Below are 55,014 nucleotides of genomic sequence, written 5' to 3' on the forward strand. Positions count from 1 at the left end.
CTACCGCCTGGCTGGCGGCGCCGAGACCGGCCGCGGCAGCGGGCTGGGCCTCGCGCTGGTCCTCGACATCGCGCGCCGCCACGGCGGCGACGCGGTTTGCCTTGCGGCAGAGGGCGGCGGCAGCCGGTTCAGGGTGGAGTTGCCAGCCGCGTGAGGCAACAGCTGGCAATTGCCGAATCCTCTCCGACCGCGACATCGACATCGACATCAACATCAACATCAACATCATTGGCCAAGCCCTGCGCGCCGCCATCTTGGGAACATTCTTCCCGGATTGGGAGTTCGCTACGCTCTTCGGCCTCGAACGAGCGGAGGTCCGCGTTGTCGCGGAAACGTGGCCGACGCAAACAATCGACCCTGACGCCTTCTTTGTCGCCGCGCGCGGAGCGCTGCTTTACCTTTGTGGCTATCCCCACAACGCCGACGGGCAACTCAAGAGTCTCGTATCGATAGACGATACGGAGGAACTGCAAGTTATTCCGGTGCGCCTCGACGCCATTCGTCCGACGCTTCACAATACGAAGTGAACGAACGTTTACCCGGAGGAGCGGCCCATGGATTTCAACATTCCCGCGGAGATCGCGGCCTATATCGCCGAGCTCGACGAATTCATCGAGCGCGAGATCCGGCCTCTGGAGCGCGAGAACGACAATATCCGCTTCTTCGACCATCGCCGCGAGCATGCGCGCACCGACTGGGACAATGACGGCCAGCCGCGGCACGAATGGGAAGAGCTGCTGGCCGAGATGAAGCGGCGCGCCGACAGGGCCGGCCATCTACGCTTCGGACTGCCGAAGGCGCTGGGCGGCAAGGACGGTTCCAACCTCGCGATGGCGATCATCCGCGAGCATCTGGCCCACAAGGGGCTCGGCCTGCACAACGACCTGCAGAACGAGAGCTCGATCGTCGGCAACTTCCCGGTGGCCCTGCTGCTGCACCGCTTCGGCACGCAGGAGCAGAAGGACCGCTACATCGAGGGCATGTTCCGCGGCACCGAGCGCATCGGCTTCGGCCTCACCGAGCCGCTGCACGGCTCGGACGCCACCTTCATGGAGACCACCGCGACGAAGCAGGGCTCGGACTGGGTGATCAACGGCATGAAGCGGTTCAACACCGGCATGCACACCGCGACCGTCGACCTCGTCTTCGCGCGCACTTCCGGCAAGGCCGGCGATGCGCGCGGCATCTCGGCGTTCCTGGTGCCGGTGAAGAGCCCCGGCTTCAAGATCGAATACATGTGGTGGACGTTCAACATGCCGTCCGACCATGCCGAGGTGTCGCTCACCAACGTCACCGTGCCGGGCTCGACCATGCTGGGCGAGGAAGGCCGCGGCCTCGACGTGGCGCAGACCTTCGTGCACGAGAACCGCATTCGCCAGGCCGCGTCGAGCCTCGGCGCGGCGCAATACTGCATCGACCTGTCGGTGGCCTATGCCAAGAACCGCAAGGTGTTCGGCAAGGCGCTGGCGACCAACCAGGCGATCCAGTTCCCGCTGGCCGAGCTGCACACCGAGGCCGAGATGACACGCGGTCTCGTGCGCAAGACCGCCTGGCATCTGGACCGCGAGCACCACATGAACGTCAGCGAATGGGTGGCGATGTCGAACTACCGCGCCAACCGGCTGGTCTGCGACGCCGCCGACCGCGCCATGCAGGTCCATGGCGGCATCGGCTATTCGCGCCACACGCCGTTCGAGCACATCTACCGCCACCACCGCCGCTACCGCATCACCGAGGGCTCGGAGGAGATCCAGATCCGCCGCGTCGCCGGCGCCCTGTTCGGCTTCTGGGGTGCGCAGAAGACGTCGACGGCGGCGAAGTCATGATCGTTCCTCCCCCATCACATGGGGGAGGTGGCCTGCAGGGCCGGAAGGGGAAGGCTACAGTCAAAGCGTTTGTGAGTTTATGAACATGAAGATGTTCGACGAGCGCGCGCGTTGCTTTCCCCCTCCCTGGCCCTCCCCGATATGACGTGGGCGGGAACCAAGGACCGTCGCTACACCGGCGATGCGCTGACGTTCGGCGCGGCCATGCTGATGGGATCGAGCTATCCCTTCGCCAAGGACGTGCTGCAGGTCATGAGCCCGCTGCTCTACAGCGGCTCGCGCTACCTGATCGCCAGCCTCTTCCTGTTCGCCGCCATGAGGCTAATGGGGCGACCGCTGGGGCTGGCGAGGCGCGACTGGCTGCCGCTGTTCCTGCTCTCGCTGGTCGGCGTCACCCTGTTCCAGGCCTGTTGGGGCCTGGCGATGGCCCGCAGCGCGCCGAGCGTCGGCTCGATCGTGATGACCACCACCACCGCTTTCTCCGCGATCCTCGCCTGGTTCGGCGGACGGCGGCTGCCGCCATTGGGCTGGGCGGGCATCGTGCTGGCCTTCATGGGCGTGGTCCTGGTGGTGAACAACAGTCTCGACGCCATCACCCTGTCGTTCGGCAGCCTCGACGGCACGCTTCTCTGGATGCTCGCGGCCTTCGCCTGGGCCTTCTACGTCGAGCGCTGCGCGCCCTACAATCGGCGGCTGGGCGCACTCCCGGTGATGGCGTGGACGACCCTGTTCGGCTCGCTGGTGCTGGTGCCGATCGCCCTCCTCTTCGATTCGCTGGGGGAATTCGCACGGCTCGACGACCGGCTGCTGGGCTTCTGGCTCTACACCGCCATCTTCCCGGTGGGCGTCGCCTTCCTCGGCCTGACCGCCGGGCTCGACCGGCTGGGGGTCAGCCGGGTCATGGTCTACATGTACCTGATCCCGGTGGCCGGGGTGGGCCTGTCGGCCGCCTTCTTCGGCGATCCGCTGACCGCGGCGCGCTTGCTGGGCGGGCTGATCGTGCTCGCGGGCGTCATTCTGACGCGTGTGGCGCTCGACCGGGCCGCCCGCGTTCCTGTATGAACCTCCCCATGGCCACGACCCAGCCCTCCCTGACAACGCCCGGCGACGGCGGACGACGCGCGTCCGTGGACCGCGCGACCAAGGAAACCCGCATTTCCGCCGCCATCAATCTGGACGGCACGGGCGTCTACGACATCAAGACCGGCATCGGCTTCCTCGACCATATGCTCGAGCAGCTCTCGCGCCACAGCCTGATCGACATCACCGTGCGCGCCGAGGGCGACCTGCACATCGACTATCACCACACGACGGAAGACACCGGCATCGTGCTGGGCGAGTGCCTGTCCAAGGCGCTGGGCGACCGCAAGGGTATCCGCCGCTACGGCAGCGCCACCATCCCGATGGACGAGACACTGACCGAGGTGGCACTCGACGTGTCGAACCGGCCGTACCTGATCTGGAAGGTGAACTTCACCCGCGACAAGCTCGGCACGATGGACACCGAGCTGTTCAAGGAATGGTTCCAGGCCTTCGCCCAGCTGGGCGGCCTGACCCTGCATGTCTGGAACCACTACGGCGAGAACAACCACCACATCGTCGAGACCTGCTTCAAGGGCATCGCCCGGGCGCTGAGAGTCGCCGTCGAGATCGACCCGCGCCAGACCACCGCCGTGCCCAGCACCAAGGGCGTGCTCTAGGCTCGAACATGACCGTCACCCCATGACTGTTGCCATCGTCGATTACGGATCGGGCAACCTGCGCTCCGCCGCCAAGGCCTTCGAACGGGCCGCGCGCGAGGCTGGGACCGACGACCGCGTGCTGGTGACCTCGTCGCCGGCCGAAGTCGCCGCCGCCGACCGCATCGTGCTGCCCGGCGTCGGCGCCTTCGCCGATTGTCGCGCCGGGCTCTACGGCGTGCCGGGCATGGTCGACACGCTGCAGCGCGAGGTGATCGAGCGCGGCAAGCCGTTTCTCGGCATCTGCGTCGGCATGCAGCTCATGGCGACGCGCGGCGTCGAGTACGGCATTCATGCCGGGCTCGACTGGATCGCCGGTGACGTCGTGCGCATAGAGCCCGGCAAGGACCATCTCAAGATCCCGCACATGGGCTGGAACGAGCTGACGGACCTCAGGCCGCATGCCCTGCTCGACGGCATCGCGCCGCGCGCCCATGCCTACTTCGTGCATTCCTATCAGCTCGCCGCCAGCAAGCCCGAGACGGTGCTCGCGCTGACCGACTATGGCGGGCCGATCACGGCGATCGTCGGCCGCGACAATCTCGCGGGGACGCAGTTCCATCCCGAGAAGAGCCAGGCGACGGGACTTCGGCTGATCGCCAACTTCCTGCGCTGGAAGCCCTGAGCCCCTGACCGCGAGCGAACAAAGCATGTCCCTCGGCCCCTTCGACATGTTGTTCGCGTTCCTTCAGACGCATGCCAACGGCAACCTCCATCTCGCCGGCCTCTTCGTCCTGCTGTTGCTGCTGGCGTCCCTGGAGTTCGGGGTACAACTCGGCAAGTTCATCGCCCGCCGGCACACCCCGACGGACGGGGAGAAATCATCGGTCAACTTTGCGACGGCGGGCGTGATGGGCCTGCTGGCGTTCCTGCTCGGCGTCTCTCTTTCCATGGCGTCGGATCGCTACCAGCAGCGCCGGGACTCGGTCCTGGCCGAAGCGAATGCCATAGGCACCGCCTGGCTGCGCGCGACGGTGGCGACCGGCGCGGAGGGCGCGTCGATGCAACGCCTGCTGCGCGACTATACCGAGACGCGCATCGCCGTGGTCCGCGGCAGTCCCGATCCGGCAGAGGTCGATCGGCTCAACCAGCGGACCAACAGCCTGCAGAACGAACTCTGGCAGCTGGCGGCTACGGTTGCCGCGCGCTCGCCGACGCCGATCTCGGGCCTGCTGCTCTCCTCGCTCAACGAGATGATCGACCTGTCGCTCACCAACCGGCGCAACTTCAACAGCCATGTGCCGGCCTACGTCCTGCGGCTCCTGCTGACCGTCTCCATCTTTGCGGTGGGCGCCGTGGGTTACGGGTTCGGCCTGGTCGGCAGCCGCCAGCCCGGACTCTCCGTCATGCTGCTCGGAGTCTGGACGCTGGCCATCGTTCTGATCCTGGACATCGACCGGCCGCAGAGCGGCGAGGTTCGCATAGACCCCGCCCCGCTCGTCTGGACGTTGCAGGGGTTCGGGCCCGCGAAGTAGCGCTGCGGCGCTACAGCCAGCTCATCTCCTGGCGCTGCCTCGCCTCGAAGGCCTTGATGTCCCGGTCGTAGCTCAAGGTCAGGCTGACCTCGTCGGCGCCCTTCAGCAGACAGTCCTTGCGGAAGGAATCGATCTCGAAGCGGTCGGTCTTGCCGTCGGGTCCGACGACGGTCTGGCTCGCCAGATCGATCCTGATTCGCGCACCCGGCGAGGCATGGAGCATGCCCCGGAGTTGCGCCGCCCGTGCCGCATCGAGGCGGATCGGCAGGGCACCGTTCTGGAAGCAGTTGTTGAAGAAGATGTCGCCGAAGCTCGGCGCAATGAACGCCCGCAGCCCGTTGTCGACCATCACGGTGACGGCGTTCTCGCGCGAGGAGCCGCAGGCGAAATTTCGCTCGGCCACCACGATCTTCGCCCCGGCAAAGGCCGGCATGTTGGTGACGAAGTCCGGTCGCGGCGACTTGTCGGGCGTGTAACGCAGGTCGTGGAACAGTGCGCCGACCTGCATGTCGCGCGGCTTGCCGAGAAAGCGCGCCGGGATGATCTGGTCGGTGTCGAGGTTCGGCTGGTCGATCGGGAGGGCGACCGCCTCCAGTGTGGTGAAAGCTTCCATGGCGATGCCTCCCTCAGGCCAGCTTGCGGACGTCGGCGAAATGACCCGAGACGGCGGCGGCCACCGCCATTGCCGGGCTGAGCAGATGCGTCCGCACCCCCGGTCCCTGCCGGCCGATGAAGTTGCGGTTCGAGGTCGAGGCGATGCGCTGCTGCGGCTTGCCGGTATCGCCGTTCATGCCGACGCACATCGAGCAGCCGGGCTCGCGCCATTCGAAGCCTGCCTCGACGAAAATCTTGTCCAGCCCCTCCGCCTCGGCCTGCTTCTTCACAAGGCCGGAGCCCGCGACCACCCAGGACGGGATCACGACCTTGCGGCCCTTCGCGACCTTGGCGGCAGCGCGCAGATCCTCGATGCGGCTGTTGGTGCAGGAGCCGATGAACACGCGATCGACCGGCACCTGCTCGAGCGGCGTGCCCGGCACCAGGCCCATGTAGTCGAGCGCACGCTTCATACTGTCCTTCTTGGCGGCATCCGGCGCCGTCGAGGGCTCGGGGATGCGGCCCGTGATCGACAGCGCATCCTCGGGACTGGTGCCCCAGGTCACCATCGGCGCGATCGACGCCGCATCGAGGCTGACCTCGCGGTCGAAGGCGGCACCCTCGTCGCTCGGCACGGTGCGCCAGAAGGCGACCGCCTTGTCCCATTCGGCTTCCTTGGGCGCGAAGGGCCGGCCCTTCAGATAGGCAATCGTCGTGTCGTCGGGCGCCACCATGCCGGCCTTGCCACCGGCCTCGATGGACATGTTGCAGACCGTGAGCCGACCCTCGATCGACAGGCTACGGATCGCGTTGCCGGCATATTCGATGACATGGCCGACCGCGCCGGCCGTGCCGATCTTCGCGATGATGGCCAGGATGACATCCTTGCCGGTAATGCCAGCGCCCAAAGTACCGTCGATGCTGATGCGCATCGCCTTGGGCTTGCGCTGCCACAGGCATTGCGTGGCCATGACGTGCGCTACTTCGGACGAGCCGATACCGAAGGCGAGCGCTCCCAGCGCGCCGTGGGTCGAGGTATGAGAGTCGCCGCAGACCAGGGTCAGGCCCGGTTGGGTGACACCCTGCTCCGGACCGACCACATGGGCGATGCCCTGCCGCTCGTCGCCGAGATCGAACAGGGTGACGCCGCTTTCGGTGGTGTTGGTGCGGATCGCCTCGACCAGCTTGCGGTGATGCGGATCGGCAATGTCGGCGATCGCGCGACTGTCGCTGCGAACGTAATGGTCAGGCGTGGCAAAGCCGCGGTCGGGGCGGCGCAGCTTCATGTTGCGCTCGCGCAGCTTGGCGAAGCCCGCCGCCGAACCGTCATGCATCAGGTGACGGTCGATATAAAGCAGCGTGTAGCCGTCGTCGCGATCGACGACGACATGACGCTGCCAGATCTTCTCGAACATCGTGCGCGCGGCGGCCATGCACTTCCTCCTCAGAGATTCATTTTCCTTTCCCCCTGGCGAGGGAGAGGAACTCGAAATGAGCTATTCGGCAGCGGCCTTGATCGGGTCGCGGAAGGCGGTGCGACGCTCGTCCCATTCGGCGGCGCCGAAGCGGGCGAAGGTCTTGCCGGGCGAGCCGGTGACCGGCGGGAACTTGCCCTGCTTCAGGTCGCCCAGCAGTCGGTCACAGGTCGAGATGATGCCGCCCAGCAGCAGGCCGGGGACGATGGCGATGGCGTATCCCATGCGTTCGGCGACATCGAGATCGATCTCCGGTGTCTTGCCGCCGCGCACGACATTCAACAGGCACGGGCCGTTGACCCGCTGCGGTACGGACTCGATCTCGGCCATGGTCTGCGGCGCCTCGACGAAGGCCACGTCAGCGCCGTTGGCCAGGGCGGCATTGGCGCGCTCGATCGCCTCGTCGAGGCCGGCGACGGCGCGCGAGTCGGTGCGCGCGATGATGCAGAAATCCTTCGACTTGCGGGCGGCCGAAGCCGCACGAATCTTGGCGATGAAGTCCTCTCGGCTCACCAACTCCTTGTTGTCGAGATGGCCGCACTTCTTGGGAAACACCTGATCCTCGATGTGGATCGCGGCGACGCCGGCGCGCTCGAACTCCTGCACCGTGCGGAACACGTTCAGCTCGTTGCCGAAGCCGGTGTCGCTATCGCTGATCAGCGGGATGTCGATCGAATTGGCGATCCGGCTGGCATTACCGACCATCTCGCTCATGGTGATCAGGCCATAGTCGGGATAGCCCAGGGTCGCCGAGGTGCCAGCGCCCGTCATATAGGCGGCGGCGAAGCCCGCCTGGGCGATGGCACGACCGGTGATGCAGTCGATGGCGCCGGGGGCGACGATCATCTTCTTGGATGACAGCAGTTTGCGGAGATTGGCGGCGTTGGACATGGCTTCTTCCTCTAGCGTTTGCGTTTCTCGATGGGCGATGGCCGCTGATGCGGCTTGAGCGTCTCGGGATGCACGGTGAAGCGCAGCTTCAGATGCTCCGGCACGGCGAGCATCTCGACGTACTCGACCGCCCGCCCGTTCTGATCGGTCATCAGGCTGCGCAGGTCGATGAGCGCTGCGCCGACTTTGACGCCGAGGCGCGACGCCACCAACGGCTCGGCCAGCACCGCAGAGACGAGCTGCTCGGCGCCACAGATATGGGCGCCCGCCCGGCCCAGGAGCTGGAACATCGGGATGCGGTTGAGGTCGGCCCGGGTGAAGGTCTGGCCAAGCGCTGCGGGTACGTAGCTCGTGAGATGCATGACCGGCGTGCCATCCTGGGAGCGGACGCGCACCGCGCGCTGGACCGGATTCTGGTCGGCATCCCACAGCCGGTCGCGCGCGAAACCACGGGCCTCGACGTAGCCGAACTCCAGGACCTCGGCGACGGTCTCCGCACCATAGGACACGATGTTCTCGATCACCGAGGAGACCGGCATGCGCATCGGCTGGCCGATCTGCGGCCGCACGATCGTGCGCCGCCCGGCGCCACGCTCGATCAGGCCGGCATCGTGCAGGCTGGCCATCGCGCGACGGACGGTGATGCGCGACACGCTGAACATGCGGGTGAGCTGTTCCTCGGTGGGCAGCGGCTCGCCCTCGGGATAGCGCCCGGTCGAAATGCCGTCGGCCAGCACCAGATAGATCTGGTGATGCAGCGGCGAGCCCATTTCACGGGCAACGGCGATCCTGTTCATGACTTCTCGGAAGCCTCTCCGCGATGCAGGTGCTTGTCGATTGCCAGAAGCGCCGCATTCGAAGCGATGGCGAAGACCGAGATCAGCACCGCGATCGACAGGATCGTCTTCACGTCGTGCAGGTCGATCGCCGTCATCAGCAGGAATCCGAGCCCGCGCTGCGAGGCGAAGAGCTCGCCCAGCATCGTGCCCAGCAGCGTGAGCGAGAAGCCGATGCGAAGGCCCGAGAAGATCTCGGGCAGGGTGGCGGGAACCAGCACGTACCAGCCGGTCTGCGCCGGCGTCAGCCGCATGGCGCGGCCCGCCCGCAGATAGGTGCGGTTGACGTTGCGCACCGCGTTCATCGTGAAGAGCACGACCGGGATGATCCCGTGCAGGGCGCCGAAGGCGACCTTGGCCGGCATGCCGAGGCCGAACAGCAGAAGGATCACGGGATAGAGCGTGATCTTCGGCACCGAGTAGAGGGCGACGAGGATCGGCTCGGCGACCTCGCCCGTGAGCTTGTGTCCGCCCAGCACGACGCCGATCAGCACGCCGCCGCCGCAGGCGATGGCCAGCGCCTGAAGGAAGGCGAGACCTGTCTCGCGCAAGTGCGGCAGGAAACGCGCCTGTCCGATCATCTCCCAGAGATGGGCGAGGGTGGGCGCCGGCGCCGTCACGGCCGAGTCGCCCGCGATCTCGTGCAGGACCTGCCACAGCGCGACCAGCGAGATCGCGACGAGGATGGGATCGCGCCAGGCGCGCAGCGAGAGCAGGCCGCGGCTCATGCCCCGCGCCGGCGCAGCATGCGACGCTCCCAGGCGAAGACCGCCATGTTGAACAGAGTCACGATCCCCAGCACGAACAGGATCAGCGCATACATGCGCGGATTGTCGAAATTGTCGTAGGCGAAGGCGATCTCGTGGCCGATGCCGCTGGTCGACAGGATGAACTCGCCGGCGATCACGCCGATGAAGGAATAGGCGACGGCGAGCTTGAGGCCCGAGAGGATGTGCGGCGCCGCCGCCGGCAGCCGGACCCGCCAGATCTCCTCGATCAGCGACAGGCGATGGATGCGCGCCGTCCGCAGCAGCACGCGCGGCACGCGATCGAGGCCCGCCATGGTGGCGAGGATCATGGCGACCATGGCGAACAGGGTCGCCAGCACGATCAGCGGCACCGGGCCCAGGCCGAAGATGACGATCAGCAATGGATAGAAGGCGAAGTGCGGGATCGCGTAGTAGGCCGCGAGGAAGGGGCTGAAGGCGCGGCGCAGGAACGGCACCCAGTTGAGGATGAAGCCGATCACGAAGCCGCCGACGATCGCGAGGCTCATGGCGATCGCCACGGCCGACAGCGTGTGCCGCAGATGCATGCCGATCTCGTCCGACCGCAGGGTTTCAACGAGCGTCGTCACCATTTTCGACGGGGCGGTCACCATGGTCGGTGCGATCGCGCCGGTCCGGCAGGCCAGCTCGAGGGCGCCGACGGCGCCCACCAGCAGCAGGGTGCGGATCCAGCCCGCCTTGCTCATCGTGCCGCCGTCCCCTGCCCCAGCGCTCGCAGCGATTCGCCGCGAAGGTAGGACCAGAGACGCGCCGTGACCGCGCCGAAATCGGCACGCTCGGCCAGGCGAGAATCGCGGTCGCGCGGCCAGCCGGTTTCGACGATGTCGAGGAAGCGGCCGGGCCGCGCCGACATCACGCCGATACGGTCCGACAGCAGGTTGGCCTCGTCGAGCGCATGGGTGATCAGCAGCACCGTGGCCGAGGTCTCGCGCCACAGGCGCAGCAACTCGTCGCCCATCAGCAGGCGCGTCTGCTGGTCGAGCGCCCCGAACGGCTCGTCGAGCAGGATCAGCCGCGGCTGCATCACCAGCGTGCGCGCGATGCAGACGCGCTGGCGCATGCCGCCCGAGAGCTGGCTGGGATAGGCACGCCGGAAGTCGCGCAGCCCCATGAAACCGACGGCGAAGTCGACACGCCGCTTGCTCTCCGCCGCATCGACGCCGGCCCGCCGCAGACCGAAGGCGACATTGTCCTCGACGGTGAGCCAGGGAAAGCTCGCATCCTCCTGGAACACGACGCCGACGCCGTCGGGGACCTCGCCACGAACCGGCTTGCCCTCGAACTCGACCGTGCCGGCAGAAGGAACGGCGAGACCGGACAGCACGTCGAGCAGGGTCGACTTTCCGCATCCGGACGGTCCGACGACGCTGAAGAACTCGCCTGCAATCAGGTCGAAGGAGATCGGACCGAGCGCATGGACTTCACCATGGCCCGCGCGCGGCGGGTAGACGCGCGTCACGCCGTCGAGACGCGCATGGATCTTGTGGGCGGCCGTGCTTTCGACGGCCGCCAGCCGCGGCGCCCCCGCGATCATTGGGTCTTCGCCGCGACAGGGGCGAACTGGGGGTCCGTCGCCGCCTTCCAGTCGACCGGCAGCTGCAGCGCGCCGACCGATCCCAGCGCATCGGCCATCGACTGCATCAACGGCATCTCGAGCTGCCCCTTGCCCCACCAGGTCGGGTTCATCTTCGTGACGTTGGCGATGGCGTTGGTCACGACGTCGAGCGGCAGGTTGTAGGCCTTGGCGACGATCTGCGCGGCTTCCTTGGGATTGGCATGGAGGAACTCGACGCCTTTGCGACGCGCCTCGATCACCGCCTTCAGCTTGGGCCCGTGCTTGGCGATGGTCTCGTCGGTCGCGATGCCGACGGTCTGGGCATAGGCCGGCAGCTTCTCGTCGATCCAGCCCAGCGTCTTGTACTTCACACCGGCCTTTTCCTTCTGGGAGTAGATCGGCTCGGGGATGATGGCGACGTCGACCTTGCTGTGTTCGAGCGCGGTGAGGCCCGCACCAAAATCGCCGATGGCCACCATCTTCACGTCGGCGGCGGTGATGTCCCAGGACTTCAGCGCCGAGAGCGTGATCGCCTCGCTCACCGACTTCGGACGCGAATAGACGAAACGCTTGCCCTTGAGGTCGGCCGGCTTATCGATTGCCTCGCCCACGCGGGTCACCCAGAACGAGCTGCGGCCGTTGGTGCCACCGCTGATGATCTTGATGTTGAAGCCTTCCTTGATGGCTGCGAGCGCCGCCGGCAGAGCCACTTCGGCGAACAGCGTGTCGCCCGCCATCATGTTGCGGACGCTGGTTCCCCCGCCCTTCGACGTCAGGATACCGGTGATGTCGACGCCGGCTTCCTTGAAGTAGCCCTTCTCCATCGCGATGGCGTAGGGCACGCCATAGAGCAGCGAGCCGTAATGGGTGACGACGATGTCCTCGGCGCGCGCCGTCGCAACGGACAGCGTGCCGAAAGCTGCGAACGCGAACGCGCGGATGGCGGCCTTGAAAGCCCTCATCGTTCCCTCCCAGGGATGTTGTGGCCGTGCCTCATGACATCGGCTCTTCTATTGTTATGACATTAGGACATTCGAGCCGGAGCGAGTCAATCCGGGCGCTGCGGCGTTATTCGCTGGGCAGAAAAATCCGCAGTCGATCCTTGGTCGGACGTTCAGCCGGCAGGAAGCGCCCTGGCCGCGCTGCCTTGTGGGACCGCGGAGGGTCGGCCCTGTCGATGGGGATTGCGCGCGGCGGCATCCCACATGAGGCGCGGATCGAAGGCCTCGGCAGCGACGATGGTGACGATGACCACGGCACAGAAAGCCAGCGCACCCATGCCGGGATCGATGGTCACCGCGCGCCCAAACTGCACGAGTGCCCCCAGCAAGGATTCCATGAAGATGTCGACCATCGACCAGCGGCCGATCCAGGCAACGATGAAGTAGAGCTTCGTGCGCTGGCGCAGGAACACGCCGGCGGTTTGCGCCGTGCCGGGCAGCGAGGTGACTGAAATCATGCCGATCAGACTGATCAGCTTGAACAGCGGCACCAGGACGCTGGCGAAGAAGACCAGAAGCGCCAGCGGATACATCTTGGATGAGACGAGTTCCTCGACGCCCCCCATGATGGTGCTGGGTGCGCCGGAGCCGAGCTGGATCACCGTCAGCACCGGATAAACGTTGGCCGGGATGTAGAGGATGGCGCCTGCAAGGGAGAGGGAGAGAGTCCGATTGAGGCTGTCGGGCTTGCGCTCGTGAACGCGCGAGCCGCAGCGGGGACAACGCCCGTCATGTTCGGACGGCACGCAGACGAGCTTGCATTCCTCGCACCCGGCGGCGCCCGGCCGGTATTCGAGCGGCGCGAGCGGGGGCATCGGCGCGTGGGTCTGGCCGCGACGCTCGATCTCCTCCCACACGGCCTGCGGATCGAGGGCGAGTTCGGCCCAGACGATCACCACCGTGAGGACGCCCAGCGCATAGACCGCCGGCCCCAGCTCGATCGTGACGAGGTCGCCCAGCTTGGTGTAGGCCACGAACACGCCCAGCAGCAGCACCTCGAGCATCGCCCAGGTACCCATGCGCCGGGAGATCAGGAAGATGCCGCGCAGATTGGGCGGCAGGGTCCGCATGCGCAGCCCGACCAGCACGTAGAGCGTGCCGGCGAACTTGATGAGCGGCGCAAACGCCGTGGTGAAGGAGACGGCGAGGGCCAAGGGCCACAGGCCATGGCGCACCAGCTCGGACGGGCCGGAAAGGATGGTGGTCTCGTGAACGATGCCGGCGGTCGAGACCTTCATCAGCATCGCAAGCCACAGGATGGCAAACAGCACCAGCGAGGTGAAGGTGAGCGCCAGGCAGCGGCCCGTCGGATCGGCTCGCGTCGATCGCAGCCGCGTACCGCAGCGCTCGCAGTCGGAGCGCATGTTGGCCGCCATCGCCGGCACGATCTGGAACAGGCCGCAGCCAGGGCATTCCCTGAGCTGCGGCGACGTCACCAGGGGACCTGGGTCGCGCGGCACGGCGAAGGCCCGCAGCATGGCGTTACTGAAGCAGCGTGGCGATGCCGTCCGACAGCTCGCCGAGCGCGTCGCTCATGGCGGCGACATGGCCCGGCGTGTCCGGCGTCGGTACGGGCTTGGAGATCGAGAAGTTGCGCGCGGCGGTACGGGTCGGCCGGTTGAACTGGATCGCGACCTGCGCCAGCAGGATGACATTGCCCGCCTTGTCGGCGTCGAAGCGCTGGATGTCGACGCCGACCGTGGCATAGGGATCCGCCGTGATCGAGCCGGCTTCGCTGTAGACCTGGCTGCCCGGGAGGCGCTGCGACAGCTCGAGCACGATGGTCCGCGCCAGCATCCCGCCGACCGGCTCGCCCCACCAGGCGTTGGCACGGACATCGAGCTTGAAGTCGTCGGTCGAGCGGACGATCTCCTTGCGGTCGAGATAGCCGGGCAGACCGATGTCGCGCACCTGCACGATGCGCGGCCCCCGGGGCAGCACCGGACCCGGTCGCACGGCGAGCGTGTAGAGGACGGGTTCCGGCGAGGAACCGCAGGCCTGAAGAGCCGGCGCGGCGAGCACCGGAAAGGCGAGGAGGCCGAAGCGGCGGCGGCCGAGTGAAATGGAGTTCATTCCTTGCCCGTGTTGGTGCGGCCCTTGATCAGGGCCTCGGGGTGACGCGACAGAAGATCGGCCAGGGCGCGGATCGAGCGCGCCGCATCGGTGATCTGCGGCATCAGGCGGTCGAGGTCGCGATGGAACTTCGAGGTATCGCCGTATCCCTTATCGACCGAACCGATCAGGCGATTGGCCTTCGTCATGGCCTCCTGCAACTGCAACGCGATGTCGGGCAGGCGCTTCAGGGCCGGCGTTCCGTCGACGTCGAGTTTCCGCGCGATGTCCTGGACGTCGATCATCGCCTTCTCGAGGGCCGCCAGGGTCGTCTTGATCTGCGGCCCGTTTATCATCTGGTCGATTCCGACCGAGGCGCTGACCAGGCTGTTGCCGATCTTGTCGAAATCGATGCGGTTGATCTTGCTCAGCAGTTCGCTGGCCGACGCCGTGATGCTGTCGAAACCGCCGAGTTCGGCGGCCGGGATCACATAGTGGCCGTCTTCCTCGGTGAGCTCGCCCGGCTTGGCATCGGCCAAGACCTCCAGCGCTATGACCTTCTGCGGGCTGATCAGGCTCGGCGCCTGCAGCGTCGCGCGCAGTCCGCGCTTGATCATCTCCTCGGCGACGTTGATGGGCTCCATTCCCCGGGTCTTTGCGAGATTGCTGACCCTGCCGGATTCGACACGATAATGGACCGGCGCGACGATGCGGTCGGTCTTTGGATCGTAGACCAGTCCGACACGGGTAACCTCGCCGATCTTGAGGCCGTGGAACCTGACTTCGGCCCCTTCCGTCACGCCGGCGACCGAGCCGGGAAAATAGGAGATCAGTTTGATCTGCTGGCCGAAGCCCGCGGACTTGGCCTCTTCGAGGTTGGTATAGAGCTTGAACCGATGACCGGCCTGGCTGATCGGGGCGGTCGAATCATGTGCGGTATCGAAGGCGATGCCGCCCAGCAGGATGGCGCGCAGCGATTCCATCTCGATGTTGACGCCGTTGGCGCCGAGCGAGATCGACAGGCCGGACGCATTCCAGAAATTCGAATCGTCGCGCACGTAGCGGTCGTAGGGTGCGCGCACGAAGGCATGAATGGCGACCCGGCTGGCAAGATCGTGCAGGTCCCATCCCAGCACCGTGCCGACCTCGATATCGCGAAAGAAGATCGGTGCGCCGAGGCTGATCGATCCCAGCCTCCTGGAGTCGAGCCGAAAGGTCGTTCCCTTGACCGAGGCCTGGAGGATGGGCGGGTCTTCCTGGCCGACGAATTCACGTTTTGTGGCGCCCGCCTCGGATGACGGCCGCATGCCGATATAGGAGCCCGACAGAATGGTCTCGAGGCCGGAGATATTGCCGGCGAAGAGCTGCGGCTTCACGACCCAGAAGATCGTCTTGTCGGTGAGCAAAGGCTCGGCTTCCTTCACCGTCTCGATCGTCACCAGCACCTTCGACAGGTCGGGCGGGATGGTGATGGTCTTGACCGTTCCCATGACGACGTTGCGATACTTGAGCTGGGACTGACCGGCCGTGAGACCGGCGGCCGTGTCGAACGACACGGTGATCACGGGGCCGCGCTTGGAGAAAGCGTCCCACGCCAGCCAGCCGGCAATCAGCGCCGTCGCGATGGGCACCAGCCAGACCAGCGGGAAACGACGCCGGCGTCGAACCGAAGCCGCCCCGACGGTGCCTTGCCCACCAGGATTACTTGCGACCGGGGTCCCGGGAACCGATCCGGACGGGGCTTGATCTGTCATCGTACCTCGTTCGCCCCTCAATCAGACGGGACGTTCAGCGCTCCCGGTCGTCGATGTCACGGGCCAGGACCTCGCGCTTGCCGACATGGTTTGCGGAGCTGACCACGCCCTCGCGCTCCATGCGCTCGACGATACGGGCGGCCCTGTTATAGCCGATCTGGAGGTAACGTTGGATGAAAGACGTGCTGCACTTGCGCTCGCGGGCCACCAGCGCGATGGCCTGGTCGTAGAGCTGGTCGCTCTCGCTCTCCTCGGCATCGCCCGGCAAGCCGCTCCCCGAGCCCTCGCCGTCGGGATCGTCGGTGACCGATTCGATGTAGGCCGGCGCGCCCTGGGCCCGCAGGTGACGAACCACCTCCTCGACCTCGCCGTCGCTGACGAAGGGGCCGTGGACGCGGGCGATCTTGCCACCGCCGGCCATGTACAGCATGTCGCCCTGCCCCAGCAGCTGCTCGCCGCCCTGCTCACCCAGGATGGTGCGGCTGTCGATCTTGGACGTCACCTGGAAGGAAATTCGAGTCGGGAAGTTGGCCTTGATGGTGCCGGTGATGACGTCGACCGACGGCCGCTGGGTGGCCATCACGACATGGATACCGGCCGCACGCGCCATCTGTGCCAGGCGCTGTACGGTGGCCTCGATCTCCTTGCCTGCGACCAGCATCAGGTCGGCCATCTCGTCGATGATGACGACGATGAAGGGCAGCGGCCTCAGGTCCATCTCTTCGTCTTCGAAGGTGGGCTTGCGCGTCTCGGGATCGATGCCGGTCTGGACCTTGCGGGTCAGCACCCCGCCCTTTCGGGCCGTCTCGATGAGCTTCTCGTTGTAGCCCGCGATGTTGCGCACGGCGACCGCGCTCATGGCGCGATAGCGGTCCTCCATCTCGCGCACGACCCACTTCAGGGCGACGATCGCCTTGCGCGGTTCCGTGACGACGGGCGTCAGGAGATGGGGAATGTCCTGATAGACGCTGAGTTCCAGCATCTTGGGGTCGATCATGATGAAGCGGCACTGATCCGGCGTCAGCCGGTAGAGCAGCGACAGGATCATGGTGTTGACCGCCACCGACTTGCCCGAGCCGGTGGTACCGCCGATCAGCAGATGCGGCATGCGGGCCAGGTCGGCGATGACGGGGTCGCCGCCGATATCCTTGCCCAGCGCCAGCGGCAGGCCGAGGCGCCCATCCTCGTAGTGCTTGGTCGACAGCAGTTCGCGCAGAAACACCGTTTCGCGCTTGGCATTGGGCAGCTCGATGCCGATGACGTTGCGGCCGGGGACGGTGGCGACGCGCGCCGAGACCGCGCTCATCGAGCGGGCGATGTCATCGGCAAGACCGATGACGCGGCTCGACTTGGTGCCGGGCGCGGGTTCGAGCTCGTAGAGGGTCACGACCGGTCCCGGCCGCACCTTCACGATCTGTCCCTTGACGCCGAAATCTTCGAGCACCGTCTCGAGCAGGCGTGCATTCTGCTCCAGCGCCTCCTCGTCGATCTTGGGCTGGGCGTTGACCCTCGACGGCAGCGACAGGATGTCGAGCGGCGGCAGCTGGTAATCGGCCCCGAGGGCCAGCTCACGCTGGCCAGCCTTGGCGGCGCGCTTGCCCTGCGGCGCGGCCGACTTGCGCGGCACGATCTTTACCGCGGCGGCTGGCGGCGCGGCCGCCGGCTGCTCGACGTCGAGCGCATTGTCGGGCGCGAACGGATTGTCGTCGGTCTCCTCGTCCACCAGCTCCTCGGCCGCGGGCGAAGGTGGCGGTGCGACGGCGACCGGCGGCGGTGCCTCGAATTCCTCGTCGGCAACCGGCTGCCGGTAATGCGCCGGCGCAGGCGCAGGCGCAGGCTCGTATCCGCTGAAGCCCGGCTCGATGCGTTCCGCCGCGGCCGCGGTGGCCGTCGCCGGGCGGCGCATGAAGGGCTCGATCCGCAGGCCGCCGGTCAGGCGGCTGAGGAAGCTGCGCTCTTCGACACGGGACGGGGCCGCTTCGTCCAGCACCGGCGAGTGCATACGAAGACCGCCGGGCGCCTCGGGAATGTCGTCGGCCGGCCGCTCGATCGGGGCATAGGGCGCATCGACCATCAGCGAATCGCGCGCCGGCAGCACCGCGCCTTCCTCGGGAATCTGCTCGTAGCGGTTCTCGAAATGCGCCGGATCGTACTGGCTGGCGTCGATCTCGCCCGGGATCTCGGCATAGCCGATGTGGGGCGCCGGTGGCTCGTTCTCTTCCTCAAGCGCCTGCGGCTTGCCGCGCCACAGATCCACGGCCGCCCGCATGCCCCACACGACCCACAGGAAGGGCGCACGCAGGATGCGGAAGATCAGCGGCAGATCCGTGCGGTTCATGCCGAGTGCCGGGGCCATCGCGATGAAGGCGAGGGCCGCCGCACCGGGTTCGATGAAAGTGAGCGCGCCGCCGCTCGAATGGGTGAGCACCAGCTCGCGGAAACGGCCGACCAGCGCGAGACCGACCAGCCCACCCGGTCCGGCATGGGTGGCGGCACCGCCGACATCGCCCAGCCCCACGCAGGCCACGCTCATCATCAGCAGTGCCAGCAGCAGCAGCGAGAGACGCAGGCCGAAGAAGCCGAGATGATGGGTGCGCACCATGCGTACGCCCCAGGTGATGAAGGCGACGGGAGCGAGGATGATGGCGAGACCGAAGGTCTGCAGCAGCAGGTCGGAGACATAGGCGCCGGGCAGGCCGAGCAGGTTGTTGGGCGCGCGCGCCGTGGCGTGATTGAGCGAAGGATCGCCGGGGCTGTAGGTGAACAGCGCCATCATCAACGCCAGGCCGAATCCGGCCGTCGCCACGCCGACGATCTCCATCATGCGGCGTCGCAGGAAATCGCGCCCACCCTCCGGCAGGATGGAGGTCCTGGGCTGCAACGCTGAAGAGAGGCTCAGCATGGCCATGCGCGGTTGCGCTCCCTACAGAACGGACGCGAGGCGCTGGAGCCCCTCGCGGGTGGTCTTCTCGTCATGCACCAGCGCTACGCGGATGTAGCGCTGCGAAATGTTGATCCCGTCGGTCTCACGGCAGGCATAGGCCCCCGGCAGTACCTTGACGTGGGCCTCGCCCCACAGCTTGCGCGTGGCTTCCTCGCCGTCGCCGACATCGAGCCACAGGAAGAAGCCGCCACCTGGTGTGTAGTAGGAGAAGCGGTTGTGCAGGATCTGTTCGGCGATCCGGAAATTCTTCACATACCATTCGCGCGTCTGGACCGGATGCGTCTCCTCGCGCCACAGCGCGGCCGACGCCTTCTGGACGGCGAAAGGAATCTGCGGCCCGCCATAGCTGCGCCAGCGCAGCACCATCGCGACCAGCTTCGGGTCGCCGGCCATGAAGCCCGAGCGCAGGCCCGCCGCGTTCGACCGCTTCGACAGCGAATGGAAGACCGCGAGATTGCGGAACGGATCCTTGCCCCCGGTCTCGTCGATCTCGAGGGCGGCTTCGAGCGCGCCCGGCGGCGGCGCACCGGTGTAGATCTCGGCGTAGCACTCATCGACGGCCAGCACGGCGTCGTACTTGCGGCAGAGCTTCAGCAGCTTCTGCAGATATTCCTTGCTGGCGATCGCGCCCTGCGGATTGGCGGGCGAACAGAGATAGACGACCGACATTCGCTGCCAGGTCGCTTCATCGAGGCTCTCGTAGTCCGGCAGGAAGCCGTTCGAAGCTTCGGCGTTGACCAGCAGCGGCTCGCCACCCGACAGGACCGCCCCGCCCAGATAGGCCTGGTAGAACGGATTGGGCAGCGCAACGATCGGCTTGCCGCCACCCTTCTCCTGCGGCGTCGCCACCGTGGAGATGATGTAGACCCCCTCCTTGCTGCCGGCCGTCGGATGGACGTGCACGTTGGGGTCGAGCAGCCCCTGCGGCAGCTTGTAACGGCGGGTCAGCCACTCGCAGATCGCGAGGTTGAGGTCGGGCAGACCCTGGTTCGGCGGATAGCGGTTCCAGCCATCGACTTCGTCGATCACGATCTGCCGCGCGAAGGCGGGCATCGCGCCCTGCGGTTCCCCCACCGACATGTTGATCATCGACAGGTGCGCAGGCGGCGTGATCGGGGCGATGAGAGCGTTCAGTCGCGCAAAGGGGAAGTCTGTCAGCGTCTCTGTCAGGCGCGGATTGAACATTCTCGTATCCAGTGGCCGAACCGGCCGAACAAAATAAAGGTGCCAACCGAAAGGCCAGCCTATTGCCACATTCTATGGAACAAATTTGCCAATCACAACAATGGAATAGGCTTGTTTCTTGAGACGCTGGAAGGGTTTGCGCCTCTCCTGCGCCCGACCACAAGCGGTAGTCGGGCATGACGCCGCACGGCCGATGGAATTGCCTATTCCTTAGTCAGCCCAATCGCGCCTATAGGGCGTTGGAACCCGACTCACCGGTCCGGATGCGCACGGCCTGCTCGACCGCCGTGACGAAGATCTTGCCATCGCCGATCTTGCCGGTATGGGCCGCTTTCTGGATGGCCTCGACGGCGCGCTCGACCTGGCCATCGTCGACCACGATCTCGATCTTCACCTTGGGCAGGAAGCTCACGAGATACTCGGCACCGCGATAGATTTCGGTCTGGCCCTTCTGGCGACCGAAGCCCTTGACCTCGCTCACCGTCAGACCCGACACGCCGACGCCGGTCAGCGCGTCGCGCACCTCGTCGAGCTTGAACGGTTTGATGATGGCGGACACGAGCTTCATCTGTCTTCCCCTCCTGCCTTCCGGCACTTCCGACAGACTGGCGCCTCGCGTTCGCGGCGTCAAACGCCGGACAGAAAGAGGGCCCGGCGAGAGGCTCGCCGGGCCCTAGGGTCCGCCGCGACACGGTGCGGCGGATGAGAGGGAACCAGGAGGAGAGAGGGGTTCCCGATCTCGAGAGGAGACGGTCCTAGTGGATCGTCTCACCGTGCAGGTTGATGTCGAGACCTTCGATCTCTTCCTCGTTCGTCACGCGCAGCCCGATCAGGGCATCGACGACCTTGAGGATGATGAAGGTAGCGACCGCGCACCAGGCGATGCAGACCAGCGAGCCCCAGAGCTGCGTCAGGACCTGGCCGGCGTTGCCGTCGATCAGTCCCTTCTTGCCCTCGCCGCCGATCACTTCCACGGCGAACACGCCGGTCAGGATGGCGCCAACGAAACCGCCGATGCCGTGCACGCCGAACGCGTCGAGCGAATCGTCGTAGCCCATCGCCTTCTTGAGGCCGGTGGCGCCCCAGAAGCAGACCAGGCCGGCGACGATGCCGATGGCCAGCGAACCCATGGGGGTCACGAAGCCCGAGGCCGGGGTGATCGCAACGAGGCCGGCGACGGCACCCGAGATGATGCCGAGGACCGACGGCTTGCCGCGCGTCACCCACTCCGCGAACATCCAGGCCATGGCCGCCGCGGCCGCCGCGAACTGCGTCACCGCCATTGCCATGCCGGCATTGGGGCTGGCGCCGACCGCGGAGCCGGCGTTGAAGCCGAACCAGCCCACCCACAGGAGGGCCGCGCCGATCACCGAGTAGACTAGGTTGAACGGCGCCATGTTCTCGGTGCCGAAGCCCTTGCGCTTGCCGATGACGAGCGCACAGACGAGGCCCGCGACGCCGGCGTTGATGTGCACGACCGTGCCGCCCGCGAAGTCGAGGACGCCCCAGTCGCCGAGGAATCCGCCGCCCCACACCCAATGGGCGATCGGCGCGTAGACGATCAGCGACCACAGGGCCATGAACCACATCATGGCCGAGAATTTCATACGCTCGGCGAAAGCGCCGGCGATCAGCGCCGGCGTGATGATGGCGAAGGTGAGCTGGAAGCTCATGAAGACGGTCTCGGGGATCGTCTTGGCGAGATCATGCACGCCGTCGAGGGTGAGACCCGCCATGAAGATGCGGCTGAGCCCGCCGATGATCGAGCTGCCTGGCGTGAAGGCCAGGCTGTAGCCTACGATCAGCCACAGGACCGAGATCATGCAGGTGATGGCGAAGCTCTGCATCACCGTCGCCAGCACGTTCTTCTTGCGGACCATGCCGCCGTAGAACAGCGCGAGGCCCGGGATGGTCATCATCAGAACGAGCGCCGTCGAGGTCAGCATCCACGCCGTGTCGCCGGTATCGAGCTTGGGCGCGGCAGCCGCAGCCGCAGCCGCCGGAGCGGCGGCCGGCGCGGCAGCCTGAGCCAGCGCAAGCGCCGGCAGAAGCAGCACCGCGGCCGCCCCCGCGCCCGCCAGCACCGAATTGGTCTTGAACTTCATCGTTGTCCCCTGGTTCTCGAGTTGATTCTGGTGTCGGATCACAGCGCTTCGATGCCGGACTCGCCGGTGCGGATACGGATCGCCTGCTCGACCGGCATGACGAAGACCTTGCCGTCGCCGATCTTGCCGGTGCCCGCCGCCTTGCGGATGGTCTCGACGGCACGCTCGACCAGGATGTCGTCGATCACGACCTCGATCTTCACCTTCGGCAGGAAACTCACGGCATACTCTGCGCCGCGATAGATTTCGGTCTGGCCTTTCTGCCGGCCGAATCCCTTCACTTCGCTTACGGTCAAGCCCTGGATGCCGAGCGCCGTCAGGGCATCCCTGACCTCGTCCAGCTTGAAGGGTTTGAAGATTGCCACGATCATTTTCATTTGCGCCTGTCCTCCAACGGGCGGCACGCCCGCCCCCAAAATTCAATTCGATGCCAGCAAGGGGCGTGCCAAATTCCACCTCGACAAATTGCATTGATCCTTGGCACGCGGCTTGCAGGAAATGGGGCGGAAACAAGTCATAAGTCTTTGGGGGTGGTCGTGTTGCTTAAAAAAACCGCTGTTCTGGCTACTGCACTGATTACTCTCTGCGCAACAAGCACAGCCTATGCACAGGGAACACCAGATCCGCAGACCGTGACGGTCACGAAGGATCAGCAGACGGCCCAGGGTACGCCCGATGCGGCAACCACGCCGGCGGCACCTGAGAAGGAGACCTGGAAGGCTCCGTTCGGCGGCAGCTTCACGGCTGGCCTGGCAGTTCTCAACGAGTACTCCTATCGCGGTATCTCGCAGACTCAGCGTCAGGTCGCCGTCCAGGCCTCGCTCGGCTACGAGACCCCCACCGTCAGCGAGAAGATCCCGCTCAGCGCCTATGTCGGCGCCTGGGGCTCGAACGTCGACTTCCCCAACACCGGCACCTGGGCAGAGGTCGACCTCGTCACCGGCCTCAAGCTGAAGCTCATGGACGACAAGCTCACCTTCGACCTGGGCTACATCCGCTACAACTATCTCGGCGCACCCTCGGACCTGTTCTACGACTTCAACGAGTTCGGCCTCGTCGCCGGATACGATTTCGGCGTCGCCCAGCTCAGCGCCGCCGTCCGCTTCAGCCCCAACTTCTTCGCCAACTCCGGCAATGCCTGGTACAAGTGGGCCTCGCTCACCGTTCCCATGCCGTTCCTCCACGTCAACGAAAACGTGGCGTTCAAGGCCTTCGGTACCATCGGCAACCAGTATGTCGAGCGCTTCACCAACTACGGCATCCCCAGCAACAATTACTGGGACTGGCAGCTCGGCCTCGTGGTCTCGGTCTACGGCTTCGATCTCTCCGCCGCCTACACCGGCACGAACCTCAGCGTTCAGGATTGCCTCGGCACCCAGAACTGCGCCAGCCGCGTCATCGTCGGTATCTCGAAGACGTTCTGATCGTCAGGTCATTGACCTCGATCAATCGATCCATGCAGCCATAGAGGGTTGCCGCCCTGCGGGGCGGCTGCCATCTATGGTCCATGGTTAGCCGCCCCTTCGATCCGGTATCCGCTGGCGTGCCCTTCGACCTTGCCGTCGTAGGTGCCGGCCTCAACGGCAGCCTTCTCGCCCTTGCCGCTGGCGAGTCGGGCCTCTCGACTGCCTTGATCGACCGAGTCCCTCTCGCGGCACTGGCCGAACCCGCCTTCGACGGCCGCACCACCGCCCTCGCCTACACCAGCCAGCGTTTGTTCGCGGCGCTGGGCCTCTGGGACGATGTGGCGCCCCACGCCGAGCCGATCCGCGACATCCGCATCTCCGACGCGAGCCACGATGGCCGCGCGAGCCCGTTCTTTCTCCATTTCGATCATCGCGAGGCCGCGGAGGATCCCGAAGCGGCGGCGCCGATGGGCTGGATCGTGGAGAACCGCTTCCTGCGTGCGGCGCTGTTGCGCCGGCTCACCACCTGCCCGAAGGTCGAACTCGTGTCGCCCGACGAGGTGGTCGACACCGAACGTGACCCGGCGCGTGCCGGGCTGACCTTGAAGAGCGGCCGTCGCCTCGCCACCCGCCTGATCGCTTCCGCCGAGGGCCGCCTCGGCTCGATGCGCGAGGAGGCCGGCATCGGCGCGCGCAACTGGTCGTACGACCAGATCGCGATCGTCCTGGTCGCCCACCATGCCGAGCCGCATCGCGGCGTCGCCCAGGAGAAATTCCTGCCCGGGGGGCCTTTCGCCATCCTGCCGATGACCGACGGTCCGGGCGGCGAACACCGTTCTTCGATCGTCTGGACGGAGCGTTCCGATCTCGCGCGTCGCCTGCTCGAACTGGATGCACCCCGCTTCCAGGCGGAGTTCGCGCGCCGCTTCGGTGACCATCTCGGGCCGGTCGAGGCGGCAGGACCGCGCTGGTCCTATCCGCTCCGCCTCGTCCATGCCGAGCGCTATGTCGACACGCGGCTGGTGCTGGTGGGCGATGCCGCGCATGGCATCCATCCCATCGCAGGCCAAGGCTACAACCTCGGCGTTCGGGACATCGCGGCACTGGTGGAGGTGATGGTCGACGCCAAACGCCTCGGCCTCGACGTCGGCGGTGCGGATACGCTGGAGCGCTACGCGCAATGGCGCCGGGCGGACAATTTCACCATGGTCGCCGCCACCGACCTCCTCAATCGTCTGTTCTCGAACGACATCGCGCCGATCCGGCTGGTACGGGATGCCGGCCTCGGCGCCGTCAACCGCGTGCCGGCGCTGCGGAAGTTCTTCGTTCGTCACGCAATGGGCCTGGTCGGTGACCTGCCCAAGCTGATCAGGGGCGAGCGGCTCTAGCCCGCATCAGTTCGGCAAGACCAGACTGCGAAAATCCGGCGACGCGATCAGCTTCTGCAACACGTTCTGCACGGCCGGGAAGTAGGCATCGGCAACGCGCTTGCAGGCAGTCACGGCCGCAAAGGCGCCGTCGAACGTATAGTGCTCCTGCACGCTGACGGACCGGCCGTTCGAGGAGCTCACCGTAAGCCAGATGTCCCAGTAGGCGACCGTCGAGGAAAAGGCGAGCTTGTCGACCGTGCCCGTCAGGGTGACGCTGCCATTGTCAGCGTAGACGCCGGCGATCTTTAATTCGTCGACGAATGCCTTGCGGATGTAGGCGCCGAAACCCAGCCGGTCGGCCGCCGTAATGGGGCCTGCCGCACGACAGCCGTCGCTGAACTGCTGGGCCTCGGTGAAGGGGCCGACCGCAATCTGGGCAGGCGCGAGGCTCTTCAAGGCGACGATATTGTCGGCAGACATTCCGTAACGGGGCGCCGAGTAAGTCTCGCAGCCGGCCACGACGAACGCCAGCGCGACGAACAAAAGACCACGCAAGCCCATCCGATCCCCCAACTCCAATGACGCGATCTTCTCGTGCGTCTTGCTATCGGACGTTTAGGCGATGGGCTCGCGGACTGTCAACAAACGGTCGCAACTGGACTCTTTGCACGTCCCACCCTATCTCAAAGGTCAATTTCGAGGACCTCTCATGGCCACCCCACAGACATCGGCGCAAGTCCCGGTCACCGTGCTGACCGGCTATCTCGGTGCCGGCAAGACCACGCTTCTCAACCGCATCCTGAGCGAGCAGCACGGCAAGAAATACGCCGTCATCGTGAACGAATTCGGCGAATTGGGCGTCGACAACGACCTCGTGGTGAATGCCGACGAGGAAGTCTTCGAGATGAACAACGGTTGCATCTGCTGCACCGTACGCGGCGACCTGATCCGCATCATCGAAGGGCTGATGAAGCGCAAGGACAAGTTCGACGGCATCCTGGTCGAGACGACCGGCCTCGCCGATCCCGGTCCGGTGGCGCAGACCTTCTTCACCGACGAGGACGTCAAGGCCAGGACACGGCTCGACGCCATCGTCACCGTGATCGACGCCAAGCACTTCTTCGGCCAGCTCGAGCAGGGCAGCGAGGCCGAGCAGCAGGTGGCCTTCGCCGACGTCATCCTGCTCAACAAGACCGACCTGGTGAGCCCTGAAGAGCTCAAGAAGGTCGAGGACAGAATTCGCGGCATCAACCGCTACGCCAGCATCTTCCACACGCAGAAGAGCCAGATCGAACTCGACGCGATCCTCGACAAGGGCGCCTTCGATCTCGGCCGCATCCTCGAGTTCGAGCCCGACTTCCTGCACAGTGGCCACGACCACCATCACGAGGACGAGGTCCGGAGCCTGTCGATCACCGCCGAGCGACCGGTCGATCCCGACAAGTTCCAGAAGTGGATGGGCGCGCTGCTGCAGATCAAGGGCGCCGACATCTTCCGCAGCAAGGGCATCCTCGCCATCGACGGCGCGCCGCGCCGTTACGTCTATCAGGGCGTCCACATGATGATGGACAGCGCCTGGGGCACGCAATGGAAGGACGGCGAAAAGCGATCGAGCAAGCTCGTCTTCATCGGTCGCAACCTCGACGGCGACAACCTGCAGCGCGGCTTCGAAGACTGCCTGAAGTAGCACCGTGAAGATCGATCTCGCCAATCCGGCCTGGCAGCAGACGCTGCCGCCGGCCCGCTCCCTCGCCACCGACGCTCCGGTTGCAGCCTGTGCCTTCAACCGCGACGGCACGACCGTCGCCTTCGCGCTGGGAGATGGCGTCGTCCGCGTCCTGCCCGCCGACATCAAGGCGGTAGCGCCCGACGCTTCGGCTCCGCTTCACAAGGGTGTCGTGCTGTCGCTGGTCGGCGATCCGGCAGGCGACGGATTCGTGAGCGGCGGCGACGATGGCCGCGTGCTGCGCCTCGCCGCCGATGGCTCGGCGACGGAGCTGCTGGCGCAGAAGGGCAAGTGGTTCGAGCATCTCGTCGCCCACAAGACCGGCGCGGTCGCCGCCTCGGCGGGCAAGAGCATGTTCCTGCTCCGCGACGGCGAGGTGCGCGAATTCGGGCCGCACCCCAGCACGGTGGCCGCTCTTGATTTCAGCAAGGACGGCAGCCGGGTCGCCTGCGCGCATTACGGTGGCATCACCGTGTGGAGCCTGAGCAAGGACGTCGCGCTGCCGCCGCGCCGCTTCGCCTGGCAGGGCAGTCATGTGGCCCTGCGCTGGAGCACCGACGGCAAGTTCATCGCCACCGGCACGCAGGAGAACGACATCCATGTCTGGCGTGTGGCGCAGGCCACCGACATGCGCATGCAGGGCTATCCCGCCAAGGTGAAGTCGCTGTCGTGGACCGCCGACGCACGCTTCCTCTACACCTCCTCGCAGCCGGTCTTCACCGCCTGGCCGTTCGCCGGCAAAGGGCCCGAAGGCAAGCCGCCGCTGCAGTTCGGCGACGAGGGCGCCGGCCTCATGACCGTGGTCGCCGCGCACCCGTCCGCGGAATTCGTGGCCGGCGGCTACGATTCCGGTGAGCTGCAGCTCGGCGACATCCGCACCAGGCGCTCGGTCGTGCTGAAGATGGCCGATGGCGCGGCCATCACCTGCCTCGCCTGGTCGCCCGACGGCTTCAAGCTTGCCGTCGGCAACGATCGTGGTGACCTTCTGACGATCGATCTGCGACGGTAGCCCTACCCCCGCCGCACCAGCGTGCGGTGGGAGATGAGGCAGAGGATGCCGGCAATGCCCATCGCGGTCGTCATCGGCGCGATGGTGCCATCGAAGGTCTGGCCGACGATGGCGCCGAAGATCGCACCGGCCCCGAACGTCATGACACCCATCAGCGACGACGCCGTGCCGGCCATGTGCGGGTAGTGCTGCATCGCCATCGCCGTCGAATTGGGCGCGATCAGGCTCAGCGTCGCGATCTGGAAGACGAAGCAGACCAGAAAGGGCCACAGGCCGATCGTGCCGTACCGTGCCTCGATCCAGCCCAGGATCATCGCCGCCGCGCCGGACACGGCCGGAACGATCACCGCAAAGCGCAGGATGCGGCCTGCTCCCAGCAGGCGCACGAACCGCGCATTGAACAGGCTGCCGATGGTCATGAAGACCACCATGCCGCCGAACACCACGCCGTAGAAGCGGGGCGAAATCCCGTAGCGCTCGATGAAGACGAACGGCGATCCCGAGATGTACGAGAACAGGGCGGCGAACATGAAGGACGAGGTCAAGGCGTAGCCGATGAAGGTGCGCGTGGTCAGCAGCTCGCCGAACCGCTTCAGGATCTGGGTGAAGACCAGCGGCTGGCGATACTCCGGCTTCAGCGTCTCGGGCAGCTGGAACCAGGCGACGACGAAGGCAATCACACCGGCGGAGGCCAGCACCCAGAAAATGGCCCGCCAACCGGCAAACCACATCACCTGGCCGCCGATCACCGGCGCCAGCATCGGCGCGATCGAGGTACAGGCCATCATGAGCGACATGGCGCGCGCGGCGTGATCCTTTTCAGCAAGGTCGCGCACCATCGTGCGCGCCAGCACGACGCCGCCGCAGGCGGCGAGGCCCTGCAGGAAACGCAGGGTGATGAGATGGCCGGCCGCCGCGGCAAACGCACAACCGATACTCGTCAGCACGTAGACCACCAGGCCAATCAGGATGACCGGGCGACGGCCGAAGCGGTCGCCTGCGGGGCCATAGAAGACCTGCCCCACGCCGAAGGCGATCATGAAGGCCGACAGCGTGAGCTGGATATCGCCGGCCGAGGATTGGAGGTCGACCGCGATCACCGGCAGGGCCGGCAGATACATGTCGATCGAAAGCGGGGTGAAGGCTGACAACAGCGCGAGCACCGCCAGGAGGAGCGGCGACAGGGTCGGACGAGTTGTGGTGTTCATTGCGCGGTGGCTCTACAGGCATCCATGGCATCTCGCCATGCTATAAGCGGACCATGACATCGCTGCCTGACCTGTCAGAAACGCAGATCCGCCGTTACGCGCGACATATCGTGCTGGCGGAGATCGGCGGCGTCGGCCAGTCGCGGCTGATTGCGGCGAAGGTCCTGGTCGTCGGCGCCGGCGGCCTCGGCGCACCCCTCCTGCAGTATCTGGCTGCGGCTGGTATCGGCACGCTGGGTGTGATCGACCACGACACGGTCGACCTGTCGAACCTGCAGCGCCAGGTGATTCACCGCACGTCCGACATAGGTGTTTCCAAGGTCGAAAGCGCACGCCGCGCGCTGGCAGAGATCAATCCCGAAGTGAACGTGCAGGCCCATGACGAGCGCCTCACGGCAGACAATGCCGGGCGCATCATCGCCGGTTACGACATCGTGGCCGACGGCAGCGACAACTTCGCCACACGCTATCTGCTGAACGACGTCTGCTACGCGCTGCGCAAGACGCTGGTCTCGGCGGCCATCCTGCGCTTCGACGGCCAGATCTCGACCTACAAGGCGTGGCAGGGCGCCGGACATCCCTGCCTGCGCTGCCTCTTTCCCGCGCCTCCGTCGGAAGACGCCGTGCCGAGCTGCGCGCAGGCCGGCGTGCTGGGCGCGCTGGCCGGCACCCTGGGCACCCTGCAGGCCACCGAGGTGGTGAAGGAGATCCTCGGCGTGGGCCGCTCGCTTTCGGGATCGCTGCTGCTCTACGACGCGCTCAACGCCTCCTTCGAGACGCTGTCGGTCACCAAGCGGATCGATTGCCCGACCTGCGGGGATACCTCGGACGTGCGCGCATGAGCGACGGCCTGAATGCAGGCGGCGTCTCCGTCATCCTGCGCTCCGACGATTACGAAAGCGTCCACTACGGTCTGGCGCTGGCGGCGGCGGCGCTGGCCGTCAACAAGCCCGCCGTCCTGTTCTTCACCATGGGTGGCATCCGAGCCCTGCAGGGCTCGCCCCCGCTGCTCCGCGACTGGGACCGCGACGCGGGTAACCGCGCCCGCGGCGTCGGCGACTTCGAAACGCTGCTGCAGGCCTGCGTCGAGCTTGGCGCGCGGCTGATCGTATGCGAAATGGGCCTGCGGTCGCTCGACATCGATCGCGCGGGCCTGCGGGCCGACGTCCCCTTCACGGTCGCCGGCATCGTCACCTTGCTGGAAGAGACCAAGCCGGGCATGCACCTGGTTTCACTGTGATTCTGTGGGAGACTTCATGACATCCGCCCCCTTCGACGTGCTGGGAATCGGCAACGCCATCGTCGACGTCATTTCGCGGTCCGACGACGCCTTCCTCGGCAAGCACGGCCTGGTGAAGGGCAGCATGATGCTGATCGACGAGGAACGGGCCGAGCAGCTCTATGCCGGCATGGGCCCTGGCGTCGAGGTGTCGGGTGGTTCGTGCGGCAACACGATGGCCGGCATCGCCTCGTTCGGTGGCAAGGGCGCCTATATCGGCAAGGTGCGCAACGACCAGCTGGGCGGCGTCTTCGGCCACGATCTCAAGGCCACGGGCGTCTCCTTCGAGACTCCGCCCGCAACCGACGGCCCGGCGACCGCGCGCTGCCTCATCCTGGTGACGCCCGACGCCCAGCGCACGATGAACACCTATCTCGGCGCCTGCACCGGTCTCGGCCCGGCCGACATCGATGCCAGGCTCGTCGCCTCGGCCCAGGTCACCTATGTCGAGGGCTATCTGTGGGATGCGCCGGCCGCCAAGCAGGCGGTGCTCAAGGCCTTCGACGCCGCCCGTGCCGCCGGCCGTCAGGTCTCGATCACGCTGTCGGATTCCTTCTGCGTCCATCGCTACCGCGAAGAGTTTCGCGACCTGATCCGCAACAAGGTGGACATCCTGTTCGGCAACGAGGCCGAGATCAAAGCGCTCTACGAGGTCGAGACCTTCGAGCAGGCGCTCGCGGAAGTACGCAAGGAAGCCAAGATCGCCGCCCTCACCCGCAGCGAGAAGGGTTCGGTCGTGATCAAGGGCGATGAAACCTACGAGGTCCCGGCGGCCCCCGTCGCCAAGGTCGTCGACACGACCGGCGCCGGCGATCTCTACGCCGCGGGCTTCCTGTTCGGCTTCACCCATGGCAAGCCGCTGGCCGAATGCGCGCGGCTGGGCGGCATCGCCGCGGCCGAAGTGATCTCCCATGTCGGCGCGCGGCCCGAGCAGGCGCTGAAGGGCCTGATTTGAGCGCTGACGCTCCGGCGAAGGGATGGCGGGAGTCGCTTGCGACCTACCGCCATCCGCGCGTCGTCCAGTTCCTGTTCCTCGGCTTCTCGGCCGGGCTACCCTTCCTGCTGGTCTTCTCGACGCTGTCGGCGTGGCTGCGCGAGTACGGCATCAGCCGCACCGCCATCGGCTTCATCAGCTGGATCGGCATCACCTATTCCTTCAAGTTCGTCTGGTCGCCGGTCGTCGATCGCGTGCCCTTGCCGCTGTTGACCCGCTGGCTCGGGCGGCGCCGCTCCTGGATGTTGCTGGCCCAGAGCGGAATCGCGGGCGGCCTGCTCGCCATGGCGTTCTGCGACCCGCGCACCGACCTGTGGTGGATGGTCGTGTTTGCGCTGATCGTCGCGTTCTCCTCGGCCACCCAGGACATCGCCCTCGATGCCTGCCGCATCGAGGCGACGGATGCGAGCCTGCAGGGAGCGACGGCGGCGACCTACCAGCTCGGCTACCGCATCGCCGTTCTCGCCGCAGGCGCGGGCGCCCTCTACATGGCCCAGTTCGTTTCCTGGACGGCGGCCTACCAGACGATGGCGGCGCTCGGCCTCGTCGGCATCCTCACGACCCTCCTGATCTCGGAGCCGGAGCGCCGCGCGACTGCCGGGACGAGCGAGCTCGAAGGCAAGGTGGCCGCCTTCGCCGCGGGTCTCGGGACCATGCCGAACTGGGTCCGCAAGGCGCTGATCTTCGTCTATGGCGCGATCGTCTGCCCCTTCGTCGATTTCTTCGCGCGCTTCCGCTGGATGGCCGTCCTGCTGCTGCTGTTCATCGGCCTGTTCAGGCTGTCCGACATCGCCATGGGAGTCATGGCCAACCCGTTCTACATCGACATGGGTTTCAGCAAGGACCAGATCGCCGACGTCTCCAAGATCTTCGGATTCGTCATGACGATCCTGGGCGCGCTGCTGGGCGGCGCACTGGTGTTTCGCATGGGCGCGGCGCGGCTTCTGGCGCCGGCAGTGTTCCTGATCGCGGCGAGCAACCTCACCTTCTCGTGGCTCGCCTGGGTGGGCGAGCCCGACCTCACGATCCTCACCATCGCGATCAGCGTCGACAATCTGGTGGGCGGCATGTCCGGATCGATCTTCATCGCCTTCCTGTCGGGCCTGACCAACACGGCCTACACGGCGACGCAGTACGCGCTGTTCACCTCGATCATGACCCTGCCCGGAAAGCTTCTGGGCGGCTCCTCGGGGTGGGTCGTCGACAGGCTCCAGGAAGACTTCACCGCCACCCACAAGTTCGGCGGCTACGCGATCTTCTTCGTCTACACCGCGCTGCTCGGCCTGCCGGCATTGGTGCTGGCGGTAATCGTGCGCCGCCATTTCGAAAAAGAAACCCCTCCTTCCTGACGGAAGGAGGGGTTAGTGGCTCGGCTGCGGTGTCGTTTCCGAGCCGGGGAACCGGCTCGTTCCGGGGAGCGGGGCGTGGGGTGCCTGCAAGGAACGAGCAAGCTCTATCTAGGCGCCCGACGCTACAAAACCGTTACTGGCCGTGTGGAAAACCCGGCGGCACAACCCGCGAGTCCCGGCGCGCCGGTCAGCCCGGCGTCGAGTCGAGGGCATAGCCGGCGGCGCGGACCGTGCGGATCACGTCGGCATGGTTGTCGCCGTTCAGCGCGATGCGCAGGCGACGGATATGGACATCGACGGTGCGCGCTTCGACATAGACGTCCTTGCCCCAGACCGAGTCCAAGAGCTGTTCGCGCGAGAAGACGCGGCCGGGATGTTCCATGAAGTGGCGCAGCAGGCGGAACTCGGTGGGTCCGAGATGGAGCGGCTTGCCGCCGCGCGTCACGCGATGCGCCACCAGGTCCATGACGATGTCGGCATAGGACAGCGCCTCGTCGGCCAGCGCCGGCCGGATGCGCCGCAGCACCGCGCGGATGCGCGCGATCAGCTCGGTGGGCGAGAAGGGCTTCGGCACGTAATCGTCGGCGCCGGCGTCGAGGCCGCGTACGCGATCGCCTTCCTCGCCGCGCGCCGTCAGCATGATGATCGGCACGTTGGCGGTCGAGGTCTGGCGCCGCAGCTGGCGGCAGACCTCGATCCCCGACATCAGCGGCAGCATCCAGTCGAGCAGGATGAGGTCCGGCACATCCTCCTGCACCGAACGCAGCGCCTCTTCGCCGTCATAGGCGACCGCAACCTTGAAGCCGGACTGTTCGAGGTTGTAGCGCAGCAGCTCGACCAGCGCCGACTCGTCCTCGACGACCAGCACGTGCGGCTTCATCGTGGAGGTGTGCGCGTCACGCCGCGCGGGACTGGTGGCGACCATCGTCACGGCGTCGGACCCGCCGCATTGCCCGTCGTGGCGTACATCGCGGCACTGCCCTTCGGCCGGTCTTCCTCGAAGCCATGGCCGGTCGCGCGGAAACTCACCAGCTCGGCGATGTTGGTCACGTGGTCCCCGGCGCGCTCGATGTTCTTGGCCATGAACATGAGATGCGTACACCCGGTGATCGTGCGCGGATCTTCCATCATGTAGGTGAGAAGCTCGCGGAACAGGCCAGTGTAGACTTGGTCGATCTCCTCGTCGCGTTCCCACACGTCGCGAGCCTTGGCAACGTCGCCCTGGGCAAAGGCGTCGAGCACGTCCTTGAGGGCCGTGCGCACCAGCCGGCCCAGCCGCTCGATCCCGGCGATCCCCGCCGAAGGCGCCGAGGTCTGGCTCAGCACGATGCTGCGCTTGGCGGTGTTCTTGGCATAGTCGGCGATGCGCTCGAGCGCCGCGGCGATCTTGATCGAAGACAGGATGACGCGCAGGTCGACCGCCATGGGCTGGCGCAAGGCCAGCAGCCGGACGGTCTGTTCCTGCACCGCCTCGTCGAGCGCGTCGACCCGCGGGTCGTCGACGATCACCTTCTCGGCGACCTCCGTATCGCGGTCTCGCAGCGCGCGCATCGCCTGTGCGAGCTGGCTTTCCGCCAGGCCGCCCATCTCGCTGATCGTGGCGCTCAGCCGCTCCAGCTCCTCGTCGAACCGCTTCAATGTATGTTCGGGCATGGTCTGTCCCTTCTTCTCGTTCTCGTCGCCGCTCAGCCGAACCGGCCGGTGATGTAGGCCTGCGTCCGCTTGTCGGTCGGAGTGGTGAACAGCGTCGCCGTCGCGCCGAACTCGACCAGTTCGCCCAGGTACATGAAGGCGGTGAAGTCGGAGACGCGGGCGGCCTGCTGCATGTTGTGGGTCACGATGACGATCGTGTAGTCCTGCTTCAGCTCGTCGATCAGCTCCTCGATCTTCGCCGTCGAGATCGGGTCGAGCGCCGAGCACGGTTCGTCGAACAGGATGACTTCGGGCTTCACCGCCACGGTGCGGGCGATGCAGAGCCGCTGCTGCTGGCCGCCGGAGAGGCTCAGGCCGCTGGCGTTCAGCTTGTCCTTGACCTCGTCCCACAGCGCGCCGCGGCGCAGCGCGTGCTCCACCCGGCCGTCGAGTTCCGACTTGGGCAGATTTTCGTAGAGACGGATGCCGAAAGCGATGTTCTCGTAGATCGACATCGGGAACGGCGTCGGCTTCTGAAACACCATGCCGATGCGGGCACGCAGCAGGTTGATATCCTGGCCGTCGCGCAGCAGGTTGTCGCCGTCGAACATCACGTCGCCGGTGGCGCGCTGGCCGGGATAGAGGTCGTACATCCGGTTCAGGATGCGCAGCAGGGTAGACTTGCCGCAGCCCGAGGGTCCGATGAACGCCGTAGCCTTGTTGGCGTAGAGCGACATCGTGATGCCCTTGAGCGCCCGGCTGTCGCCGTAGAAGAACTCGAGGTTCTTGATCGAGATCTTGGGCGTGAGCTTCGAGACGTCGAGCTTGGCGTGCGTCGCGACGGGAACGGCGACGCTGGGCGTTTCCGTAGATGGCATGGACATCAGGATTTCCTCGCGGAGGTGAGCGAACGGGCCAGGATGCTGAGCCCAAGGACGGTAACGGTGATCAGGAGCGCGCCGGTCCAGGCGAGCTTCTGCCATTCGGCATAGGGCGACAGGGCGAACTGGAAGATGACCACCGGCAGGCTGGGCATCGGCGCACTCATGTCCAGGCTGAAGAACTGGTTGTTCAGGGCGGTGAACAACAGCGGCGCCGTCTCGCCGCTGATGCGGGCGATGGCCAGCAGGATGCCTGTAACGATACCGGCCTGCGCCGCGCGGTAGGCGATGCGGACGATCATGTGGGCGCGCGGCAGGCCGATCGAGGCGGCGGCCTCGCGCAGCGTGTCGGGCACCAGGGTCAGCATGTCCTCGGTCGTACGGACGACGACGGGGATCACGATCACGGCCAGGGCGACGGCGCCGGCCCATCCCGAGAAGTGGCCCATCGGCGCCACCAGGATCTCGTAAACGAACAGGCCGATCACGATCGACGGCGCGCTGAGCAGGATGTCGTTGATGAAGCGCACGACGCTCGAGAGCTTGTCGTGACGGCCATACTCCGCGAGATAGGTGCCGGCGAGGACGCCGATCGGCGTGCCGATCACCACCGCCAGCACGGTCATCACGATGCTGCCCATGATGGCGTTGAGCAAGCCGCCTGCAGCGCCCGGCGGCGGCGTGTTCTCGGTGAATACCGAGAGCGAGAGCCCACCGATGCCCTGGTAGAGCAGAACGCCGAGGATGAGGACCAGCCAGCCCAGGCCGAAGGCCGTGGCGGCCCACGCCAGACCCTTGGCGATGGCGTTGCGGCGACGGCGGCCCGCATAGAGCGGACTGTCCATGGCGGCCGTCCGGGATGCAGTGGTGGCCATGACGTTACCTCCCCTGCCGCTGCAGGCGCATCAGCATGTAGCGAGCGATGGCCAGAACGATGAAGGTGATGAAGAAGAGGATGAGGCCGAGCGCGATCAGCGACGAGGTGTAGAGATCGCCCACCGCCTCGGTGAATTCGTTGGCGATCGAGGCCGAGATCGTCGTGCCCGGCGCAAACAGCGAAGCCGAGACGTGATGGGCGTTGCCGATCACGAAGGTGACGGCCATCGTCTCGCCGAGCGCGCGACCGAGTCCCAGCATGAAGCCGCCGATGACGCCCACCCGCGTGAACGGCAGGACGACGTAGCGGAACACTTCCCAGGTCGTGCAGCCGACGCCGTAGGCCGCTTCCTTGAGGACCGGCGGTACTGCATCGAACACGTCGCGCGAGATCGAGGTCACGAAGGGCAGCACCATGATCGCCAGGATGAGGCCGGCGGTGAACATGCCGATGCCGTAGGGCGGGCCCGCGAACAGCGTCGACAGGATCGGGACGTTTGCGAAGGTATCGATGAAGAAGGGCTGCACGTACTGCTGCAGGAAGGGCGCGAAGACGAACAGGCCCCAGATGCCGTAGATGATGCTGGGGATGCCGGCCAACAGCTCGATGGCGATGCCGATCGGGCGGCGCAGCGCCTTCGGGCAGAGTTCGGTCAGGAAGAAGGCGACCATCAGGCCGACCGGTACCGCGATCAGCATGGCGATGAAGGACGTGACCAGGGTGCCGAAGATCGGCGCCAGGGCGCCGAACCGCTCGGTCACCGGGTTCCAGGATTCGTCGAACAGGAAGCCGAAGCCGAACGTGCCGAGCGCGGGCGCCGCGCCAATGACGAGGGCGATGATGACGCCGCTCAGCAGGGCCAGCACGGCGAGCGAAGCGCCGCGCGTGAGCCCGTGGAATATCGAGTCGGTCAGTCTCAGGCGTCGCAGCACGGCTGCCCGCGAGGCCGATGCCGCCGCCGGCGCGCTGGCGCCCTTTAGTGCAACTTCACTCACGTCGCGTTCCCCCGAAGCCATTCAACTCCCCAAGAATGAGGGGCGGGTGTCGCCACCCGCCCCGTCACGATCCTAGTTGGTCGGCGAGTAGAGCGGCTTGCCGTCCGCACCCTTGATCTCGGCCTGCCACATCTTCTGGATGTCGCCCACGACGTTGGCCGGCATCGGCACGTAGTCGAGCTCCTCGGCCGACTTAGCCCCCTTGGCATAGGACCAGGCGAAGAACTTCAGCGCCTCGGCGGTCTCGGCAGGCTTCGCCGGCTGCTTGTAGAGCAGGATCCAGGTCGCGGCCGTCATCGGCCAGGACTGGTCGCCGGGCTGGTTGGCGAGGATCACACCGTAGCCGGGCTTGGACTTCCAGTCGGCATTGGCGGCGGCGGCCTGGAAGCTGGCCGAGGTCGGCTCGACCGTCTTGCCGGCCTTGTTGACCATCTTGGTATGGATCAGCTTGTTCTGCTTGGCGTAGGCGTACTCGACATAGCCGATCGAGCCCTTGGTCTGCGCTACGTTGCCGGCAACGCCCTCGTTGCCCTTGGCGCCGATGCCCACCGGCCACTGCAGCGCCGTGCTGACGCCGACCTTCGTCTTCCAGTCCGGGCTCACGTCAGCCAGATAGTAGGCGAAGTTGTAGGTCGTGCCCGACCCGTCCGAACGGCGCACCGGGACGATGGCCTGCTTCGGCAGCTTGGTGTTGGGGTTCAGCTTGACGATCGCGGCATCGTCCCAGTTCTTGATCTCGCCGAGGTAGATTTTCGCCACCGTCGGGCCGTCGAGCGTCAGCTCGCCCGGCTTGATGCCTTCCAGGTTCACCACGGGGACGATGGCGCCCATCACCATCGGGAACTGCGCGAGGCCGGACTCGTCGAGATCCTTGCCGGAGAGCGGCGCGTCGGTGGCGCCGAAAGTCACGGTCTTGGCCTTGATCTGCTTGATGCCGCCGCCCGAACCGATCGACTGGTAGTTGAGGCCGTTACCGGTCTCCTTCTTGTAGCTGTCGGCCCACTTGGCATAGATCGGGTAGGGGAAGGTGGCGCCGGCGCCGGAAATGTCGATGGCATGGGCGGCCGCCGGGGACAGCGCGAGGGCTGTCGCGAGGACGATCTTGGTAAGGTTCACGGGGTTTCTCCTTCGTTGAATTTCGAAGCGCCCGTCATCTAGGAGCCGTACGTCTCCCTCATATGACGGATATATGACAATCCGGTTACAGGGGGCGTCCTCTTCCACAGCGTATTCGCCGGGACACCGAAAATATTTGATTTGAATCAAGGGGTTGGCGATTCGGGACCAGAGCCCGAGACCGTCACACGAATTTAACGCAGCGCCCTCGGAACGGTAACGCAGCGCCACGATGGTGCGCCTCTTTCGAGAGCACCCCATGTCTTCCAACCCCTCGATCGCGCGCCGCCAGCGATGGCTATCCGTGCTCGCAAAGGCGCCCGCCACCCGGCTCGCTTCGCTCTGGCAGTCCCTCGGGCCTACGCCGTCATACACCGTGCTTCGTCGGCCCGAGATCGGGCTCGTCATGGTGCAGGGCCGCATCTCCGGCACCGGTGCTCCTTTCTGCGCTGGCGAGATGACCGTGACACGCGCCGCCGTGCGACTCGACGGCGGCGAGATGGGCTTCGGCTACGTTCGCGGCCGCGATGCACGGCATGCCGAGATCGTCGCGGCCGTCGATGCGCTGGGCCAGCGCGCCGACTGGGTCGAGACGCTCGAGACCGTGGTCGTAACCCCGCTCGCCGAGGAAGCCAAGGCGCGGCATCGCCTGATCGCCGCGCGGGCGGCGGCCACCCGTGTGGACTTCTTCACCGTCGCGCGCGAGGCCGGCGCATGAGCGCGACGCTCCTCGCCCCCGGCTTTGCCGATTCGTCGCACGATGCACAGCGCCTGTTCCGCGGTGTGCTGGACGCCTTCTCCCATCCCGGCCGCATCGTCGAGCTGCGCGATGCGCCGGTGGGACCGGGAACGCTCAGTCCCGCGGCCACCGCCTTCCTGCTCACCTTCGCCGACCGCGAGACACCGCTCTGGCTCGAAGCCGGCGTCGACAAACAGGAGGTCCGCGACTTCCTGCGCTTCCATGCCGGCACGCCGCTCGTCCTATCGCGCGAGGCCGCGACCTTCGGCGTGATCATTGCCGGCGGTGGCGAGCCCTTCGCCGGGTTCGCCATCGGCACCGACACCTATCCCGACCGTGCCGCCACCCTGGTGATCGAAGTGCCGGCGCTCGAAGGCGGCCGGACCACCACCTGGCGAGGTCCCGGCATCGACGGCGAGGTCCGCATCTCGATCGACGGGTTGGGCGACGGCTTCTGGCCGGCCTGGGCCGCCAACCATGCCCTGTTCCCATGCGGCGTCGACCTCGTCTTCGCCTCGGGATCCCGACTGATCGCGCTGCCGCGCAGCGTTGCTGTGGAGGCCTGACCATGTATGTCGCGGTCAAGGGCGGCGAGACCGCCATCGCCCATTCGCTCGATCTCCTGGCCGACAAGCGTCGCGGCGACCGCGACGTTTCCGAGCTATCGCTGGCGCAGATCGACCAGCAGCTCGGCCTCGCGGTGGATCGCGTGATGACCGAAGGCTCCTGCTACGACCGCAGCCTCGCGGCACTCGCCATCAAACAGGCGCGCGGCGACCTCATCGAGGCGATCTTCCTGCTGCGCGCCTATCGCACGACACTGCCGCGCTTCGGCGCATCGGAGCCGCTCGATACCACCCGCATGGTGGCGGAGCGCCGAATCTCCTCGACCTTCAAGGACGTGCCGGGCGGCCAGGTGCTGGGCCCGACCTACGACTACACCCACCGTCTGCTCGACTTCTCCCTGGCCGCGTCGGGCAAACGTCCCGAAGCACCGACCGCGCCGGCCGATGCCACCCACGCCCTGCCCCGCGTCGGCGACATCCTGCAGCGCGACGGGCTGCTCGAACCACCACCGTCCCGCAATGACGGTGAAGCGCGCGACCTGACGCGCGAGCCGCTGGTGTTGCCGGCCGACCGGCCGCTGCGCCTGCAGAACCTGGCGCGCGGCGACGAGGGCTTCCTGCTGGCGCTCGGCTATTCGACGCAGCGCGGCTACGGCAACAACCACCCCTTCGTCGGCGAGATCCGCTACGGCCACGTGCCGGTGTCGTTCGTGCCGGAGGAGCTGGGCTTCGCCATCGAGATCGGCGAGATCGAAGCGACCGAGTGCGACATGGTCAACCAGTTCGCCGGCTCGCACGACGTGCCGCCGCAGTTCACGCGCGGCTATGGCCTGGCCTTCGGACATGCCGAACGCAAGGCGATGGCGATGGCTCTCGTCGACCGTGCGCTCCGCGCTGACGAGTTGGGCGAAGCCGCGACTTCGCCGGCGCAGGACGAGGAATTCGTGCTGGCCCATAGCGACAATGTCGAGGCGTCGGGCTTCGTGCAGCACCTCAAGCTGCCGCACTATGTCGATTTCCAGTCTGAACTCGTCGTGGTGCGCATGCTGCGCGCCGAGGTCGAGAAGCGCCGCGAGCAAGATGCCCTCGCCCAGGCGGCGGAGTGAATCATGCCTGACACGACGATCCAGGACACGGCCCCGCAGGACGGTGCCTACAACTACGCCTATCTCGACGAGCAGACCAAGCGGATGATCCGCCGCGCCATCCTGAAGGCGGTGGCGGTGCCCGGCTATCAGGTGCCGTTCGGCGGCCGCGAAATGCCGCTGCCCTATGGCTGGGGCACCGGCGGCATCCAGGTCACTGCCGCCATCATCGGCCGCGACGACACGCTGAAGGTGATCGACCAGGGCGCCGACGACACGACCAACGCCGTCTCGATCCGCCGCTTCTTCGCGAAGGTCGCCGATGTCGCCACCACGACGCATACCGGGGAAGCCACCATCATCCAGACGCGGCACCGCGTGCCCGAGACGCCGCTCACCGACGGCCAGATCCTGGTCTTCCAGGTGCCGATCCCCGAGCCGCTGCGCATGCTGGAGCCACGCGAGACCGAGACGCGGACGCTGCATGCCCTGTCGGAATACGGCGTCATGCAGGTGAGCCTCTACGAGAGCGTCGCCCGCCACGGCCGCATCGCCAAGACCTACAACTATCCGGTGATGGTGAACGGGCGCTACATCATGAGTCCCTCGCCGATCCCGAAGTTCGACAATCCCAAGCTCGATCGCAGCCCAGCGCTGCAGCTCTACGGCGCCGGCCGCGAGAAACGCATCTACGCCGTGCCGCCGCACACACCGGTGAAGAGCCTCGACTTCGACGACCATCCGTTCGAGATCGAGACCTGGACCGAGTGCTGTGCGCTCTGCGGCTCGACCGAGAGCTTCCTCGACGAGATGATCGTCGACGATACCGGCAAGCGCCTGTTCGTCTGCTCCGACACCGACTATTGCGAGAGCCGGCGATGAACGCACCTCTGCTCTCGGTGCGCGACGTCGGCAAGCGTTTCGGCGGCCGTATCGCCTGCCGCGACGTGAGCTTCGACCTGTGGCCCGGCGAGGTCCTGGGGATCGTGGGCGAATCGGGTTCGGGCAAGACGACCCTGCTCAATTGCCTCGCGGGGCGCCTCGCTCCCGACAGCGGCTCCGTCACCTACGAGACCCGGTCGGCGGGCAGCGTGGACGTGCATCGCCTCTCGGAAGCCCGCCGCCGCCTGCTGGCGCGCACCGAATGGGGCTTCGTGAATCAGGACGCCCGCGAGGGGCTGCGCATGGGCGTGAGCGCCGGCGCCAACATCGGCGAGCGGCTGATGGCTGTGGGCGCGCGCCACTATGGCGAGATCCGCGGCCAAGCCGCCGACTGGCTGGCGCGGGTCGAGATCGACATCGAGCGCCTCGACGACCGTCCCGGCACCTATTCCGGCGGCATGCGCCAGCGCTTGCAGATCGCGCGCAACCTGGTGAGCAATCCGCGGCTGGTCTTCATGGACGAGCCGACCGGGGGCCTCGACGTCTCCGTGCAGGCCCGCCTCCTCGACCTGCTGCGCGGGCTGGTCGAAGGGCTGCACCTGTCGGTCGTGCTGGTGACCCACGATCTCGGCGTCGCGCGGCTGCTGACGCACCGGCTGATGGTGATGCAGGGCGGCGCGGTCGTTGAGCAGGGACTGACCGACCAGGTGCTCGACGATCCGCAGCATCCCTACACCCAGATGCTCGTCTCTTCGATCCTGCCGGCGTGAGGTGACCATGACCTCCTCTCAACCCGCGCTGCGCGTCTGCGGCCTCGCCAAATCCTTTACCGTCCATGCCCAGGGCGGCCTGTCGCTCCCCGTGCTGCGCGGCGTCTCGCTGGCCGTGTCGCCCGGCGAATGCCTGGCGCTGGTCGGGCCCTCGGGTGCCGGCAAGAGCACCTTGCTGCGTTCGCTCTACGGCAACTACCGCGCCGATTCGGGCTCGATCCGGGTCCGCCAGGACAATGAGTGGACCGAGCTGGTCGGCGCCGAACCGCGCACCGTGCTCGACGTGCGTCACCGCACCATGGGCTTCGTCAGCCAGTTCCTGCGCGTGATCCCGCGAGTCTCCGCCGTCGACGTCGTGGCCGAGCCGCTCAGGCGGCGAGGCATCGATCCCCTCGAGGCGCGGCAACGCGCGGAGTTCCTGCTGGCCATGCTCGGCATTCCCGCGCGGCTGTGGGCACTGCCGCCCGCGACCTTCTCGGGCGGCGAGCAGCAGCGGGTCAACATCGCCCGCTCGCTGATCGTCGACTACCCGGTCCTGCTGCTCGACGAGCCGACGGCGTCGCTCGACGCCGCCAACCGCGACGGCGTGGTCGAACTCATCTCCCAGCGCCGCGACGCCGGCGCCGCAATCGTCGGCATCTTCCACGATACCGAGGTGCGCGATGCGGTCGCGACCCGGGTGCACGAAGTCCTTCCCCCGACCTCAATTTCCCCAGCCTCACTGGCCGGAGTTTCCCCATGAGCCTCGAGACCATCCTGACCAACGCGCGCGTCGTGACCGCCGATGCCGAATTCGACGGCACCGTCGTCGTTCGCGACGGCCGCATCGCCGAGATCGACACCGAGCGCTCCCATGCGGCGAGCGCCCTCGATGTCGAAGGCGACTATCTGGTACCCGGCCTGGTCGAACTGCACACCGACAATATGGAGAAGCACTTCGCCCCGCGTCCCGGCGTGAAATGGCCGAGTGTGTCGGCGGTGATGGCGCACGACACCCAGATCAGCGCGGCCGGCATCACCACCGTGTTCGACTCGCTGGCCCTGGGCGACGTCCACGGCAAGTCCGACCGCGTGCAGAACCGCGAGCGGATGATCGAGGCGGTCTGCGCGGCCAGCGACCGGCGCATGACGCGCGCCGAGCACCGCATCCACCTGCGTTGCGAGATCACGGCCGACGATGCCGTCGAAGCCGTCGACAAATGGATCGACCTGCCATTGGTCGGCCTGGTCTCGATCAACGACCACACGCCCGGCCAGCGCCAGTTCCTCGATCCGGAGAAGCTCAAGCAGTACTATAAGGGCAAGTATTCGATGACCGATGCGCAGTTCGAGGAATTCTCGATCCGCGTCACCGAGCTTCATCACCGCAATGCCGTGAAACACCGCAGCGAGATCGTGAGTCGCGCCCGGGCCCGCGCCCTGCCGATCGCCAGCCACGACGACGCGACCCACGGTCATGTCCAGGAAGCCGTCGCCAACGGCATGACCATCGCCGAATTCCCGACCACGCACGAAGCCGCCAGCGCCTCCCGCGAGGCCGGCCTCGCCATTCTGATGGGCGCGCCGAACCTCGTGCTGGGCGGTTCGCACTCCGGCAACATCGCCGCCATCGACCTGCTGCGCGCCGGCCATGTCGACATTCTGTCGTCAGACTATGTGCCGGCGAGCCTGATGGAGAGCGTGTTCAAGCTGCCCTCCTCCGGGATCGGCATTTCACTACCCCAAGCCGTGCGCCTGGCGACGCTCAATCCGGCCCGGGCTGTCGGCCTGGGCGATCGCGGCGAGATCGCGCCGGATCGCCGCGCCGACCTGGTCCGCGTGCGCACCGTCGACGGCGCGGCTGTCGTGCGCGCCGTGTGGCGCGAAGGCCAACGCGTCGTCTGAACCGGCACACGGACATGGAAGGCTCGCTGGTCTATGTCATGGGTCCCTCCGGCGCCGGCAAGGACTCGGTGCTCGGACGCGCCCGAGCCCTGTTGCCACCGGGAGCGCCGGTGGTGTTCGCGCACCGCTACATCACACGGCCGGCCGACACCGGTGGCGAAAACCATGTCGCCCTGACGCACGAGGAGTTTGCCACCCGTCGCGCCCACGGTCTGTTCGCCTATCACTGGAACGCGCACGGCAACGACTATGGCGTCGGCCGGGAGATCCACGACTGGCGTGCCACCGGCCTGACCGTCGTGGTGAGCGGCTCGCGCGACCATTTCCTGAGGACCGGCGGCCTGGATTCGCAGGCCCGTCCCGTGCTGATCACGGCATCCGCGGAACGACTGAAGCAGCGCCTCGCCGCTCGCGGCCGCGAATCCGCGATCGAGGCGGCAGAGCGACTGCAGCGCGCCGATGCCTACGAGGTCAACGACCGACGGCTCGTAACGATCATGAACGACGGCAGCCTCGAAGACACGGCCGCCGCCTTCCTCAGGCTGCTCGCCAGACCTGGGTGGCCAGACGCCGCCCTCCGCCAAGCCTGAATCGCGCCAGCACGGTGAACGGCCGGCCCGGCGCCGGCTGACGGAAGACGCAGAGGTCGCGCACGGCGAGCGGCCGGTCCACGAAGGCCATGAAGCGCCGGCGCAGCTCATCGAGGATCACGGCGCGTTCGCGCGCCTCCTTCACCCGCCCTGTGAGGGTCAGGTGAAACCGTCCCTGCTCGAGGACGTAGGGATAGCCCCAGCGCAGCAGCAGATTCTCCTGCCGCTGGGACAGTCCCGCGGCGCGACGGCGCGCGAGCTCGGCCTCGCCGGCGGGACGGCGGAACTCGTCGAATTCCACGACGCAGCGATCCGAGAAGTCCTGCAGCGCGGCGCAGCGCTCGCCCGGAACCAGCGCGAGGAAGTCTTCCAGCTCTGCCAGCGCCAGAAACGGCACGTCGATCCTGCACTGGCTCGCGGCGAAGCTGCCGACGGCGTCGACGAAGTCGCGCTCGGTCGCGCCTTCGGCGAGGGCGATCGGCGGCTTCAGCGTCCCGTGAAAGCCGTACAGCCGCGGGTCGGCCACGAGCGCAGAGAGGCGCTCGTGCGAAACGCCGCTCACGGGAACGATGTCGCGGGCCTCGCCCGTCTCGGCGTTGCGCCCCAGCCATCGGCTGGCAGCTACGGCCAATGCCTCTTCCGCACGCGGCGCGTAGTAAAGCGCATAGCGGGGCAGGCCCACTGTCGATTCACCGGATGGCTCGCTCAAGCGCTCACTCCCCCACGACGGCCGATCATGGCAAAGCGGAGCTGGCTGGACACCAGGTCGATGGCCGCCACGGTGACCAGGATCATCAGGATGATGAAGGACGTCTGCTGCAGCTCCAGCGTCCGGATCGCCTCGGCGAGATGCAGGCCGATACCGCCCGCGCCGACGATCCCGATGATGGTGGCCGATCGTGTGTTGGACTCGAAATAGTAGAGGACCTGGCTCACCAGTACGGGAAAGACCTCGGGCAGGATCCCGAAGCGGATACCCATGAAGTGCCCGCCGCCGGTCGAGGCGATCCCTTCGACCGGCTTGCGGTCGGCCGCCTCGATCGCCTCCGAGAACAGCTTGCCGAAGCTGCCGATATCGGAGGTCATGATGGCCAGCGCCCCGGCAAAGGGTCCGAGGCCCACGACGTTGATCCAGATCAGCGCCCAGATGAGGATGTCGACACTGCGGATCGTGTCGAGCGAGCGCCGGGCCAGGAAGCGCACGATGCGTTGCGCCGTGACGTTGCGTGCGGCCAGCAGACCGAGCGGCAGGGCGAGGATCGCCGCCGACAGGGTCCCGAGCAGCGCAATCGCCACCGTCTCGATCAGCGCCATGCCGTAGGCCCGCGCATGCGCCCACGACCCAGGATCGGGCGGCAGCATCAAGCCGGCAATCTCGGCCAGCCGGCCCATGCCCGACAGAAGCTTGCCGTCGAAGAAGCCCAGCACTTCCATGCCGTACAGGAGGAGGACAAGCATCGCGGTTGCCACGGCGATCATGGGCAGGCGCTGCGGCCCGAGGCGCCGGAAATGTTCGGGATAGCGGTAGCGCACGGCGTCCATCAGTTCTTCCCTTCGAGACCGATCAGACGGTGGCGCAACAACGAAGTCAGGCTGTCGATGATCGCCACCGTAACCAGGATCATCACCAGGATCGCGGAGACATCGGAATAGTAGAACTTGCGGATCGCCTCGATCAGGTCCTGACCGATGCCGCCGGCGCCGACGAAGCCCATGACGGCGGCGCCCCGCACGTTGACCTCGAAACGCAGCAGCGCGTAGCTCGCAAAGTTGGACAGGACCTGAGGTAGCGCGCCAAAGCGCATCGCGACGTGCCAGGGCGCGCCCGTCGACGACACGCCCTCGACCGGTTTCATGTCGATGTTCTCGACGACCTCGGCGAACAGCTTGCCGAGCGCGCCCAGCGTATGGATGACGACCGCCAGTACGCCCGCCATGGGACCGAGCCCGAAGGCGATGACGAACAGCAGCGCGAAGACCAGTTCCGGCACGGTACGGCAGAGCTCGCAGAAGCGACGCACGAGCAGGCGTACCCAACGGGCGGGCGCCACGTTCGCCGCTCCCAGGAAGGCCAGGACTGAGGCCGCCATCGCTCCCAGGAGCGTGCCGACGTAAGCCATCAGCAAGGTTTCCCAGAGCAGCCGTAGCCAGCGGCCGAGGCCCCAGAACCATTCCCCGAAGTCCGTCCAGACGGGCTGTCCGTTCTCGAGGTGGAACAGGCGGATGATGTAGCTCGGAAAACGGTGGATGTTCTCGAAGAACCTGACCGGCGACACCTCGGCCGAGATCGACGCGAGGAGCATCGCCGCCGCGACACACGCCAGCATCAGCAGCGTGTGCCCGCGACGCGACCGCACCGAGGCGTCGTAGGCCGCCATCAGCGGCCTCAACTGCGCCTCGGGCAGTCGTGTGACGTGCGTACTCAAGACAGGACGAACGCGGGAGGGAAACCCGGGCCGATCAGCTCTTCTGCTTGCGGAGCTGGTCGATGAACTTGATGAGCTCGACCACCGGTTCGTAGTACTGCGCGTCGACGACCTTGAACTCGCGATCCTTGCCGTCAGACAGCTTGTCGAACGCCGCCTTGGCCTTGGTCGGCGATTCCATGAAAGCCTTGGTGATGGCGGCCTTGAGATCGGGCGGCAGGCTGGCGAGATAGGCGAACGGCGAGTTGGGGATCAGATCGGACTTGTAGATGATCCGGAAGTCTTCCTTCTTGGCCAGGCCCTTGGACACCATGCGCGTCAGGTTGGAGTCGTTCTCGGCATTCCACCAGTTGGCGGCGACGTCGACCGTCTTCTGCTGCAGGGCGATCACCGCATTCTCATGGCTGCCGGCGTAGGTGACCCGGGCGAAGTAGGTTTCCGGATTGAGCTTGAGCTTGTTCAGCGCAAAGCGCGGGACGTTGTTGCCCGAGGTCGAGTTGGGATCGACGAGGCCGAGGTTCTTGCCCTTGAGGTCGTCGATCGTCTTGTAGGGACTGTCGGCGCGCACGTAGAAGACCGAGTAATAGCCGACCGTGCCGTCGTTGTTAACGGTGGTGACGAAGGGCTCGACCTTGACACCGGTCACGATGGCGCGCGCATAGGAGGCCGGGCCGTAGCCGGCGATGTGGATGCTGCCGTTGCGCTGACCCTCGATGACGGCGGCGTAGTCGTTGGCGACCCGCAGCGTCACCTTGGTGCCAAGCGTCTGCGACAGGTACTCGATGAACGGCCCGTAGCGCTCGGTCACGCCCGACGCGTTCTCGGCCGGGATGACCGCGAAGACGAGCTCGGGATAAGCGCTCTTCCACGACTGGGCGTGGGCGGCGCCGGCCAGGGCGAGGGACGAGACAGCGAGGGCGGCGCCGAGCGCGTGACGACGGGTAAGCATGGCTGGTTCTCCTTGAGAAAGCGGATGGTGGGGCAAGAGATCAGGAGCCTGCGAGAAGAGCGAAGCCCGGCTGCGTACCGGCGGGCAGCGTTGCGGGCGACGGCAGCCCGTGGCCCATTACGTCGCCCGCCTCGAGCCCGTAGAGCTCGCGCGACGTCGCCTCGGTGAGCGCGGCCGGCACGTCGTCGAACACGACACGGCCAGCGGCCATGCCGACAAGCCGGTCGCAGTAGGCACGGGCGAGGTCGAGACTGTGGAGATTGCAGACCACGGTGATGCCGAGATGTCGGTTGATGTGCTGGAGCGCGTCCATCACGACCTTGGTGTTGCGCGGATCGAGCGAGGCGATCGGCTCGTCGGCCAGAACGATGTCGGGTTCCTGCACGAGCGCGCGGGCGATCGCCACCCTCTGCTGCTGGCCGCCGGACAGGGTCTCGGCGCGCTGGCCGGCCATTCGCGCCATGTCGAGGCTTTCGAGGGCGGACAGGGCCTGCGCCTTCTCCTCGTCGCTCCACAGCTTGAGGAGCGCGCGGGTGGGCGGCATGTGAAAGGCCCGGCCCATCATGACGTTGGTCAGCACATCGAGGCGGCCGGCGAGGTTGAACTGCTGGAAGATCATGGCGCAGCGGGCGCGCCAGGCGCGCAGGGGCCGACCGCTCAGCGCGGTGACGTCGGTATCACCGAACAGGATGCGGCCCGAGGTCGGATCACCCAGGCGGTTGATCATGCGCAAAAGGGTCGATTTGCCGGCGCCGGATCGGCCGATCACGCCGACCAGCTGACCCGTCGGTACGACGAGCGACACGCCATCCACGGCCTTCTTGCCGCCGAAGCTCTTGGTAACGCCTTCCAGTCGCAGCATCCGGCCTCCCAGTCCCACCGGACGCTCGGTACCGGCCGCAGGCTTCTTCCGTGCGACGTTTGGGTTACAGACCGAAGACAGCGGTGGAGAAGAACGTCACATCCCGTGAACCGGTGGGTACGGTGATCTTCTTCTCGAAGGCCTTCTTTCTCGTCTGCGCGGTCGTGGCCGGCTTCGTGACTGGCATTCCGACCGCGATGATCCCCGTCAGGGTTTTGCGCCGCTGGAGAAAGCGGGCCGACCGGCAAGCGCGCGCTTGGGAGCATGCATCGCCCACTTGAGCGACATGTAGAGCGTGAAACCGATCCCGACCAGCAATCCGCCCATCAGGAAGAAGCCCCCGGTCTCGTCGCCTCGCGGGAAGAAGCGCGCCGTGAACATGGCTGCGGCAATCACCGCCACCATGAAGCCCGCAATGTGGGCCAGGAACTGCCATCCGAACGCGCGGACGAACGCGTTCCGTTCGGCGGCGGTCACCAGGATGGGTGACCCCTTGCGATCATGCCGGTAAAGAAAACCATTCCGGTGCGGTTCGAACGGGGTGGCCATCGCCCACCCGAAGGCCTCGATGATGCTCATCGAGCCCAGAACGCAGCGCTCGCGGCATTCGTTCCGCGAGCGCAACCGTACTATCGTCCGCGGCCCCGCGGGCCGAAGCCGGAGGCCGGCCCGCCCGCCGAAAGGAATGTGAAGAGGCCGAAGCGGCGGCCCCGAGTCACCGCGTTGACCTCGTGCAGCAAGGCGGACGAGAACACGACGGCGCAGCCGACACCGGGCCGGTAGAGCTGGCGGCCGAACTCGGGAAAGCGCAGTTCGCCGCCTTCATACTCGTCGCCCGGATTGAGATTGATGCTGACCGCAAACTGGCGATGCGCGGTCATGCGGCTCGTATTGTCCCGATGGCGGCGGAACCAGGCACCGCTCGCCGCATCGTAGCAGCCGATACGCGGCGCTTCGATCACCGTGATGTGGATGTGCGAGGCCTGCGCGATGGCCGGCGCCACGCGGCGCACCAGGGCGTCGCGCACGCTGCTGAAGAGAGCCGGGTCATCGAGATTGGTGTCGAGCCGGCGCTTCGTGTCGGTATCGACGACATTGCCGCCGTCGGAGCCGACGATGCTGGCGACCTTGTCACGGGCCGACCAGTATCCGATCAGGCGACCGCAGAGATCGGCATCGAGCACGCGGTGGAGCAGCATCACCGGCGCGGCGGCCTGCACCAACACCGTCTCCGTTGCGCCGTGAAGTTTCTCGACCAGAGCGACGACGTCGTCCAGCAGAGGTGAAGGCAACAAGCCGGCCACGCGACCCGCAGCGTCGACCACGATTGCAAGCGTACCTCGTACATCGAACGCACGCGCGAGTTCACCGTCGCGATCGACGATGCACGACGTAGCCGCGTCGAGGCCGTCCAACGGTTGAGGCGCCATGAAGCACAACGTCGCCTCGCACCGCGTAAGGCGGTCCATCATCCTCGCGATTCGCTCCTCGCACGGCGGCGAACCAATCCAATAGATACGCGTGAAGCCCGACACTGCGGCATCCCACGAGTCGAAGAGAGCACCCGTGGCAAGTGGCAGGGTTATGCGCGGCATCGGATCGCCGATGCCCAGGCCGGGAGGTCGATGCGGCCTCTCGGCCATCGTCACATCCCAGTTTCGAGTTCGTGCCATGACGTCGCTACTCCCTGACGGGAATATGAGCGCCGAAAGTTGAACCAAACCTTACGTTGCGGGTGGGAGGCACGTATGCGGGCGCCCCTCCGACCGCCTGCATGTTGCACTATGACTGTGTGGAGACTGGCGGGTGTCGCTGCAGCCGCAACGGATTACGCTTGCGCGGCTGCCCGGGCTGCCATCGCGGGCTTCATCAGATAGCCGACCCCGCGGATCGTATGGATCTCGACATCGGCACCGGCTTCCGCCAGCAGGCGACGCAGGCGATGGACATAGACTTCGATGGCATTGGACGAAATGTCGTGCTTGCCGCCGAAGACGACTGCATCGAGCACGTCATGCGCCAGCACCCGTCCGCCACGCTTCAGGAAGACCTCCAGGAGCTCGGCTTCCCGCGCTGGAATGGTGAAGGTGCTCCCGTTGACGAGGGCGCGGCGGCTGCCAGCCTCGAAAGTCACGTTCCCCATCGTAAAGACGGGGGAAGGTATCTCCGGCGGGCGCTGCATGAGCGCCCGGAGGCGGGCGATCAGTTCGGCCATCGCGAAGGGCTTGATCATGTAATCGCTGGCGCCCCTCTCGAGACCGCTCACCCGGTCACCCAGTGCACTTCGCGACGACAGGATGAGCACCGGCGTCGGATCGTTCCGCTTTCTCAGCCGATCGAGCACGGCGAAGCCGTCGGCGTCGGGGAGGCCGAGATCGAGCACGATCGCCGAATACTGTACCGCCTGGATGGCGAGTGACGCTTCGTCCGCGAGGCCCACGGTATCGACGTCCATGCCGGCACGCTTCAGGGCATGGCCGATCAACCCTGCCAGCTCCCGGCTGTCTTCGATGATCAGCACGCGCATCGCCGGCCTCCTTCCCGGATCGATCAGCTTCGCGGCGGCAGGTCGAAGCGGGCGTCCCGGAGCGCCTTCTCGATTCCCGCGATCCCGCTCGCATCGCCAGCCTTGCATTTTTCGACGGCGACACGCGTATCCAGGCTTTGCGGCTGCTGACCGCCTTTCGACGGCATGTCGAGATACTGGTCGTACTTGGCCGCCAGCGCCGAGCAGTATGCTGCATCGGGCGACTGGGCGATCGCGGCGATGGGCATCAACGTCGCCGCCACGATCGCGGAACTCAGCAACATCCTCTTGGTCATCTGATCCTCCTTGGCTCTCGAAGAGCGCCATCATGGAAGGCTGGGATGGAGGCTCGAGTGCGGCAGCCCGATTTCGAAGACCTTACGGCACCCTACTTGTGACCGAGCATCCGCAGGGCCTGCAGCATCGTCGGCGTCGGCATGCTGAGGGCGAGACTCTCGGGCGGCGCCGCCGCCGCCATCGCCCGGTAGGCCATGGCCAATGCCTCGCCGTCGGCCAGCGACGGCCACGATTTCACGACGTCCAGACCGGCCCGGATCATTCGGGCGGTCACCACGATTTCGCTCGGTTCGCTTGCTTTGCACGTCATGGGGCGGACTCTCGCGGACTCAATGCCCCGGACTATGCGGCGGATTCCTTACAATGCGCTTTCGCGGCGACTGCAGCGACGTCAGACCGCGTCCGAGGCCGGCAGGGTCACCGTGAAGGTCGAGCCCTTGCCCGGCGCGCTCCGGATGTCGAGCCGGCCACGATGGCGGTTGACGACATGCTTCACGATGGCGAGCCCCAGGCCGGTGCCGCCAAGCTGCCGCGAGCGCGCCGTGTCGACCCGGTAGAAACGTTCGGTGAGACGCGGCAGGTGCGCCGCCGGAATGCCATCGCCCTCGTCCCGCACGGCGACCGCTACGCGGTCCTTGCCGGAGGGCCGTGCCTCGACCCTTACGGAGGTCTCGGGGCGCGCGTACTTCAGTGCGTTGTCGATCAGATTCTGGAAGACGATGATCAGTTCGTCATGGTCGCCGATGGCGTGCGGCAGATCGGGGGCCAAGTCGATCTCGATCCTGACCTTGCGCGAGGATGCCTTGAGCTGCAGCAAGTCGAGCACCGAGCGCAACACACGGTCAAGATCGACGGCAGCGGCCGGCCTTGCGTGTTCGTGCTGTTCGATGCGCGACAGCATCAGGAGATCGTCGACCAGTCGCCGCATGCGGTCGGCCTGTTCGGCCATGATGCCGAGGAAGCGCTCGCGTGCCGCCGCGTCCTCCCGCGCCGGACCGCGCAGGGTTTCGATGAAGCCCGCCAGTCCCGCGATCGGCGTCTTGAGTTCGTGACTCGCATTGGCGACGAAGTCGGCACGCATGCGCTCGGCGCGGCGCAAGGCGGTGGTGTCGTGCAGCACGATCAGCGCCAGCGACCCGTCGGCCGCGGCCCGCGGCAGGCGGCGCAGATGGGCCACCATGTCGAGCTCCGGCGGCCCGTCCAGTACCAGGTCGACCACGCTCTGGTCGGGCCGCGCGAAGTTGCCGTCGGCGCCGGTTTCGAGCAGCGCATCGATCGCAGCCAGGAGCTGGGGTTGGCGCAGCACGGTCGAGACGTCTCGCTCGGATCCACCGGGACTGCCCAGCAGCAGGGCGGCCGCCAGATTGGTGCGCACGATACGGCGCTGCCGGTCGAGACACACGAGTGGGTCGGGAAGACCGTCGACGATCGTCTGGGCCGAAGCCGCGAGATTGTCGATCGAGGCCCGCTGGCGCCGCCAGCCGGTCGAGAGGGTGGCTGCCGCGGTCGCGAGTTCTTCCGTCGCAGGCGCGAAGGAAAGGCGCGGCATCACGGGCTGGCGCTCGTCCGAGAGTTCCCCCACGAAGCGGGCGAAGCTCGCCAGCGAGCCGAGATAGCGTTGGACCAGAAGCATCGTCACCACGGCGATGCCGCCCATCGCGATCAGCGCGGCCCGGCCCGACAGTTCGCCGGTTCCATAGAGGATGGCCAAGGCGCCCCACGCCGGCGCCAGCGCCACGGCGTTGGCGACCAGCGTGCGGCGAAGCGGAATCCCGTTGTCGGCCATGGGCCGACTATAGCCGGTTAACTTGTCCGGGGTGTGAAGAAGCGTATGGCCGCGAGGCCGAACAGGAAGCCCGCGATGTGCGCCACCCAGGCGACCGATTCGCCGCCCGCCCCCGGCGTGCCGCCGAAGATGCCGAAGAAGACGTTGAGGCCAATCCAGATGCCGGCGACGGGCAGCAGCGACGTCAGACTGCCGACATAACGCATCAGCATCAGCACGGCGCCAAAGATGCCGCTGATGGACCCCGACGCGCCGACCACCGGATCGGGCGAGTCGGGATAGACGAGGATGTGCACGAGGCCGGCCACGACGCCGCACAGCAGATAGAAGAGCACGAAGCGGCGTACGCCGAGCAGCCGTTCGACCGGCGCACCGAAGGCCGCCAGGGTCAGCATGTTGATGCCGAGATGCATCCAGCCGCCATGCAGGAACTGGTAGGTCACCGGCGCCACCAGCAGCGAAAAGAGATCCTGCCCGCTGTCCGTCGTATAGGCGGCCGGCACCAGGCCGAACTGCAGGATGATCTCCTGGTCGGTCTGCTCGCCGAGAAGCTGGCGCACCACCTGAACGGCGACGTTGATGCCGATCAGCCACAGCACGGCGGGCGGCAGGTTGATCGCCCGCTCGCCCGATCCGCGCCCGCCGGGGAGGCGGCGCTGGTCGTCGTCAAAAGGCATGCGCCGCTCCGGTCAGGTGTCCGTTCAGGACTTCGGGCCGCCCTGGCCCAGCGCACGCAGGCGCAGCCTGAGCGCGTTCAGCTTGATGAAGCCCTCCGCGTCGCGCTGGTTGTAGGCGCCCTGGTCTTCCTCGAAGGTCACGTGCTGCATCGAGTAGAGCGAGACCGGCGACTTGCGGCCGACGACGGTCGTGTTGCCCTTGTAGAGCTTGAGCCGCACCGTGCCGGTCACGTTCTCCTGGCTCTTGTCGATCAGCGCCTGCAGCATCTCGCGCTCCGGCGAGTACCAGAAGCCGTAGTAGATCAGCTCCGCGTATTTCGGCATCACCTCGTCCTTGAGATGGCCGGCGCCGCGGTCGAGCGTGATCGATTCGATGCCGCGATGGGCGGCGTAGAGGATCGTGCCGCCCGGCGTCTCGTAGATGCCGCGGCTCTTCATGCCGACGAAGCGGTTCTCGACCAGGTCGAGACGGCCGATGCCGTTGGCCTTGCCCAGTTCGTTGAGTTTCGTGAGCAGGGTCGCGGGCGACATCTTCACGCCGTCGATGGCGACGGCGTCGCCCTTCTCGAACTCGATCTCGATGTAGGTCGCCTTGTCCGGCGCGCTCTCGGGCGAGATGGTGCGCTGGTAGACCATCTCGTCGGCCTCTTCCCACGGATCTTCGAGGATCTTGCCCTCGCTGGAGGAGTGCAGGAGGTTGGCGTCGACCGAGAACGGCGCCTCGCCGCGCTTGTCCTTGGCGATGGGGATCTGGTGCTCCTCGGCGAACTCGAGCAGCTTGGTGCGGGAGGTCAGCTCCCATTCGCGCCACGGCGCGATCACCTTGATGTCCGGCTTCAACGCGTAATAGGAGAGTTCGAAGCGGACCTGGTCGTTGCCCTTGCCGGTGGCGCCGTGGCAGACGGCGTCGGC

Annotated in this window: 60 protein-coding genes (2 of these 60 running past the window's edge); 23 read left to right on the forward strand and 37 right to left on the reverse strand. The window is 66.5% G+C overall.

Annotated features, from left to right (window positions below):
* The 7 genes from ACT6UX_RS01865 to ACT6UX_RS01895 form a co-directional block, all read left to right on the forward strand.
* Positions 1-154, forward strand: the end of a protein-coding gene (locus ACT6UX_RS01865; RefSeq protein ID WP_444773436.1) for a sensor histidine kinase. 1,100 nt of this gene lie to the left of the window's left edge; only the last 154 of its 1,254 coding nucleotides appear in the window; its start codon lies off the left edge, out of view; the stop codon is at positions 152-154.
* Positions 102-527: a hypothetical protein gene (locus ACT6UX_RS01870; RefSeq protein ID WP_444773437.1), complete on the forward strand. Its 426-nt coding sequence runs from the start codon at positions 102-104 to the stop codon at positions 525-527. Before ACT6UX_RS01865 ends, ACT6UX_RS01870 begins: the two co-directional genes overlap by 53 nt.
* Before the next feature lie 27 nt (positions 528-554).
* Positions 555-1,826: an acyl-CoA dehydrogenase family protein gene (locus ACT6UX_RS01875; protein WP_444773438.1), complete on the forward strand. Its 1,272-nt coding sequence runs from the start codon at positions 555-557 to the stop codon at positions 1,824-1,826.
* 111 nt (positions 1,827-1,937) lie between these two features.
* On the forward strand, positions 1,938-2,888 hold the full coding sequence (locus tag ACT6UX_RS01880) for a DMT family transporter (protein WP_444773439.1): 951 nt from the start codon (positions 1,938-1,940) through the stop codon (positions 2,886-2,888).
* 8 nt (positions 2,889-2,896) lie between these two features.
* On the forward strand, positions 2,897-3,526 hold the full coding sequence (gene hisB, locus ACT6UX_RS01885) for an imidazoleglycerol-phosphate dehydratase HisB (protein ID WP_444773440.1): 630 nt from the start codon (positions 2,897-2,899) through the stop codon (positions 3,524-3,526).
* Positions 3,527-3,548: 22 nt separating this feature from the next.
* Positions 3,549-4,190, forward strand: a complete 642-nt coding sequence (gene hisH / locus ACT6UX_RS01890) for an imidazole glycerol phosphate synthase subunit HisH (protein WP_444773441.1) — start codon at positions 3,549-3,551, stop codon at positions 4,188-4,190.
* A 25-nt stretch (positions 4,191-4,215) separates the two neighbouring features.
* Positions 4,216-5,040 (forward strand): bestrophin-like domain, encoded by an 825-nt coding sequence (locus ACT6UX_RS01895; protein WP_444773442.1) that lies wholly within the window; start codon positions 4,216-4,218, stop codon positions 5,038-5,040.
* 10 nt (positions 5,041-5,050) lie between these two features.
* On the opposite strand, the gene leuD is transcribed toward ACT6UX_RS01895, so the two are convergent.
* From leuD to ACT6UX_RS01975, 16 genes are all read right to left on the reverse strand, one after another.
* Positions 5,051-5,653 (reverse strand): 3-isopropylmalate dehydratase small subunit, encoded by a 603-nt coding sequence (gene leuD, locus ACT6UX_RS01900; RefSeq protein ID WP_444773443.1) that lies wholly within the window; start codon positions 5,651-5,653, stop codon positions 5,051-5,053.
* A gap of 13 nt (positions 5,654-5,666) precedes the next feature.
* Complete coding sequence (gene leuC, locus ACT6UX_RS01905; RefSeq protein WP_444773444.1) at positions 5,667-7,067, reverse strand: 3-isopropylmalate dehydratase large subunit; 1,401 nt, start codon at positions 7,065-7,067, stop codon at positions 5,667-5,669.
* Between the two features lie 63 nt (positions 7,068-7,130).
* A complete protein-coding gene (locus tag ACT6UX_RS01910; protein WP_444773445.1) occupies positions 7,131-8,000 on the reverse strand; it encodes an isocitrate lyase/PEP mutase family protein in 870 nt (289 codons plus the stop codon).
* Between the two features lie 11 nt (positions 8,001-8,011).
* Positions 8,012-8,797 (reverse strand): GntR family transcriptional regulator, encoded by a 786-nt coding sequence (locus ACT6UX_RS01915; protein ID WP_444773446.1) that lies wholly within the window; start codon positions 8,795-8,797, stop codon positions 8,012-8,014.
* A complete protein-coding gene (locus ACT6UX_RS01920; RefSeq protein WP_422009713.1) occupies positions 8,794-9,564 on the reverse strand; it encodes an ABC transporter permease in 771 nt (256 codons plus the stop codon). The genes ACT6UX_RS01915 and ACT6UX_RS01920 overlap by 4 nt, the downstream gene beginning before the upstream one ends.
* Positions 9,561-10,310, reverse strand: coding sequence for an ABC transporter permease (locus tag ACT6UX_RS01925; RefSeq protein ID WP_444773447.1), 750 nt, complete (start codon positions 10,308-10,310; stop codon positions 9,561-9,563). The genes ACT6UX_RS01920 and ACT6UX_RS01925 overlap by 4 nt, the downstream gene beginning before the upstream one ends.
* On the reverse strand, positions 10,307-11,158 hold the full coding sequence (locus ACT6UX_RS01930) for an ABC transporter ATP-binding protein (protein WP_444773448.1): 852 nt from the start codon (positions 11,156-11,158) through the stop codon (positions 10,307-10,309). The genes ACT6UX_RS01925 and ACT6UX_RS01930 overlap by 4 nt, the downstream gene beginning before the upstream one ends.
* Positions 11,155-12,141: an ABC transporter substrate-binding protein gene (locus tag ACT6UX_RS01935; RefSeq protein WP_444773449.1), complete on the reverse strand. Its 987-nt coding sequence runs from the start codon at positions 12,139-12,141 to the stop codon at positions 11,155-11,157. The genes ACT6UX_RS01930 and ACT6UX_RS01935 overlap by 4 nt, the downstream gene beginning before the upstream one ends.
* A gap of 152 nt (positions 12,142-12,293) precedes the next feature.
* A complete protein-coding gene (locus ACT6UX_RS01940; RefSeq protein ID WP_444773450.1) occupies positions 12,294-13,658 on the reverse strand; it encodes a paraquat-inducible protein A in 1,365 nt (454 codons plus the stop codon).
* A 4-nt stretch (positions 13,659-13,662) separates the two neighbouring features.
* Positions 13,663-14,253 (reverse strand): PqiC family protein, encoded by a 591-nt coding sequence (locus ACT6UX_RS01945; RefSeq protein WP_444773451.1) that lies wholly within the window; start codon positions 14,251-14,253, stop codon positions 13,663-13,665.
* Entirely contained in the window at positions 14,250-15,863 is a 1,614-nt protein-coding gene (locus ACT6UX_RS01950) for a PqiB family protein (protein WP_444773452.1), read from the reverse strand. Before ACT6UX_RS01950 ends, ACT6UX_RS01945 begins: the two co-directional genes overlap by 4 nt.
* Before the next feature lie 157 nt (positions 15,864-16,020).
* The gene (locus tag ACT6UX_RS01955) at positions 16,021-18,894 is read right to left on the reverse strand and encodes a DNA translocase FtsK (protein WP_444773453.1); all 2,874 of its coding nucleotides are present in this window, start codon (positions 18,892-18,894) and stop codon (positions 16,021-16,023) included.
* A gap of 15 nt (positions 18,895-18,909) precedes the next feature.
* Positions 18,910-20,115, reverse strand: a complete 1,206-nt coding sequence (locus tag ACT6UX_RS01960) for an aminotransferase class I/II-fold pyridoxal phosphate-dependent enzyme (protein WP_444773454.1) — start codon at positions 20,113-20,115, stop codon at positions 18,910-18,912.
* 229 nt (positions 20,116-20,344) lie between these two features.
* On the reverse strand, positions 20,345-20,683 hold the full coding sequence (locus ACT6UX_RS01965; RefSeq protein WP_444773455.1) for a P-II family nitrogen regulator: 339 nt from the start codon (positions 20,681-20,683) through the stop codon (positions 20,345-20,347).
* 187 nt (positions 20,684-20,870) lie between these two features.
* Positions 20,871-22,220 carry an ammonium transporter gene (locus ACT6UX_RS01970; RefSeq protein ID WP_444773456.1) on the reverse strand — a complete coding sequence of 450 codons (1,350 nt, stop codon included), beginning with the start codon at positions 22,218-22,220 and terminating at the stop codon, positions 20,871-20,873.
* Positions 22,221-22,258: 38 nt separating this feature from the next.
* Positions 22,259-22,597, reverse strand: a complete 339-nt coding sequence (locus ACT6UX_RS01975; protein WP_444773457.1) for a P-II family nitrogen regulator — start codon at positions 22,595-22,597, stop codon at positions 22,259-22,261.
* Between the two features lie 255 nt (positions 22,598-22,852).
* On the opposite strand from ACT6UX_RS01975, the gene ACT6UX_RS01980 reads away from it, so the two are divergent.
* Both ACT6UX_RS01980 and ACT6UX_RS01985 read left to right on the forward strand, forming a co-directional pair.
* A complete protein-coding gene (locus ACT6UX_RS01980; RefSeq protein ID WP_444773458.1) occupies positions 22,853-23,644 on the forward strand; it encodes a TorF family putative porin in 792 nt (263 codons plus the stop codon).
* 83 nt (positions 23,645-23,727) lie between these two features.
* Positions 23,728-25,014, forward strand: coding sequence for a UbiH/UbiF/VisC/COQ6 family ubiquinone biosynthesis hydroxylase (locus tag ACT6UX_RS01985; protein ID WP_444773459.1), 1,287 nt, complete (start codon positions 23,728-23,730; stop codon positions 25,012-25,014).
* Positions 25,015-25,020: 6 nt separating this feature from the next.
* On the opposite strand, the gene ACT6UX_RS01990 is transcribed toward ACT6UX_RS01985, so the two are convergent.
* Positions 25,021-25,551, reverse strand: a complete 531-nt coding sequence (locus tag ACT6UX_RS01990) for a hypothetical protein (RefSeq protein WP_444773460.1) — start codon at positions 25,549-25,551, stop codon at positions 25,021-25,023.
* A 154-nt stretch (positions 25,552-25,705) separates the two neighbouring features.
* Here ACT6UX_RS01990 and ACT6UX_RS01995 point away from each other — a divergent pair, with 154 nt between their 5' ends.
* Together ACT6UX_RS01995 and ACT6UX_RS02000 are read left to right on the forward strand one after the other, a co-directional pair.
* Positions 25,706-26,683, forward strand: a complete 978-nt coding sequence (locus ACT6UX_RS01995) for a CobW family GTP-binding protein (protein ID WP_444773461.1) — start codon at positions 25,706-25,708, stop codon at positions 26,681-26,683.
* 4 nt (positions 26,684-26,687) lie between these two features.
* Positions 26,688-27,731, forward strand: coding sequence for a WD40 repeat domain-containing protein (locus tag ACT6UX_RS02000; RefSeq protein WP_444773462.1), 1,044 nt, complete (start codon positions 26,688-26,690; stop codon positions 27,729-27,731).
* Positions 27,732-27,733: 2 nt separating this feature from the next.
* Here the strand turns inward: ACT6UX_RS02000 and ACT6UX_RS02005 are convergent, their stop codons facing one another.
* Entirely contained in the window at positions 27,734-28,939 is a 1,206-nt protein-coding gene (locus ACT6UX_RS02005) for a Bcr/CflA family multidrug efflux MFS transporter (RefSeq protein WP_444773463.1), read from the reverse strand.
* Positions 28,940-28,992: 53 nt separating this feature from the next.
* Between ACT6UX_RS02005 and ACT6UX_RS02010 the strand changes: the two genes are divergently transcribed.
* From ACT6UX_RS02010 to ACT6UX_RS02025, 4 genes are read left to right on the forward strand one after another with little or no spacing between them, the layout of a single operon-like run.
* Positions 28,993-29,781, forward strand: a complete 789-nt coding sequence (locus ACT6UX_RS02010; protein ID WP_444773464.1) for a HesA/MoeB/ThiF family protein — start codon at positions 28,993-28,995, stop codon at positions 29,779-29,781.
* Positions 29,778-30,179: a DsrE family protein gene (locus tag ACT6UX_RS02015; protein WP_444773465.1), complete on the forward strand. Its 402-nt coding sequence runs from the start codon at positions 29,778-29,780 to the stop codon at positions 30,177-30,179. The genes ACT6UX_RS02010 and ACT6UX_RS02015 overlap by 4 nt, the downstream gene beginning before the upstream one ends.
* Positions 30,180-30,195: 16 nt before the next feature.
* Entirely contained in the window at positions 30,196-31,173 is a 978-nt protein-coding gene (locus tag ACT6UX_RS02020) for an adenosine kinase (RefSeq protein WP_444773466.1), read from the forward strand.
* Positions 31,170-32,561, forward strand: a complete 1,392-nt coding sequence (locus ACT6UX_RS02025) for an AmpG family muropeptide MFS transporter (protein ID WP_444773467.1) — start codon at positions 31,170-31,172, stop codon at positions 32,559-32,561. The genes ACT6UX_RS02020 and ACT6UX_RS02025 overlap by 4 nt, the downstream gene beginning before the upstream one ends.
* Positions 32,562-32,748: 187 nt before the next feature.
* Here the strand turns inward: ACT6UX_RS02025 and phoB are convergent, their stop codons facing one another.
* The 6 genes from phoB to pstS are packed head-to-tail and all read right to left on the reverse strand — an operon-like array spanning position 32,749 to position 38,062.
* Positions 32,749-33,441 carry a phosphate regulon transcriptional regulator PhoB gene (phoB, locus tag ACT6UX_RS02030; protein WP_444773679.1) on the reverse strand — a complete coding sequence of 231 codons (693 nt, stop codon included), beginning with the start codon at positions 33,439-33,441 and terminating at the stop codon, positions 32,749-32,751.
* 47 nt (positions 33,442-33,488) lie between these two features.
* Complete coding sequence (phoU, locus tag ACT6UX_RS02035) at positions 33,489-34,214, reverse strand: phosphate signaling complex protein PhoU (RefSeq protein ID WP_444773468.1); 726 nt, start codon at positions 34,212-34,214, stop codon at positions 33,489-33,491.
* Positions 34,215-34,246: 32 nt separating this feature from the next.
* The gene (gene pstB / locus ACT6UX_RS02040; protein WP_444773469.1) at positions 34,247-35,077 is read right to left on the reverse strand and encodes a phosphate ABC transporter ATP-binding protein PstB; all 831 of its coding nucleotides are present in this window, start codon (positions 35,075-35,077) and stop codon (positions 34,247-34,249) included.
* On the reverse strand, positions 35,077-35,949 hold the full coding sequence (gene pstA / locus ACT6UX_RS02045; protein ID WP_444773470.1) for a phosphate ABC transporter permease PstA: 873 nt from the start codon (positions 35,947-35,949) through the stop codon (positions 35,077-35,079). Before pstA ends, pstB begins: the two co-directional genes overlap by 1 nt.
* Before the next feature lie 4 nt (positions 35,950-35,953).
* Positions 35,954-36,967 (reverse strand): phosphate ABC transporter permease subunit PstC, encoded by a 1,014-nt coding sequence (pstC, locus tag ACT6UX_RS02050; protein ID WP_444773471.1) that lies wholly within the window; start codon positions 36,965-36,967, stop codon positions 35,954-35,956.
* A gap of 51 nt (positions 36,968-37,018) precedes the next feature.
* The gene (pstS, locus tag ACT6UX_RS02055; RefSeq protein WP_444773472.1) at positions 37,019-38,062 is read right to left on the reverse strand and encodes a phosphate ABC transporter substrate-binding protein PstS; all 1,044 of its coding nucleotides are present in this window, start codon (positions 38,060-38,062) and stop codon (positions 37,019-37,021) included.
* A gap of 259 nt (positions 38,063-38,321) precedes the next feature.
* On the opposite strand from pstS, the gene phnG reads away from it, so the two are divergent.
* Genes phnG through phnN form a run of 8 tightly spaced genes read left to right on the forward strand, consistent with a single transcriptional unit; the run spans position 38,322 to position 44,578 of the window.
* Positions 38,322-38,780 (forward strand): phosphonate C-P lyase system protein PhnG, encoded by a 459-nt coding sequence (phnG, locus tag ACT6UX_RS02060; protein WP_444773473.1) that lies wholly within the window; start codon positions 38,322-38,324, stop codon positions 38,778-38,780.
* Positions 38,777-39,367 (forward strand): phosphonate C-P lyase system protein PhnH, encoded by a 591-nt coding sequence (gene phnH, locus ACT6UX_RS02065; RefSeq protein WP_444773474.1) that lies wholly within the window; start codon positions 38,777-38,779, stop codon positions 39,365-39,367. The genes phnG and phnH overlap by 4 nt, the downstream gene beginning before the upstream one ends.
* A 2-nt stretch (positions 39,368-39,369) precedes the next feature.
* Positions 39,370-40,473 (forward strand): carbon-phosphorus lyase complex subunit PhnI, encoded by a 1,104-nt coding sequence (locus tag ACT6UX_RS02070; RefSeq protein WP_444773475.1) that lies wholly within the window; start codon positions 39,370-39,372, stop codon positions 40,471-40,473.
* 3 nt (positions 40,474-40,476) lie between these two features.
* A complete protein-coding gene (locus tag ACT6UX_RS02075) occupies positions 40,477-41,334 on the forward strand; it encodes an alpha-D-ribose 1-methylphosphonate 5-phosphate C-P-lyase PhnJ (protein WP_444773476.1) in 858 nt (285 codons plus the stop codon).
* The gene (gene phnK / locus ACT6UX_RS02080; RefSeq protein WP_444773477.1) at positions 41,331-42,104 is read left to right on the forward strand and encodes a phosphonate C-P lyase system protein PhnK; all 774 of its coding nucleotides are present in this window, start codon (positions 41,331-41,333) and stop codon (positions 42,102-42,104) included. The genes ACT6UX_RS02075 and phnK overlap by 4 nt, the downstream gene beginning before the upstream one ends.
* 7 nt (positions 42,105-42,111) lie before the next feature.
* Positions 42,112-42,846 carry a phosphonate C-P lyase system protein PhnL gene (gene phnL, locus ACT6UX_RS02085; RefSeq protein ID WP_444773478.1) on the forward strand — a complete coding sequence of 245 codons (735 nt, stop codon included), beginning with the start codon at positions 42,112-42,114 and terminating at the stop codon, positions 42,844-42,846.
* Positions 42,843-43,988 (forward strand): alpha-D-ribose 1-methylphosphonate 5-triphosphate diphosphatase, encoded by a 1,146-nt coding sequence (locus ACT6UX_RS02090; RefSeq protein ID WP_444773479.1) that lies wholly within the window; start codon positions 42,843-42,845, stop codon positions 43,986-43,988. The genes phnL and ACT6UX_RS02090 overlap by 4 nt, the downstream gene beginning before the upstream one ends.
* A 14-nt stretch (positions 43,989-44,002) precedes the next feature.
* Positions 44,003-44,578 carry a phosphonate metabolism protein/1,5-bisphosphokinase (PRPP-forming) PhnN gene (gene phnN, locus ACT6UX_RS02095; RefSeq protein WP_444773480.1) on the forward strand — a complete coding sequence of 192 codons (576 nt, stop codon included), beginning with the start codon at positions 44,003-44,005 and terminating at the stop codon, positions 44,576-44,578.
* Here the strand turns inward: phnN and ACT6UX_RS02100 are convergent.
* From ACT6UX_RS02100 to ACT6UX_RS02160, 13 genes are all read right to left on the reverse strand, one after another.
* Positions 44,526-45,287: a DUF1045 domain-containing protein gene (locus ACT6UX_RS02100; protein WP_444773481.1), complete on the reverse strand. Its 762-nt coding sequence runs from the start codon at positions 45,285-45,287 to the stop codon at positions 44,526-44,528. The two genes, phnN and ACT6UX_RS02100, sit on opposite strands and share 53 nt — an antisense overlap.
* A complete protein-coding gene (gene phnE, locus ACT6UX_RS02105) occupies positions 45,284-46,120 on the reverse strand; it encodes a phosphonate ABC transporter, permease protein PhnE (RefSeq protein WP_444773482.1) in 837 nt (278 codons plus the stop codon). The genes ACT6UX_RS02100 and phnE (ACT6UX_RS02105) overlap by 4 nt, the downstream gene beginning before the upstream one ends.
* Entirely contained in the window at positions 46,120-47,004 is an 885-nt protein-coding gene (gene phnE / locus ACT6UX_RS02110) for a phosphonate ABC transporter, permease protein PhnE (protein WP_444773483.1), read from the reverse strand. Before phnE (ACT6UX_RS02110) ends, phnE (ACT6UX_RS02105) begins: the two co-directional genes overlap by 1 nt.
* Before the next feature lie 34 nt (positions 47,005-47,038).
* Positions 47,039-47,953 carry a phosphonate ABC transporter substrate-binding protein gene (gene phnD, locus ACT6UX_RS02115; protein WP_444773484.1) on the reverse strand — a complete coding sequence of 305 codons (915 nt, stop codon included), beginning with the start codon at positions 47,951-47,953 and terminating at the stop codon, positions 47,039-47,041.
* A 40-nt stretch (positions 47,954-47,993) separates the two neighbouring features.
* Positions 47,994-48,815 (reverse strand): phosphonate ABC transporter ATP-binding protein, encoded by an 822-nt coding sequence (gene phnC, locus ACT6UX_RS02120; RefSeq protein WP_444773485.1) that lies wholly within the window; start codon positions 48,813-48,815, stop codon positions 47,994-47,996.
* A gap of 207 nt (positions 48,816-49,022) precedes the next feature.
* Positions 49,023-49,394, reverse strand: a complete 372-nt coding sequence (locus ACT6UX_RS02125; RefSeq protein ID WP_444773486.1) for a hypothetical protein — start codon at positions 49,392-49,394, stop codon at positions 49,023-49,025.
* 50 nt (positions 49,395-49,444) lie between these two features.
* Positions 49,445-50,458 (reverse strand): 2OG-Fe(II) oxygenase family protein, encoded by a 1,014-nt coding sequence (locus ACT6UX_RS02130; RefSeq protein WP_444773487.1) that lies wholly within the window; start codon positions 50,456-50,458, stop codon positions 49,445-49,447.
* A gap of 185 nt (positions 50,459-50,643) precedes the next feature.
* Entirely contained in the window at positions 50,644-51,342 is a 699-nt protein-coding gene (locus ACT6UX_RS02135) for a response regulator (RefSeq protein ID WP_444773488.1), read from the reverse strand.
* 23 nt (positions 51,343-51,365) lie between these two features.
* Positions 51,366-51,638: a hypothetical protein gene (locus ACT6UX_RS02140; RefSeq protein WP_444773489.1), complete on the reverse strand. Its 273-nt coding sequence runs from the start codon at positions 51,636-51,638 to the stop codon at positions 51,366-51,368.
* A 92-nt stretch (positions 51,639-51,730) separates the two neighbouring features.
* Positions 51,731-51,949: a hypothetical protein gene (locus tag ACT6UX_RS02145; RefSeq protein WP_422009671.1), complete on the reverse strand. Its 219-nt coding sequence runs from the start codon at positions 51,947-51,949 to the stop codon at positions 51,731-51,733.
* Between the two features lie 81 nt (positions 51,950-52,030).
* Positions 52,031-53,425, reverse strand: coding sequence for an ATP-binding protein (locus ACT6UX_RS02150; RefSeq protein WP_444773490.1), 1,395 nt, complete (start codon positions 53,423-53,425; stop codon positions 52,031-52,033).
* Between the two features lie 17 nt (positions 53,426-53,442).
* Positions 53,443-54,102 carry a rhomboid family intramembrane serine protease gene (locus ACT6UX_RS02155; protein WP_444773491.1) on the reverse strand — a complete coding sequence of 220 codons (660 nt, stop codon included), beginning with the start codon at positions 54,100-54,102 and terminating at the stop codon, positions 53,443-53,445.
* A 24-nt stretch (positions 54,103-54,126) separates the two neighbouring features.
* Positions 54,127-55,014 carry the 3' portion of an argininosuccinate synthase gene (locus ACT6UX_RS02160; RefSeq protein WP_422009668.1) on the reverse strand. The gene runs 369 nt beyond the window's last position, so the window shows 888 of its 1,257 coding nt (coding positions 370-1,257); the start codon falls outside the window, past its right edge; the stop codon is at positions 54,127-54,129.

This window comes from Reyranella sp. (assembly GCF_052439685.1).
In the GTDB taxonomy this organism is placed as follows: domain Bacteria; phylum Pseudomonadota; class Alphaproteobacteria; order Reyranellales; family Reyranellaceae; genus Reyranella.

Excerpts from the sequence above, each read along its gene's own strand:
- ACT6UX_RS01875 (WP_444773438.1), top strand. The coding sequence starts at position 555 with ATGGATTTCAACATTCCCGCGGAGATCGCGGCCTATATCGCCGAGCTC.
- hisB (WP_444773440.1), top strand. The coding sequence starts at position 2,897 with ATGGCCACGACCCAGCCCTCCCTGACAACGCCCGGCGACGGCGGACGA.
- hisH (WP_444773441.1), top strand. The coding sequence starts at position 3,549 with ATGACTGTTGCCATCGTCGATTACGGATCGGGCAACCTGCGCTCCGCC.
- ACT6UX_RS01895 (WP_444773442.1), top strand. The coding sequence starts at position 4,216 with ATGTCCCTCGGCCCCTTCGACATGTTGTTCGCGTTCCTTCAGACGCAT.
- leuD (WP_444773443.1), bottom strand. The coding sequence starts at position 5,653 with ATGGAAGCTTTCACCACACTGGAGGCGGTCGCCCTCCCGATCGACCAG.
- leuC (WP_444773444.1), bottom strand. The coding sequence starts at position 7,067 with ATGGCCGCCGCGCGCACGATGTTCGAGAAGATCTGGCAGCGTCATGTC.
- ACT6UX_RS01910 (WP_444773445.1), bottom strand. The coding sequence starts at position 8,000 with ATGTCCAACGCCGCCAATCTCCGCAAACTGCTGTCATCCAAGAAGATG.
- ACT6UX_RS01915 (WP_444773446.1), bottom strand. The coding sequence starts at position 8,797 with ATGAACAGGATCGCCGTTGCCCGTGAAATGGGCTCGCCGCTGCATCAC.
- ACT6UX_RS01920 (WP_422009713.1), bottom strand. The coding sequence starts at position 9,564 with ATGAGCCGCGGCCTGCTCTCGCTGCGCGCCTGGCGCGATCCCATCCTC.
- ACT6UX_RS01925 (WP_444773447.1), bottom strand. The coding sequence starts at position 10,310 with ATGAGCAAGGCGGGCTGGATCCGCACCCTGCTGCTGGTGGGCGCCGTC.
- ACT6UX_RS01930 (WP_444773448.1), bottom strand. The coding sequence starts at position 11,158 with ATGATCGCGGGGGCGCCGCGGCTGGCGGCCGTCGAAAGCACGGCCGCC.
- ACT6UX_RS01935 (WP_444773449.1), bottom strand. The coding sequence starts at position 12,141 with ATGAGGGCTTTCAAGGCCGCCATCCGCGCGTTCGCGTTCGCAGCTTTC.
- ACT6UX_RS01940 (WP_444773450.1), bottom strand. The coding sequence starts at position 13,658 with ATGCTGCGGGCCTTCGCCGTGCCGCGCGACCCAGGTCCCCTGGTGACG.
- ACT6UX_RS01945 (WP_444773451.1), bottom strand. The coding sequence starts at position 14,253 with ATGAACTCCATTTCACTCGGCCGCCGCCGCTTCGGCCTCCTCGCCTTT.
- ACT6UX_RS01955 (WP_444773453.1), bottom strand. The coding sequence starts at position 18,894 with ATGGCCATGCTGAGCCTCTCTTCAGCGTTGCAGCCCAGGACCTCCATC.
- ACT6UX_RS01960 (WP_444773454.1), bottom strand. The coding sequence starts at position 20,115 with ATGTTCAATCCGCGCCTGACAGAGACGCTGACAGACTTCCCCTTTGCG.
- ACT6UX_RS01965 (WP_444773455.1), bottom strand. The coding sequence starts at position 20,683 with ATGAAGCTCGTGTCCGCCATCATCAAACCGTTCAAGCTCGACGAGGTG.
- ACT6UX_RS01970 (WP_444773456.1), bottom strand. The coding sequence starts at position 22,220 with ATGAAGTTCAAGACCAATTCGGTGCTGGCGGGCGCGGGGGCGGCCGCG.
- ACT6UX_RS01975 (WP_444773457.1), bottom strand. The coding sequence starts at position 22,597 with ATGAAAATGATCGTGGCAATCTTCAAACCCTTCAAGCTGGACGAGGTC.
- ACT6UX_RS01985 (WP_444773459.1), top strand. The coding sequence starts at position 23,728 with ATGGTTAGCCGCCCCTTCGATCCGGTATCCGCTGGCGTGCCCTTCGAC.
- ACT6UX_RS01995 (WP_444773461.1), top strand. The coding sequence starts at position 25,706 with ATGGCCACCCCACAGACATCGGCGCAAGTCCCGGTCACCGTGCTGACC.
- ACT6UX_RS02005 (WP_444773463.1), bottom strand. The coding sequence starts at position 28,939 with ATGAACACCACAACTCGTCCGACCCTGTCGCCGCTCCTCCTGGCGGTG.
- ACT6UX_RS02010 (WP_444773464.1), top strand. The coding sequence starts at position 28,993 with ATGACATCGCTGCCTGACCTGTCAGAAACGCAGATCCGCCGTTACGCG.
- ACT6UX_RS02015 (WP_444773465.1), top strand. The coding sequence starts at position 29,778 with ATGAGCGACGGCCTGAATGCAGGCGGCGTCTCCGTCATCCTGCGCTCC.
- ACT6UX_RS02020 (WP_444773466.1), top strand. The coding sequence starts at position 30,196 with ATGACATCCGCCCCCTTCGACGTGCTGGGAATCGGCAACGCCATCGTC.
- phoB (WP_444773679.1), bottom strand. The coding sequence starts at position 33,441 with ATGAAGCCGCACGTGCTGGTCGTCGAGGACGAGTCGGCGCTGGTCGAG.
- phoU (WP_444773468.1), bottom strand. The coding sequence starts at position 34,214 with ATGCCCGAACATACATTGAAGCGGTTCGACGAGGAGCTGGAGCGGCTG.
- pstB (WP_444773469.1), bottom strand. The coding sequence starts at position 35,077 with ATGTCCATGCCATCTACGGAAACGCCCAGCGTCGCCGTTCCCGTCGCG.
- pstA (WP_444773470.1), bottom strand. The coding sequence starts at position 35,949 with ATGGCCACCACTGCATCCCGGACGGCCGCCATGGACAGTCCGCTCTAT.
- pstC (WP_444773471.1), bottom strand. The coding sequence starts at position 36,967 with ATGGCTTCGGGGGAACGCGACGTGAGTGAAGTTGCACTAAAGGGCGCC.
- phnG (WP_444773473.1), top strand. The coding sequence starts at position 38,322 with ATGTCTTCCAACCCCTCGATCGCGCGCCGCCAGCGATGGCTATCCGTG.
- phnH (WP_444773474.1), top strand. The coding sequence starts at position 38,777 with ATGAGCGCGACGCTCCTCGCCCCCGGCTTTGCCGATTCGTCGCACGAT.
- ACT6UX_RS02070 (WP_444773475.1), top strand. The coding sequence starts at position 39,370 with ATGTATGTCGCGGTCAAGGGCGGCGAGACCGCCATCGCCCATTCGCTC.
- ACT6UX_RS02075 (WP_444773476.1), top strand. The coding sequence starts at position 40,477 with ATGCCTGACACGACGATCCAGGACACGGCCCCGCAGGACGGTGCCTAC.
- phnK (WP_444773477.1), top strand. The coding sequence starts at position 41,331 with ATGAACGCACCTCTGCTCTCGGTGCGCGACGTCGGCAAGCGTTTCGGC.
- phnL (WP_444773478.1), top strand. The coding sequence starts at position 42,112 with ATGACCTCCTCTCAACCCGCGCTGCGCGTCTGCGGCCTCGCCAAATCC.
- ACT6UX_RS02090 (WP_444773479.1), top strand. The coding sequence starts at position 42,843 with ATGAGCCTCGAGACCATCCTGACCAACGCGCGCGTCGTGACCGCCGAT.
- phnN (WP_444773480.1), top strand. The coding sequence starts at position 44,003 with ATGGAAGGCTCGCTGGTCTATGTCATGGGTCCCTCCGGCGCCGGCAAG.
- phnE (WP_444773482.1), bottom strand. The coding sequence starts at position 46,120 with ATGGACGCCGTGCGCTACCGCTATCCCGAACATTTCCGGCGCCTCGGG.
- phnD (WP_444773484.1), bottom strand. The coding sequence starts at position 47,953 with ATGCTTACCCGTCGTCACGCGCTCGGCGCCGCCCTCGCTGTCTCGTCC.
- phnC (WP_444773485.1), bottom strand. The coding sequence starts at position 48,815 with ATGCTGCGACTGGAAGGCGTTACCAAGAGCTTCGGCGGCAAGAAGGCC.
- ACT6UX_RS02125 (WP_444773486.1), bottom strand. The coding sequence starts at position 49,394 with ATGAGCATCATCGAGGCCTTCGGGTGGGCGATGGCCACCCCGTTCGAA.
- ACT6UX_RS02130 (WP_444773487.1), bottom strand. The coding sequence starts at position 50,458 with ATGGCCGAGAGGCCGCATCGACCTCCCGGCCTGGGCATCGGCGATCCG.
- ACT6UX_RS02135 (WP_444773488.1), bottom strand. The coding sequence starts at position 51,342 with ATGCGCGTGCTGATCATCGAAGACAGCCGGGAGCTGGCAGGGTTGATC.
- ACT6UX_RS02140 (WP_444773489.1), bottom strand. The coding sequence starts at position 51,638 with ATGACCAAGAGGATGTTGCTGAGTTCCGCGATCGTGGCGGCGACGTTG.
- ACT6UX_RS02145 (WP_422009671.1), bottom strand. The coding sequence starts at position 51,949 with ATGACGTGCAAAGCAAGCGAACCGAGCGAAATCGTGGTGACCGCCCGA.
- ACT6UX_RS02150 (WP_444773490.1), bottom strand. The coding sequence starts at position 53,425 with ATGGCCGACAACGGGATTCCGCTTCGCCGCACGCTGGTCGCCAACGCC.
- ACT6UX_RS02155 (WP_444773491.1), bottom strand. The coding sequence starts at position 54,102 with ATGCCTTTTGACGACGACCAGCGCCGCCTCCCCGGCGGGCGCGGATCG.